We start from the raw sequence: 56,574 nt of genomic DNA on the forward strand, positions 1-56,574 counted from the left end.
CATGGCCATGGCCATGGCCGTGCCCGTGTAGGCGATGCGCGCGACGTCGGCAACCTGGCTGCGCACCTGGTTGAGCTGGTTCACGTTGACCGCGTCGGTGGGGAACACCCCCGGCGCCACATTGGAGATTCGCGTGCCCCCCGGCGCCTGGCCGTTGCCCAGCACGAGCTGGCTGTGGTCGATCGAGCCGTCGGGGTTGGTCGCATATTGCGCGCTGCTGGCCCGCGAGGCGGCTTCGGATGCCTTGAGCTGCGCCACGTTCGCCGCATCGCTGTCCGCCGTGCCGGCGGCCACGCCCGTGATCTGGCGGAACCGGCCACTGGCCGCATCGCCGACCGAAACGGCCGCCTGCGTGCTGGTGGTCGCCTTGACCGCGGCCTGATGCTGCGCAGATGCATTGCGAGGCACATAGCCGGCCAGGCCCGCGGCGGTGGCGGCCACCGAACCGGCGCCCAGCGCAACGCCTTCGCTGTGCTGCACCACCGCGCCGAAGCCGATGGCAGTGCCCTTGGCGATCCGCGGCGCCTGGCTCAGCGAGGTTCCACCGGCATCGGCGCCGTCGCCCAGCGCGGTGCCCCCGCCGCCCGCGCGCGAACCCGCGCCGATGGCCTGCGAGCCCGTGGCCAGCGCACCGGTGCCGATGGCGATCGCGTTCGCGCCCGTGGCGAGGGCGTAGGAGCCCACGGCCAGCGCGTTGTTGGCTGCTGCCTTGGCACCTGTGCCGGCCGCAAGGGATTTGGAACCGCTGGCCTCCGACTGCGGGCCGATCGCCACGGAGCTGTCGCCGCTGGCCGTCGAGTCGCCCGCCGTCGACTTGGTGTGGAAGTACTTGGTGCCCGTGTTGTAGATGGTGCTGACCGACGTGCTCAGGCTGCGCAGGTTGCCGTTGGTGGTGGACAGGCCGCTGGAGAGGCTTCCGATGCCGGCGGCCGTGGATGTCGACAGGCTGGCGAGGGCGCCGTTGGTCGTGTTCAGGCCGGTCGAGAGGCTGCCGATGCTGCCTGCGGTGGACGTGGACAGGTTGACGACTGCACGATTGGTCGTATCAAGGCTCGTGGACAGCGAAGCGGTGGTTGTCGAGAGCTGGCTGACGTTGACCGCGTCGGTCGGTGCGCCGCCAGCGGCGACGTTGGTGACTCTGCGCTCGCTGCCGCTGCTGCCCACCGACACTTCGCCGGACGGCGTCGCGGCTGCGACCGCGGCTCCCGCGGCCGGCGTGTAGGTGGGCGTTCCCTGCAGGCTTGCCAGCGAGTCGGCGGTGGTGCTGCCTGCACCAATGGCGGCGGAGTTGTCGTACTTCGCGGAAGCGCCGCTGCCCAGGGCCACGGCGCCCTGGCCGGCTGCGCTGGACGCCGCGCCGATCGCAGCCGAGTTCAGCCCTTGTGCCTGCGCGTCGTAGCCGAAGGCGGCACTCCCGGTTCCCGAGGCGCTGCTCGAGAGCCCGGCCGCGGTAGCCCATTTGCCGGCGGTGCTGGAGAACCCGAGGGTGGTAGCCCCGTCACCCGTGCCCTGCGAGTAGCTGCCATACACCGTCACCCCGTTCAGGTTGTTGCCGCTGGAGTCGCAGCCGGTGATGTTGGACCAGGGACCGGTTCCGTCGACCGGCATGCTGTTCGTGCCGGTGACGGTCACGCGCCCGATGGTTGCCGTGCCCGTGCTGTCGCAATTGCCAGGGGCGTAGGTCGACGCGTTGGCTGCGACCGGCGAGAGCTGCAGCCCACCGGCGAGGACTGCCGCAGTGACCGCCGACAGCCTGAAGCCAAGTCGGCCAGCGCGAATGCTTTTGTAGGAATTGCTCATGGATTTTTTCTTTGAAATAAATCTTCTGAAAAAGAAATGCGGACTCGATGCGCGTGACGAGGCGGCCTGATTCCCTGGCCGGGATCGGGCGTTGTTCGCTTCGCGGGGGTGAAAAATGGATTTCCCGGCTTCGGGAAATCGGCCTCGCCGATGGCTGCTTGCAGGTGCCGGTTCAGACGGGCAGGTGGTGATGCGTGAGCTAGCCGCAGGACTCGAGTGAAATCATTCCAACCTCTCTGTGTTTATTCGGCGATGAAAGTCGCGAAGAGGTGCGTTGCCGCACTCCGCCAAGACTTCGAGGTTGCGGAATGTATCGAGTGGAAAATGACTCAGCCAATGACCATTAATGTCAATTAATGGCATTCTTCCAGGATTGAATTATTTCCGGACTGTGGATTTTATTTTTTGAGCGAGAAGAAGTCCGCAATTTCGATTTTTCTCTTCAGAAGGATCTCGCGGCTCAAGCAGTCACGCAGCGCATTGATGACAAAAAATGCCAGCAAGGAGTCGGCGCCCAGGGGCCGAAATGTTCTTCCGTCCGCAACAAAAAATCACGCTTTTTCAGGTGCGAGGCGGGCGGCGTTGCATTGCGCCCCGCCTTTTTGAAAGCTCACCAGGGCCACGCGATACATGTGCCTGTTAGGGTCTCGATGGCGCGCGCGTGAAGAAGACGCGCGACGGTCAGGTCCTGCAGCGCGAGGCCCGTCATGTCGAAGACGGTGATGTCCTGCGGCGTGCGTTCGAAGGCAGTCTTGCCGCTGAGCAGGTCGCCCAGCTCCATGCATTCGGTGTCGGGCGCCCACTGCGCCTCGCCGATCTGCCGGGCCTGCGTGCGGTCGTCGACGAACAGGCGCGCGCGTGCCAGCAGGCCTTCCGGCAGCTCCCGCTTGCCGCGGGTGTCGGTACCCACGCAGTTCAGGTGCGTGCCGGGCTGCACGGCATCGAGATCGAACAGGGCTTCTCCGCCCGGCGTGGCGGTGATCACGATGTCGCTTGCAGCCACGGCTGCATTGCGGTCGTGCGCCGGCGCGATGCTGCAGCGGCTGGCGAAGCGGGCCTCGAAGGCGGCGTTGCGCTCGCCCTTCGCGCCAACATAGAGAACCTCGCGCAGCGAGGGGATCAGCCGCAGCGCGAAGTCGAGCTGGATGCGCGCCTGCACGCCGGTGCCGAAGATGCACAGCCGCGCACTGCCGGCGCGCGCGAGGCGCTGCAGGCCAAGGCCGCCGGCTGCACCCGTGCGAACGGTCGTCACTGTGTTGCCGTCGATGACGCACAGCGGCCGGCCGGTCGCCGGGTCGATCAGCGTGATCGTCGCCTGATGGGGCTCGCCGCCGCGCTGCCGGTTGGCCGGCCAGAAGCCCGCCGCCTTGAATCCGAGCAGCCCCTGGGCCTGCACGTCGCCGGACTTGATGCCGAACACGCCGCCGGTGCCCAGCGCCTCGCGCACCACCGGGAACACACGGCCTTCGCGGTCGCTGTGCAGCACGAAGGCCTCTCGCACGGCCCCGAGCACTTCGTCGGGGGAGAGGAGGGCATCGACCTGGTTCCTGTCGAGCAGCAGGAGCCGGGCGTCGGCGGGCGCGATGGAGGATGTCATCTGGAAATATTATCTATCTCCAGACAAAAAATCAAAAATCAGCCGGCAGGGCTGGCGCAGTCAGCGCCCCGTGTGTACCTTGATCCGGATCGTCGCCACGTCCCAGCCACGGTTCCTCAGCCTCGTGACGAGCATCGGCGACAGCTGGCGCAGCTTGGCCGCGGCGGCGCTGCCCTTGACCAGCAGGCACCATACGTCGCCCTCGGCCGGCCCCGCCTGGATGGCCGCGCGCATGGCTGGCGGAATCAGGCCTTCCACCGCCTTGAGCCGTTCGGTGGTGTCGCGCGCACGAGCCATCAGGCTGCCCAGCGTGGGGGCGCCTTCCGCAGCTTCCTGCAGTGAAATGGCGGGAGGGAGTCGGCGATACATCGGTAATCCAGGGGTTAGAAACAAGACAGCTAAAATGCCCGGTTTGCCGACGTTCGCGCCGGAAAAAGGGCCGCTTGCTTTCATCGAAAGCGCGCCCAACTGCTTTCACCATATCTTAGGGAATCCGGTCGAAGTGCCTGCCGTATCAGGCGCCCGCCCATCTCCACCCATGGCAACCAACTTCCTGACCCAGATTTTCGGCAGTCGCAACGACCGGCTGCTCAAGCAGTATCGCAAGACGGTGGAACGCATCAATGCGCTCGAGCCCGAGTTCGAGAAGCTCAGCGACGACGCTCTGCGCGCCAAGACCCAGGAGTTCAAGGACCGCATCGCCAAGGGCGAAACCCTCGATGCCCTGTTGCCGGAAGCCTTCGCAACGGTGCGGGAGGGCTCCAAGCGCGTCATGAAGATGCGCCATTTCGACGTGCAGCTGCTGGGCGGCATGGCGCTGCACAACGGCAAGATTTCCGAAATGCGCACCGGCGAAGGCAAGACGCTGACCGCCACGCTGCCGGTGTACCTGAACGCGCTGTCGGGCAAGGGTGTGCACGTGGTCACGGTGAACGACTACCTGGCCAATCGCGACGCGACCTGGATGGGCCGCCTCTACAACTTCCTCGGCCTCACCGTCGGCATCAACCTGCCGCAGATGCCGCGCGAGGAGAAGCAGCAGGCCTACGGCAGCGACATCACGTACGGCACCAACAACGAGTACGGCTTCGACTACCTGCGCGACAACATGGTCTACGAGCCCGGCGACCGGGTCCAGCGCGGGCTGAACTACGCGATCGTCGACGAAGTGGACTCGATCCTGATCGACGAGGCCCGTACGCCGCTGATCATCAGCGGCCAGGCCGAGGACCACACCGACCTGTATCTCGCCATCAACAAGGTGGTGCCGCTGCTCAAGAAGCAGGAAGGCGAAGCCGACCCGCGCACGGGCGAGGGCGTCACGGTGCCCGGCGACTTCACGGTCGACGAGAAGACCCACCAGGTGTTCCTGACCGAGGACGGCCACGAGAACGCCGAGCGCATCCTGGGCGAGTTCAAGCTGCTGCCCGAGGGCGCGTCGCTGTACGACCCGGCCAACATCACGCTGATGCACCACCTGAACGCGGCGCTGCGCGCCCGTCACCTGTATCACCGCGACCAGCATTACGTGGTGCAGCAGGGCGAAGTGGTCATCGTCGACGAATTCACCGGCCGCCTGATGACGGGCCGCCGCTGGAGCGACGGCCTGCACCAGGCCGTGGAAGCCAAGGAAGGCGTCGAGATCCAGGCCGAGAACCAGACGCTGGCCTCGATCACCTTCCAGAACTATTTCCGCCTGTACGGCAAGCTCGCCGGCATGACCGGCACGGCCGACACCGAAGCCTACGAGTTCCAGGAAATCTATGGTCTGGAGACCATGATCATTCCGCCGAACCGTGTCAGCAAGCGCGACGACCAGCTCGACCGCGTCTACAAGACCACGCGCGAGAAGTACGAGGCGGCCATCCAGGACATCCGCGAGTGCTACGAGCGCGGCCAGCCGGTGCTGGTGGGCACGTCGTCCATCGAGAACTCCGAAATCATCGACGGCCTGCTGACGCAGGCGGGCCTGCCGCACCAGGTGCTGAACGCCAAGCAGCACGCACGTGAAGCCGACATCGTGGCGCAGGCCGGCCGCACGAAGATGATCACCATCGCGACCAACATGGCCGGCCGCGGCACCGACATCGTGCTGGGCGGCAACATCGAGAAGATGATCGAGGCCATCGAGAACGACGAAGGCCGCGACGAAGCCACGAAGAAGGCCGACATCGAGCACGTGCGCGCCGAATGGGCCAAGGACCACGAGTTCGTGAAGTCGCTCGGCGGCCTGCGCATCATCGCGACCGAACGCCACGAGTCGCGCCGCATCGACAACCAGCTGCGCGGCCGCTCGGGCCGCCAGGGCGACCCGGGCTCCTCGCGCTTCTACCTGAGCCTGGACGATCCGCTGATGCGCATCTTCGCGGGCGACCGCGTGAAGGCGATCATGGACCGCCTCAAGATGCCCGACGGCGAAGCCATCGAGGCCGGCATCGTCACGCGCAGCATCGAGAGCGCGCAGCGCAAGGTCGAGGCGCGCAACTTCGACATCCGCAAGCAGCTGCTCGAGTATGACGACGTGTCGAACGACCAGCGCAAGGTGATCTACCAGCAGCGCAACGACATCCTCGACGCGGGCGACCTCACGGCGCAGATCGCCGGCCTGCGCGAAGGCTGCTTCACCGACCTCGTGCGCCAGTACGTGCCGAGCGAATCGGTCGAGGAGCAGTGGGACCTGGAAGGCCTCGAGAAGACGCTCTTCACCGAGTGGGGCATCGACATGCCGCTCAAGAAGGAAGTCGAGGCCTCGGAAGCCATCGCCGACGAGGACATCGTCGAGAAGGTGCTCAAGAACGCCAACGAGACCTTCGACGCCAAGGTCGCGCTGWTCGGCCAGGAGAACTTCACCCAGTTCGAGCGCATGGTGCTGCTGCAGAGCATCGACACCCACTGGCGCGAACACCTGGCTTCGCTCGACTACCTGCGCCAGGGCATCCACCTGCGCGGCTACGCGCAGAAGCAGCCCAAGCAGGAATACAAGCGCGAAGCCTTCGAGCTCTTCGGCCAGCTGCTGGATTCGGTCAAGAACGAAGTCACGCGCCAGCTCATGACGGTGCGCGTGCAGTCGAGCGAGCAGCTCGAGGAAGCCGCCGAAGCGATGGAGAGCCGCGGCGAGAATGTCTCGAACATCACCTACTCTGCGCCGACCGAGACGGGCGAGGTCGAGGTCCGCGTCGACGAGGAAAGCCAGCGCCGCATCGCCGCCGCCGGACTGGGTGGGCTCAGCGCGGAGGCCGCGGCCTTCGCCCGTGTCGGCCGCAACGATCCGTGCCCCTGCGGCAGCGGCAAGAAATACAAGCAGTGCCACGGCAAGCTGACCTGAGCTGAAGCCGTCATTCGCAACAACTCATCCGGAGAGAAATCCCCATGCCCGTGAACCTGTCAGCCCCTGATCCTGCCGCCTTGTTCGCGGTGCCCGGCGTCCGCATCGGCGTGGCCGAAGCGGGCGTGCGCAAGGCCAATCGCAAGGACCTGACGGTCGTGCTGATCGACGAGGGTTCGGCCGTCGGCGGCGTGTTCACGCAGAACCGCTTCTGCGCGGCGCCGGTGCAGGTCTGCCGCGACCACCTGGCCGCGAACCACGGCATCCGGGCGATGGTCATCAACACCGGCAACGCCAATGCGGGCACCGGCGAAGACGGCCTGATGCGCACGCGCTCCACCTGCATCGCGCTGGCGCGCAAGCTGGAGATCTCGCCCGAGCAGATCCTGCCGTTCTCCACCGGCGTGATCATGGAGCCGCTGCCCGTGGATCGCATCGAAGCCGGCCTGCCGGCCGCGCTGGCCGACGCAAAGGCGGACAACTGGGCGCGCGCGGCCGAGGGCATCATGACCACCGACACGATCCCCAAGGCGTTCAGCCAGCAGGTCCAGGTCGGCGGCGCCACCGTCACCATCACCGGCATCAGCAAGGGCGCCGGCATGATCCGCCCGAACATGGCGACCATGCTGGGCTTCCTGGCGACCGACGCGAAGATCGATCCCTCGCTGATCCAGCCGCTGGCCAAGCTGCTGGCCGACGCCTCGTTCAACCGCGTGACCATCGACGGCGACACCTCGACGAACGACTCGTTCGTGGTCATCGCCACGCAGAAGGCGGCGCACGCCACCATCACCTCGCTCGATTCGGCCGAAGGCAAGGCGCTCGTGGCAGCGATGCAGAACGTGGCGCGCCAGCTGGCGCAGGCCATCGTGCGCGACGGCGAAGGTGCGACCAAGTTCATCACCATTCAGGTCGAAGGCGGCCGCGACGCCGCGGAGTGCAGGCAGGTGGCCTACGCCGTGGCGCATTCGCCGCTGGTCAAGACGGCCTTCTACGCCAGCGACCCGAACCTGGGCCGCATCCTCGCGGCCGTGGGCTATGCCGGCATCGCCGATCTCGACCAGACGGGCATCGACCTGTTCCTCGATGACGTGCATGTGGCCGTCAAGGGCGGGCGCAATCCGTCGTACCGCGAGGAAGACGGCCAGCGCGTGATGAAGCGCAGCGAGATCACCGTGCGCATCGGCCTGGGCCGCGGCAACGCCAGCGAAACGGTTTGGACCTGCGACTTCAGCCACGAATACGTGACCATCAATGCCGACTACAGGTCATGAATGAACAGTTCCAACGGCTGATCGAACGCGCCGAACAGCTCATCACCCGCATCGAATCGATCCTTCCGCAACCACTGGCGGAGCCGGCCGACTGGAACGCGTCCATCGCCTGGCGCTACCGCCGCCGCAGCTCGGGCCACGGCGTGCTCGAGCCGGTGAAGCACGTGGCGGCGATGTCGCTCGATTCGCTGAAGGAAATCGACGTCCAGAAGGAAAAGATCGCGCGCAACACGCAGCAGTTCGTCGAAGGCAAGCCCGCGAACAACGTGCTGCTGACGGGAGCCCGCGGCACGGGCAAGTCGTCGCTGATCCGAGCCTGCCTGCAGACCTATGCGCCGCAGGGGCTGCGGCTGATCGAGGTGGACAAGGCCGAGCTCACCGACCTGCCCGACATCGTCGAGGTGGTGTCGCAGCGGCCCGAGAAATTCATCGTGTTCAGCGACGACCTGAGCTTCGACGAGGGTGAGCCGGGCTACAAGGCGCTGAAGTCGATCCTCGACGGCTCGATCGCGGCCTCGACGCCCAACGTGCTGATCTACGCGACCAGCAACCGGCGCCACCTGTTGCCCGAGTACATGAAGGACAACCTCTCGTACACCCACACCGAGGACGGCGAAGTCCACCCCGGCGAGGTGATCGAGGAAAAGATCTCGCTGTCGGAGCGCTTCGGCCTCTGGGTGAGCTTCTATCCCTTCAGCCAGAACGAATATCTGACGATCGTGGGCCAGTGGCTCTCGTCGTTCGGCGTGGACGAGGCCGCCATCGCGGCGGCGCGGCCCGAAGCGCTCGTGTGGGCGCTGGAGCGCGGCTCGCGCAGCGGCCGCGTGGCCTATCAGTTCGCGCGCGATTACGCGGGGCGGAGCAAGGCGTGAGCGAACCCCGCAAGCACACGGAAGTCGCGGTCGGCGTGCTGATCCGTCTGTCCGACGATGCCCTGCTGCTTTCCACGCGGCCCGAAGGCAAGGCCTACGCGGGCTTCTGGGAGTTTCCCGGCGGCAAGATCGAAGCGGGCGAGACGGTCGAGCAGGCGCTGCGGCGCGAGCTGCAGGAAGAGCTCGGCATCGCCATCGACGGCGCCGAGGTCTGGAAGGTGACCGAGCACGACTACCCGCACGCGCTGGTGCGCCTGCACTGGTGCAAGGTCACGGCCTGGAGCGGTGAGTTCGAGATGCGCGAAGGCCAGCGCATGGCCTGGCAGCAGCTGCCGCTGGAGGTGACGCCGGTGCTGCCGGGCGCGTTCCCGGTGCTGCAGTGGCTCTCGGAAGAGCGCGGCCTGCCGTTCGTGGCGCCGCCGGTGGTCGCGCCTGCCGACGCGCCGGCCAACTGACCGCTTGATGCATCCCAAGTACCGTCCGGACATTGACGGCCTGCGCGCCATCGCGGTGGGCTCGGTGCTGGTGTATCACGCGTTCCCCACGGCGCTGATGGGCGGCTTCATCGGGGTCGACATCTTCTTCGTGATCTCGGGCTTCCTGATCACGACCATCATTCTCCAGAGCCTCGCGGCGGGCGACTTCAGCTACCGCGACTTCTATGCGCGGCGCATCCGGCGGATCTTCCCGGCGCTGCTCGTGGTGCTGTTCGCCACGCTGTGCGCGGGCTGGTACCTGCTGCTGTCCGACGAATTCGCCGAGCTCGGCAAGCAGACCGTGGGCGGTGCCTCCTTCGTCGCCAATTTCGTGTTCTGGGGCGAGTCGGGTTACTTCGACACCGCCGCCGAAACCAAGCCGCTGCTGCACCTGTGGTCGCTGGGCATCGAGGAGCAGTTCTACATCTTCTGGCCGCTGCTGCTGGGGCTCGCCTGGCGCAAGGGCTGGCCGATCGTGCGCGTGGTGCTGGCGGTGGCGGCGGTCTCGTTCCTGGTGAACGTGACCACTGTGCATCCGCTGCCGGCGGCCTCGTTCTATTCGCCGGCTTCCCGTTTCTGGGAGCTGATGGTGGGCGGCATCCTGGCCTGCATGCGGCTGAAGCCGCCGGCGCCGAGCGCCTGGCGCAGCCACTTGCAGTCGGTGCTGGGCGTGGGGCTGATCGTGCTCGGGCTGGTGATGATCCGCAGCAACAAGTCGTTCCCGGGCTGGTGGGCCCTGCTGCCCACGCTGGGCGCGGTGAGCTGCATCGCAGCGGGGCCGAACGGCGTGCTCAACAAGTACCTGCTGTCGAACCGGGTGATGGTGTGGATCGGGCTCATCAGCTATCCGCTGTACCTGTGGCACTGGCCGCTGCTGGCCTTCGTGCGCATCGTCGAGGCCGACCCGCTGCATCCCTCGCCGGTCTACCGTGCCTGCGCGATGGTGGCCGCCGTGCTGCTGGCCTGGGCCACGTACCGCTTCGTCGAACGCTACACGAGAAGCCGTCCCGGCACGGGCATCCTCAAGGTATTGGGCGGCGGCATGGTGCTGATCGCCGCGCTGGGCACCGCGATCTTCTTCGGCGTGCCCGGGCCCCGCAACAACAGCGAGCGGCTGCAGATCGTCGCCAACGCCACGCTGGACGCCGACTACTACGCCGGCTTCAAGCTCGACCAGATCGGCGAGCAGCTGGTCTACAAGACCGGCAGCGGCCCGAAGCGCGTGCTCTTCGTGGGCGACAGCCACGTGCAGCAGTACGCCCCGCGCATCATGGAGCTGTCGCGCACGCTGTCGATGCCCGACAAGTCGGCCTGGTTCGTGACCCAGGGTGCATGCCCGGTGGTGCCCGGCGTGTACGCGGACAAGAACATCGGCTGCGCCGAGCGGCGCGACGCCATGCTGGCCTACGCGATGGGCCCGGAGGTCGATTCGGTCGTCATCGGCGGCTGCTGGAACTGCTACTTCGTCGGCCACGGCGCGCTGGATTACTATTTCCGCGGCCCCGACAACCAGGTCCATCCGTTCCAGGGCGGCGACGGCATCGAGCGCTCGCTGGCCTCGCTGGAGGCCACGCTGCGCGGGCTGGCACGGCACAAGAAGGTCTTCCTGCTGCTCGACAACCCCGGCGGCCCCGAGTTCACGCCCAAGCGCCTGATCGAAGGCAGCCGCCTCACGCACATGGAGGCCACGACTTCTTCGCCGACGGTGCCGCTGCCGGCAGACCAGAAGGCGCTCAACGACAGGCTGCGCGCCATCGCCGAGGCGAGCGGGGCGCAGCCCATCGACGCGATGGCGGTGCTGTGCAAGGACGGCAGCCACTGCCTTGTCACGCTGCCCGACGGCGCGCCTGCCTACAAGGACGCCGACCACCTGCGGCCGCGCTACACGCGCGAAGAGGCGAGCTACTTCGACCGCACCGTGCGCAGCGCCCCCGCGCAGCAGCCGTCGCGCTGAGCGTTCCCGCCAGCCGAGCGACCGACCGATCGACGACGCAACCATGCATCCCAAGTACCGCCCGGACATCGACGGCCTGCGCGCCATCGCGGTGGGCTCGGTGCTGGCGTACCACGCGTTTCCCAGCCTGCTGCCGGGCGGCTTCATCGGCGTCGACATCTTCTTCGTGATCTCGGGCTTCCTGATCACGACCATCCTCCTGCAGAGCCTGGCGGCGGGCGACTTCAGCTACCGCGACTTCTACACACGCCGCATACGGCGGATCTTTCCGGCGCTGGTGCTGGTGCTGCTGGCGACGCTGGCCTTCGGCTGGTACGTGCTGCTGCCGGGCGAGTTCTCGCAGTTGGGCAAGCAGACCACGGGCGGCGCCGCCTTTTTCGCCAACCTCGTCTTCCTGGGCGAGGCCGGCTACTTCGACGCCACGGCCGAGACCAAGCCGCTGCTGCACCTGTGGTCGCTGGGCATCGAGGAGCAGTTCTACATCTTCTGGCCGCTGATGCTGGGGCTGGCCTGGCGCAAGCGCTGGCCGATCCTGCGCGTGACGCTGGCGGTGGCGACGATCTCTTTCCTCGTCAATGTGCTGACGGTGCAGCCGCATCGTGCGGCGGCTTTCTATTCGCCGCTGTCGCGGGCCTGGGAGCTGATGGCGGGGGGGCTGCTGGCGGTCATGCAACTGCAGGCTGCTGCTCAAGGGGCGGTGAGCACCCGTGCGTGGAAGAAGCATCTGCAGTCGACCGTCGGCATCGCGCTGATCGTGCTCGGCCTCTTCATGACGCGCAGCACCAAGGCGTTTCCGGGCTGGTGGGCACTGCTGCCGGTGCTGGGCGCGGCGAGCTGCATCGCGGCTGGACCGGGTGGCGTGCTCAACAAGTACCTGCTGTCGAACCGGGTGATGGTGTGGGTCGGGCTGATCAGCTACCCGCTGTATCTCTGGCACTGGCCGCTGCTGTCTTACGCGCGCATCGTGACTGGCGGCGAGCCGCCTCTGCAGCTGCGCATCGTGCTGGTGGTGGCGTCGGTCGTGCTCGCCTGGGCCACGTATCGCTTCCTGGAGCGCTTCGTCAAGCTGCACCTCTCGCCGACGATCCTGCGCGGGCTGGCTGGTGCGGGCGCCGCGCTGGCGCTGGCCGGCGTGCTGGTCTTCCTGGGCAGGCCATTGCCGCGCCACGACAGCCCGGCCCTGCAGGCGGTGGCCGATGCGACGCGCGAGGACAACTACTATGACGGGTTCGAGGAGGCCGCGCTGGGCAACCAGTTCGTCTACCGCGCCGGCAACGGCAAGCACAACGTGCTGCTGATCGGTGACAGCCATGTCGAGCAGTACGCGCCGCGCGCGCTCGAACTGGTGCGCACGCAGCCCGACAAGGCGCGCACCGTGTACTTCGCGACCAAGGGCTCGTGCCCGCCGGTGCCGGGCCTGTTCAGCGGCCTCGATACCGGCTGCGACGAGCGGCGCACCGCGGTGCTCGACCTGGCGCTCAAGCCCGAGATCGATTCGGTGGTGCTGGGTGCGTGCTGGAGCTGCTACTTCACCGGCGCCGGCCCCACGGTGAACTACTTCGTCGACGATCGGAAGGCCGTGCACCCGTTCATCGGCGGCGACGGCATCGAGCAGTCGCTCAAGTCGCTGGGCGAGGTGCTGAAGCGGCTGTCGGCGCTCAAGCCGGTCTACCTGGTGCTCGGCAATCCGGTGGGCATGGATTTCGATCCGCTGCGGCAGATCGAGGGCAGCCGCCTGGGGCGCATGACGGCGGAATCCGGGCAGCTCAAGGCGCCGATGCCGCAGGACCAGGCGCAGTTCAACGAGCGGCTGAAGCAGGTGGCGCAGGCCAATGGGGCCAAGGTCATCGAGCCTTTCGCCAGCCTGTGCGCGGGGGGCGAATGCATCCGCAGCATGCCCGACGACGGTTCGCCGGCCTACAAGGACATCGGCCACCTCAGGCCGCGCTACGCGCGCAGCTTCGCAACCTATATCGATCCGGCGCTGCTGGATGAAGGGGCGGCTGGCAAGTAAGCAGCCGCTGCGCCTGCACGCCAGCGGCGCAGGCTTTTCCTACTGGATCTTGGGATCGCCGAAAGGCTCGTCGTCCGGCGGCGCCTCGGCCGGCATGCGGAATTCCTCGCTGGCCCAGGCGCCCAGGTCGACGCCCTTGCAGCGCGCGCTGCAGAAAGGCCGGTAGGCATTGCTCGGCGCGTAGACGCTGTCGCCGCCGCATGTGGGGCAGCGGACGATGCGCTCGCCCTTGCTGTTCACCTGCGTCGTCATGCGCAGAGAGTCAGCTCGAAGGGTGCGTCTTCCGAGCTCTGGTGCAGGCGGTCGTCCTTGTCGTGGCGCATGAGGCGCACCGACACCATGAGACGGTTGCCGCTTATTTCAGGGATGAGGCCCAGCTTTGGGTCGATGCGCAGGCGCAGCAACTGGAAACTGCGGCCCTGGGGCAGGTTCTGCTGGAACTGCCCGTTGACCGCGATCACCTTGTAGGGCACGTCGGCGTCGCGCAGCAGCTTGAGCAGCAGGTAGATCGACGAGGCCAGGGGCGACAGCGTGTTCGACCAGCGTTCGAGATCGGCGCGGCGGCTGGCGGCGGGGCGGTGCTGCCAGGCGTAGTAGGCGGGCAGGTCGAACCCGCAGGTGCCGCCCGGAATGCCGGCGCGGCTGCGGATGCTCATGAGCCACTCGTTCTCGGTCAGCGCCTGGCCCGCCTTGCCGGCCACGCTGTTGAGGGTGGCGAAGTTGCCTTCGAGCTGGCCGATGACCTGGTCGAGCACGGCCTCGGCGATGGCCGGATTGCCCCGGTAGCTGTTGAAGACGTTCTTGTGCTTGTCCAGGTCGCGCAGCACGTCGGCCTTGAGGTCGGCGCGCGCGGCGACGTCCATGATCTCGAAGATCGTGACCAGGGCGTAGTGGTGCGACAGGGGAGATTCGGCCGGCACCAGCTCGCCGAGGCGGCGAAACAGGTGCTCTAGCCGCAGGTACGTGCGGATGCGCTCGTTGAAGGGGTACTCGTAGAGGATCACGCGTATCGGTTTTTCACGTCGGGTTCGGGCTCATTGCGTCTTGGGGGCCGGGGGCGGGAACACCTCGCGCACAGCTTCCAGCATACGCTCCCCGAAAAGAATGTAACCCCGGGTCGACACATGTGTCTCGTTGGCGGGAAAAAGATCCTTCATCTTGAAGCGATTCTGTTCTGCCAGCGCAAACAGGTCCGGTCCGATATTTTGCGGGTTGAACGCGGCGCGGAACGCGTCGGCATGGTTTTGTTGCAAATACACGCTGGTCTTGTTGGGCACGACCATCCACACCACCTTGTAGGGCGCGGCGGTGCTCTCGAAGCGCTTCATGAAGTTCGCGGACTCGGCCGTCAGGGCCGGATTGACGCGGTCCTCGGCGGTCATCAGGAGCTTGTCGCAGGCGCGATGGCTGAACTGCTTGCAGCCGTCTGGCACCACGCGTGCGTCGATCAGCGGGCCCCAGCGCTCGGGCGTGTTGGTCCAGCTGTCGGAGGCCAGGATCTCCTTCGTGTTCCTGTACGTCAGCCAGCCGCTGAGCAGTTGCGCGTCCCAGTTGAGCTGGAAGCCGGGAGCGGGCCTGGACGGGTTCTCGAAGGGTGGCGGCGTCGGCTTGAAGGCGTGCTTCATGGTCTTGCACGACTCCGATTTCTCGATGCGGTCGTACAGCAGCCGCTCGATGCTCTCGACGATCACCACCTTGCCTTTGAAGCCCGATTTCTCGAGCCAGCCCGAAAAGTCGCCGCACAGGACTCCGCCCAGGTTGTCCCAGTGCGTGGTCGTGATCTTGTAGCCCGCGCCCACGAGCTTCGATTGCCACGCATAGCGCACGGAGAAGCTGTCGCCGATCACCAGGATGTCGGATTCGGTGATGGGCCAGGTCTTGACGTCGGCGTCGGGGATGGGCGGCGGCGGCTCATGCCAGCCGAATTCGCGCTCTGAGATGCGCCCGATGCGGGTCAGGTCGCCATACGGAATGGGCGTGAGCAGGCTGACGAGCAGCAGCCCGCAGCACACCAGGTAGCCCGCGGCGAAGATGCGAAGCCAGGTCCTGGCCGATTTCGTGTCTTCCATGTCGTCAGAATTGGAAATAGAGGAAGGGGCTGTAGCTGCCGAACTTCGACACGCACAGGCCGAACAGATAGACGCAGCCCAGGCCGGTGACCCACGTGGCCATGCGCTGCAGGCGCGGGCGACCGGCCAGGCCGGCGACCGCGGGAATCCACCGGTCGAGCGTGATGGTGGGCGGCAGCGCAAGGCAGATCACGATGGCCACGAGCAGGGTCTGGAAGAACTCTGGCTTGCGGAACGGCACGCGGAACTCGCTGAAGGCCGACACGGGCGCGCCGTGCAGGCCCAGCATGCCCTTGTAGATCTCGACGGCGGCCGACATGCTGTCGGCGCGGAACACCACCCAGGCGATCATCACGCACACGAAGGTGATGAACCATCCGGCCACGCGGCCGTACCAGGCGGTTTCGGTCTTGCCGCGCCGCACCTTGGCGTTCCAGAAGTGGTTGACCATCAGGTAGAAGCCGTGCAGCGCGCCCCAGATCACGAAGGTCCAGGCCGCGCCGTGCCACAGGCCGCCCAGCAGCATCGTCAGGAACAGGTTGATGTAGCGCCGCGCCGGGCCCTTGCGGTTGCCGCCCAGCGGCACGTAGAGGTAGTCGCGCAGGAAGGTCGACAGCGAGATGTGCCAGCGCCGCCAGAACTCGATCATGTTGGTCGACTTGTAGGGCGAGCGGAAGTTGAGTGGCAGCTGCACCCCGACGCACAGCGACAGGCCCACGGCCATGTCGGAGTAGCCCGAGAAGTCGAAGTAGATCTGCATCGTGTACGCCAGCACCCCGAACCACGCCGTGTACAGCGAGGGCATCACGCCTTCGTGCACGCCCTTGAACATCATGTCCGCGTACTGGCCCAGCGGGTCGGCGATCAGCATCTTCTTGGCCAGGCCGAAGACGAAGACGCCCAGCCCCAGCGCGATGTTGTTGGCATTGATCCTGTAGGTGGCCGGGCTGTTGAACTGCGGCATCATCTGCGCGTGATGCAGCACGGGGCCCGCGATCAGGTGCGGGAAGTAGGTCACGAACAGCACGTAGTGGATGAAGCTGCGTTCGTGCACCTTGCCCTGCCAGCAGTCGACCAGGAAGGCGATCTGGGTGAAGGTGTAGAACGAGATGCCGATCGGCAGCACGATGTGCACCAGGTCGATCTGCTCCAGGCCCGCCGCGGCCAGGCCGGCATCGATGTTCTCGAGGAAGAAGTTGGCGTATTTGAAGACCGCCAGCACCCCGAGGTTGACCACCAGCGCGACGATCAGCAGCGTCTTACGGTACTTGTCCTCCCGGCTGGGGGAGGGGGTGAGCCGCAGCCCGAACCAGTAGTTGACGCAGATCGACCCCAGCAGCAGCGGCAGCGCCTTGACGCTCCACCACCCGTAGAAGAAGAGGGAGGCCAGTGCCAGGAACCCCGCCGCCGACCGGGGGCTGCGCGCACCGATCAGGAAGAAGCCGATCAGGACCAGCGGGAAGAAAACGAAGATGAAGGGATACGAATTGAAAAGCATCGTGAGGGGCGCTTGGGCATGCGCCGTTTGACGTGATCGTCCTTTTGCCGTCGCGGCGTCAACTCCAAATTATCGCGTGCCCGACTTAGCCCACCGTTCCCAGAGACCCCGGACCTCTTGAGCGAGTTCCTCCAGGGTCAATGACTCGTTGTAGATGACTGCGTCCGCGGCGGCCCGGCGCGCCCGGCGCGGAGCCTGCTGGGCGATCACCGCCTTGACCGCCTCCGGCGCCCAGCCGGAGCGTGCGACGACGCGTTTCAACTGGGTTTCCTCGGTGGCGTCGACCACCAGCACCCGGTCGACGATGGCGCGCCAGCGCCCGGATTCGACCAGCAGGGGAACGTCGAACACGACGACGGCATCCTCGCCGGCCGCTGCCGCCCGGCGCCGGGTTTCGTCGCCGATCAGGGGGTGGAGGATGGATTCGAGGCGGACCTTGGCATCGGCGTCCGCGAAGACGATCCGCCGCATGGCCGCGCGATCCAGGCCGCCGGCCGGGTCGATGACGCTGGGGCCGAATGCCTCCTCCAGGGCGGGCATCGCAATCCCGCCCGGCAGCGCGATGGAGCGCGCGATGGCATCGGTGTCCACCAGAAACGCCCCTTGGGCCACCAGAAGGCCCGCGACAGTGCTCTTGCCGCTGCCTATGCCGCCCGTCAGTCCGATGCGCCGCGCCACCATGCGGATGTCAATGGATCAGCGCGCCCAGCGGGAAGGCGAACGGAATCCACTGCCTCACGACTTCGGGGCCCGCGACGAGGCAGACGAGGCCCGCACCGGCCAGGAAGGGGCCGAAGGCGATGGGGATGTCCTTGTGCGCCAGCTTGCCGGCGACGCGTAAAGAGATGCCGATCACCGCGCCCACCAGCGAAGAGACGAGGATGATCGCGATGAGGTAGTCGGCGCCGAGCCATGCACCCAGCGCGGCCAGCAGCTTGAAGTCTCCATAGCCCATGCCTTCCTTGCCCGTGACCAGGCGAAAGGCATGGTACACAAGCCAGAGGCTGAGGTAACCGAACACGGCGCCCCAGACGGCAGAACTCAGCGAAACACCGGTCCAGCCCATGGCCGCGCCGATCAGGCCCAGCCAGAGCAGCGGGTAATTGAGCGAGTCGGGCAGGAACTGGGTGTCGAAGTCGATCAGGAACTGGCAGATCAGCAGGGCGCCGAATGCGGCCCACAAGGCGCCAGTCGGCGTGATGCCGAAGCGCCAGGCGCACAGGGCGAACAGGCCGCCGGTGATCAGCTCGACCAGCGGGTAGCGCGGACTGATCGTGGTCTTGCACGAAGAGCAACGCCCGCGCAGCACGGCGTAGCTCAGCACTGGGATGTTCTCGTACCAGCGGATCCCGTGGCCGCAGGCACCGCAGCGCGACGCGGGACGCATCAGGTCGAAGGGAGGTTGTTTCTCTACGACCTCGGCTGCCTTGTCGGCTGCGGCTTCCAGCCCGACGGGCGCCGCGACCTTCGGTCCGAAAGCAAGCGACCAGAGCGAAGGCGCGTCCTTCGACGACATGAGGTTGGCGACGGCGTCGGCGAGCCATTCGCGGTACATCATCACCGGCACGCGGTAGATGACAACGTTCATGAAACTGCCGATCAACAAGCCCAGGACACCGGTGAAGACGGCGTCGAACTCCCGCGAAACCAGCATCAAACGACCTGGCCGAGCTTGAAGATGGGCAGGTACATCGACACCACGATGCCACCGATGATGGTGCCCAGGAACACGATGATGATGGGTTCCATCAGGCTGGAGAGACCGGCGACCATGTCGTCGACTTCGGATTCATAGAAGTCGGCGGCCTTGCCCAGCATGTGGTCGATGGAGCCGGATTCCTCGCCGATGGCGGTCATCTGGATCACCATGGACGGGAAGAGGTTGGCGTTGGTCATGGCGGCCGTGAGGCTCGTGCCGGTGGAAACCTCCTGCTGAATCTTCGCCGTGGCGTCACCGTAGACGGTATTGCCGGAGGCGCCGCCCACGGAGTCGAGCGCTTCGACCAGCGGGACGCCGGCCGCGAACATGGTGGCCAGTGTGCGGGTCCAGCGGGCGACGCAGGATTTTTCGATGAGCGCTCCGAAGATCGGCACTCTCAGCAGCAGGCGGTCCATGAATCGCTGGAAGCGCTCGTTGCGTTTCCAGGCCTGCATGAAGAAGTAGAGTCCGCCGCCGATGCCGCCGAAGATCAGCCACCAGTAGGAGACGAAGAACTCGCTGATGCTGATCACGATCAGCGTCGGAGCAGGCAGGTCGGCGCCAAACGACGTGAATACTTCCTTGAACGCGGGAATCACGAAAATCATGATGATGGCGATCACGACGAAGGCCACGACTATCACTGAGATCGGATACATCAGAGCCGACTTGATCTTCGACTTGATCGCCTCGGTCTTCTCCATGTAGGTGGCCAGCCGGTCCAGCAACTCTTCCAGGATACCTGCCGCCTCGCCCGCCTCTACCAGGTTGCAGTAGAGGTTGTCGAAGTACTTCGGAAACTTGCGGAAGGCAGCTGACAGCGAGGTACCGGTTTCCACGTCGCTGCGGATGTCGTTGAGCAGCTTCGCCACGCTTGCGTTGGCGTTGCCGCGTCCAACGATGTCGAAGGACTGCATCAAAGGCACGCCGGCTTTCATCATGGTCGCCAACTGGCGCGTGAAGATTGCGATGTCCTTGGGCTTGATCGCCTTGCCGGAACGCATGCGGCGCTTCTTGATCTTGGAGGCGAGCACACCCTGGCGGCGCAGCGCAGCCTGCACCTGGTTTTCGCCGGCAGCACGAAGTTCGCCTCTGACCAGCTTGCCGTTGCGGTCCTTGCCTTCCCATTCGAAGACAAATTCCTTGTGTGTAGGCTGGGTGCGGGAGGATGCCACTGTTGCCATTCGATCTCCGGTAATCGGTATGTTCGTTATTCGTTGGTGCAGGCAACCACTTCTTCCAGCGAAGTGAGGCCTTGCATGACCTTGCGCAGGCCCGACTGGCGCAGGGAGCGCACGCCCTCGGCCTCCGATTGCTGGGCGATGTCGAGCGCGCTGCCGTCGCGCAGGATGATTTCCTGGATGGCTTCCGAGATCGGCATCACCTGGTAGATGCCGACGCGGCCCTTGTAGCCGCCGCTGCAGGCGGAGCAGCCGACGGGGCGATAGGGCTTCCAGGAGCCATCCAGTTCTTCTTCCTTGAAGCCCGCCTCGAGCAGCGTTTCGCGCGGGACGTCGGCCGGCAGCTTGCAGACGGTGCACAGGCGCCGCGCGAGGCGCTGGGCCGTGATCAGGATCACGCTCGAGGCGATGTTGAACGGAGCGATGCCCATGTTGCGCATCCGCGTGAGCGTGGTCGGCGCGTCGTTGGTGTGCAGCGTGGAGAGCACCAAGTGGCCCGTTTGGGCCGCCTTGATCGAGATGTCGGCGGTTTCGAGGTCGCGGATTTCGCCGACCATGATGATGTCGGGATCCTGGCGCAGGAAGGCGCGCAGCGCAGCCGCGAAGGTCAGGCCCGCGCGTTCGTTGACGTTGACCTGGTTGACGCCGGGCAGGTTGATTTCCGACGGGTCTTCCGCAGTCGCGATGTTCACGCCGGGCTGGTTCAGCAGGTTCAGGCAGGTGTACAGCGACACCGTCTTGCCCGAGCCTGTGGGGCCGGTGACGAGCACCATCCCGTAAGGGCGCCCGATGGCATGCAGCAGCCGCGCCTTTTCATCCGCGTCGTAGCCGAGGGCGTCGATGCCCAGACGTGCGCTGCTCGGGTCGAGAATACGAACCACGATCTTCTCGCCGAACAGCGTGGGCAGCGTGCTCACGCGGAAGTCGATCACGCGGTCGGGCCCGATCTTGAGCTTCATGCGGCCGTCTTGCGGCACGCGTTTCTCGGAGATGTCGAGCCTGGAAATGACCTTGATGCGCGAGGCCAGCTTGTCCTTGATGACGGTGGGCGGGCTGGCGACTTCGCGCAGTTCACCGTCGACCCGGAAGCGCACGCGGTAGTTGTGCTCGTAGGGCTCGAAGTGGATGTCCGATGCCCGCATGCTGACGGCGTCGAGCAGCATCTTGTGCAGGAAGCGCACGACCGGCGCATCTTCGACTTCCGCGATGGCCTGGTCGTTGCTCTCGTTCGTGGTCTCGGCGGACACGTCGTCGAACTCGAACTCGCTGCCGACGATGCTGTTGATGGTTTCCGCCGCGCTCACGGCGGCGGCTTCGATCATCCGCGACAGCTTGTCGTATTCCGCGATGACCCAGTCGACACCCATCTGGGAAGCGAACTTGATCTTTTCGGCGGCTTGCTGATCGGAAGGATCTGCCGTTGCAACAATCAGACGGTTGTTGCGCTTGCTGAGGACGACGATGCGGTACGCATGGCAAAGCTTCTGGTCGAGCAGATCCTTCGGCAGGCGCTGCGGATCGATGGCGTCGAGATCGAGTAGCGGGGCGCCGAAAGCACTGGAAAGGGTGTGGGCGAGGTCGGCTGCAGAGACCGCGCCGGAGCCAGTCAGTTCGGCAATGAAACTGGTGCGACCGCTGAGGGACTTCTGATAGATGTCCTCGGCCACTTTGGCTGGCAGCTTGCCGGCCGAAACCAAGGCGCGCGCAAGCCCGGGCAGGGCAATTTGCGAAGGTTCTTTAACAGGAAGTTCGGCGGCAGCCATTCAGCGAGTGAAAAAGATGTGAAAATTTGCTTCACGATCATCGCTGAACAGTCCTGTGCTGTAAATCGCTACACAGCAACAGGCTGGCCATTTGTCTATTAATGCCAGCCGAAGGCTGGTCGGGGTGAGAGGATTCGAACCTCCGGCCTCTACGTCCCGAACGTAGCGCTCTACCAGGCTAAGCTACACCCCGATGGTTGCAAGAAAAAAGAAATCGTCCTAGATGCCAACTCAGGTGAGGTGTTCAGGCACGTCGCTCAAGCAACTGAGCCGCCAATTGTAGCAAACCTGAAGCGTGCAAATTGGACGGGAAATCTTTTAGTGCATGGATCGCACGCTGCGCTTCGGCCGCGGCAGCCGCGCGCGAGGCCTCCAGGGCGCCGGTTTCCTGAACGATCTCGATGACCTTGCCCAGTTGGGTGGTGTCGCCGGCCTCGATGGCGGCGCGTACCAGTTCGCTCTGTGCCGGGGTGCCTCGCTGCATTGCAAAAATGAGAGGCAGCGTGGTCTTGCCTTCGCGCAGGTCGTCGCCGACGTTCTTGCCTGTTTCGTTGGCGTCGCCTGTGTAGTCCAGCACGTCATCGATCACCTGGAAGGCGGTGCCCAACGCTTGGCCATAGGTGGCGCAGGCTTCTTCCATTTCGGGCGCGGCATTCGCCAGTACGGCTGCGAGGCGGGTGCTGGCCTCGAAGAGCTTCGCCGTCTTCGAGCGGATCACGCGCAGATAGGCCGCTTCGTCCAGCGACGCGTCGTGCATGTTCATCAGCTGAAGCACCTCGCCCTCGGCGATGATGTTGGTGGCTTCGGCCAGGATCTGCATCACGCGCATGTTGTTGGCATCCAACATCATCTGGAATGCGCGCGAGTAGAGGAAGTCGCCGACCAGCACGCTGGCCGGGTTGCCGAAAGACTCGTTGGCCGTCGCCCGTCCGCGACGCAGGGTCGATTCGTCGACCACGTCATCGTGCAGCAGGGTTGCCGTGTGAATGAACTCCACCACGGCCGCCAGATTGAATCGCTGCTCACCCGCATATCCCAGTGCTCCTGACATCAGCAGCAGAAGTGCTGGCCGCAGGCGCTTGCCGCCAGCGGAAATGATGTACCTGGAAACCTGGCTGACGAGCGGCACGCCCGTGTCGAGGCGGCGGGCGATCACTCGGTCGACTTCGACCATGTCGCCGGCAATCAGGTCCAGCACGGTGGCGGTGGGAGAGGTGTCGGCGGCTGGAACTGGCAAAGCGAAGGCGCGGAGCGCTGCTGAGTGTTGTGTGTGGGCGCCCAGGCGGGTGGCAGGGCCGGAAGGCGCAAATTATAGGGAGCCGAAGCGGCTTGGCGGTGGGGTTGCGCTCTGGAGGTGGCTAGGGGGCACAAACCGAGCTATAATCGCGGGCTCTGCGGAATTCGCCGTGGAGACTCATTTCTAAGAGGTTTACATGTACGCGGTCATAAAAACCGGTGGCAAGCAGTATCGCGTTGCTTCCGGCGAGAAAATCAAAGTAGAACAGATTGCTGCGGACGTAGGCCAGGAAATCGTGATCGACCAGGTTCTGGCCGTCGGCAACGGCGCTGAAATCAAGGTTGGCACGCCCCTGGTGTCCGGTGCAACAGTGACGGTCACTGTGCTGTCGCACGGCAAGCACGACAAGGTTCGCATCTTCAAGATGCGCCGTCGCAAGCACTATCAGAAACGTCAAGGCCATCGCCAGCAGTTCACCGAACTGCAAATCGGCGCGATCGCTGGCTAAGGAGCAGATTCCATGGCACAGAAAAAAGGCGGCGGCTCAACGCGAAACGGGCGCGATTCCAAGCCCAAGATGCTCGGCGTGAAGGCTTTCGGCGGCGAACTGATCAGCGCAGGCTCGATCATCGTGCGCCAGCGCGGCACCCAGTTCCACCCGGGCGTGAACGTCGGCGTGGGCAAGGACCACACGCTGTTCGCCCTGGTCGACGGCCACGTGTCGTTCGGTACCAAGGGTGCGCTCAACAAGCACACGGTCAACGTGACTCCCGCGGCTTAAGCCCCGAGTCGAATCGACCTTCCCGAGGCCCCGCATTGCCGGGGCTTCTTCATTTGTAAACTGGACATCCCATGAAGTTCGTCGACGAAGCCTTCATCGACATCGCCGCGGGCGATGGCGGGAACGGCTGCGTGTCGTTCCGTCATGAGAAGTACAAGGAATTCGGCGGCCCCAACGGCGGCGACGGCGGCCGTGGCGGCCATGTGTTCGCGGTGGCCGATTCCAACCTCAACACGCTGGTCGATTTCCGCTATTCGCGCCGCCACGAGGCCAAACGCGGCGAGCACGGCATGGGCTCCGACATGTTCGGTGCCGCCGGCGATGACATCACGCTCAAGATGCCGGTCGGAACGATCATCTCCGACGCCGAAACCGGCGAGGTGCTGTTCGAGCTGCTGAAAGACGGCGAGGTCATCACCATCGCCAAGGGCGGCGACGGCGGCTTCGGCAACATGCGCTTCAAGAGCGCCATCAACCGCGCCCCGCGCCAGAAGACCCCCGGCTGGCCCGGCGAGAAGCGCAGCCTCAAGCTCGAACTCAAGGTGCTGGCCGATGTCGGCCTGCTCGGCATGCCCAACGCCGGCAAATCGACGCTGATCAGCGCCATCTCGAACGCCCGCCCGCGCATCGCGGACTATCCCTTCACCACGTTGCACCCGAACCTGGGTGTGGTGCGCGTCGGCCCCGAGCAGAGCTTCGTGGTGGCCGATCTGCCCGGCCTGATCGAAGGTGCGTCCGAAGGCGCCGGCCTCGGCCATCTTTTCCTGCGGCACCTGCAGCGCACGCGCCTGTTGCTGCACGTGGTCGACATGGCTCCGTTCGACGACAGCGTCGACCCCGTGGCGCAGGCCAAGGCCATCGTGGGCGAGCTGAAGAAATACGATGCCGACCTGTACGAGAAGCCTCGCTGGCTCGTGCTGAACAAGCTCGACATGGTGCCTGCCGACGAGCGCGCCGCGCGCATCAAGGATTTCGTGAAGCGCCTGCGCTTCAAGGGCCCGGTGTTCGAAATCTCGGCGCTCACGCGCGAAGGCTGCGAGCATCTGGTGCAGGCCATCTACCAGCAGGTGAAGGCGCAACAGGTGGCCGAGCACCAGCCGGTCGAGGTCGACCCGCGCTTCGTGCCCCTGCCTCCCGAAGGCTCCTGAGCGGCACCTGTCGCAGCATCGACGGCCCGGCGTTACCGGGCCACAAGACAGAAACCCAAGCAGTATCCAAAGACCGTAGCACCCCAAAAATGACCTCGAACTCCGGATCCACTGCCTTGCGGGATGCCCGCCGAATCGTCGTCAAGGTGGGCTCCAGCCTCGTGACCAACGAGGGGCGCGGTCTCGACGAGGCCGCCATCGGCGAGTGGTGCCGGCAGCTGGCCGCGCTGGTGCGCGACGGTCGCGAGGTCGTGATGGTGTCGAGCGGCGCGATCGCCGAAGGCATGAAGCGTCTCGGCTGGCGCACGCGGCCGCATGAAATCAATGAGCTTCAGGCCGCCGCGGCCGTCGGTCAGATGGGTCTGGCCCAGATGTACGAGACCAAGCTGCGCGAGAACGAGATCGGCAGCGCACAGGTGCTGCTGACCCACGCCGACCTGGCCGACCGCGAGCGCTACCTCAATGCCCGTTCGACCCTGGTCACGCTGCTCAAGCTGGGCGTGGTGCCGGTCATCAACGAGAACGACACGGTCGTCAACGACGAGATCAAGTTCGGCGACAACGACACGCTCGGCGCCCTGGTGGCCAACCTGGTCGAAGCCGATGCGCTGGTCATCCTTACCGACCAGAAGGGCCTCTACACGGCCGACCCGCGCAAGGACCCCGAAGCGAAGTTCGTGCACGAAGCCGCCGCGGGCGACCCGGCGCTCGAGGCCATGGCCGGCGGCGCCGGTTCGAGCATCGGCAAGGGCGGCATGATCACCAAGATCCTCGCGGCCAAGCGCGCCGCAGGTTCGGGCGCCTCCACGGTCATCGCCTGGGGCCGCGAGGCCGACGCGCTGCTGCGGCTGGCGAAGGGCGAGTCCATCGGCACGCTGCTGGTGGCGCAGACCGCCAAGCATCAGGCCCGCAAGCGCTGGATGGCCGACCACCTCCAGTTGCGTGGTGCCGTCGTCGTCGATGCGGGCGCGGCCGCCAAGGTGCGGGCCGAGGGCAAGAGCCTGCTGCCTATCGGCATGACCGGCGTGTCGGGCGAGTTCTCGCGCGGCGACGTGATCGCGGTGCGCGATGCCGATGGTGTCGAGCTGGCCAGGGGCCTCGCCAACTATTCGAGCGTGGAGGCCCGCCTGCTGTGCCGCAAGCCGTCGTCCGAATTCGAGCGCCTGCTGGGCTACGTGGCGGAGCCGGAAATGGTCCACCGCGACAACATGGTGCTGATGCCGGGCTGAGAAGAAGGCAAAACAAGAACGGGGCCCATGGGCCCCGTTTTCCATCTGTCAGCGCAGGGCGCTTACTGCACTTCCCGCACAGGATTGCGGATGTTCTGGACCATGTCGCTCACCGACGCACGCGGCGCATTGCCGCGGCAAAGCGCCTGCGTCGCCAGCTTGCGGGTGTAGCTGGAATTCATGTCGCTCAGGCGCTTCCATTCCGGCTTCTGCACGTCCTGCCAGGCGCCGTTGTTGTAGCGCGCGTAGCTCTTCATCTCGGCCGTGGAKCAGCGAACGCCTTCGTAGAAGGCGTTGGTTGCACCGCCACTGCGGTTCTGGGCCACCACCACGTAGCGCACGATGCCGTCGCCCGTGATGGCAATAGTCTTTGGGTCGATGCCGAACTTCAGGCTCATGTAGGGAGGCATTTCGATCGGCAGCAGGCGGCTTTCGCTGAAGGCCGGCGGTGGCGGGGTGGCGGTTTCTTCCCACTCCTTGTCCGTCTCGTATCGCTTGGGCGGCGGTGGCATGCCGGCCTGCGCCCAGTCGGGGTTGTCGGTGTCGTGCGGGCCGGAGGCGCATCCCGCGAGGATGCCGAAGCAGGCCAGAAGGAGGACGCGCTCAGCGTTGCGTCGGAAGGGGCGGCGGTGCCTTGTTGTCGTGGACAGGAGGTTCATTGCTCGCAGAAGGAATGTCGGGATGCGGATCGAAACTGCCGCCGGGCGGCAGATCCAGTCCGGGAGGCGCTCCGGCGTCCGGCGAATGGCGCTCGAATTCTCGGGCGCGCACATTGCTGCGCAGGAAGCGGTTGCGGAAATCCTGCCTTGGCAGGTAGCGAGCGAGCTCGGTGAGCGCCATCTCGTAGACGCCGCGCTTGAACTCGACGACAACGTCGAGCGGCACCCAGTAGTCATGCCAGCGCCAGGCGTCGAATTCGGGATGGTCGGTTGCACGCAGGTTGAGATCCCAGTCGTGGCCGACGAGTTGCAGCAAGTACCAGATTTGTTTCTGGCCCTTGTAGTGGCCCCGTGCGTCACGGCGGATGAACCGATCCGGCACCTCGTAGCGCAACCAGTCGCGGGTACGGGCCACGATGCGCACGTGCTCCGGGTGGAGCCCCACTTCCTCGTGCAGTTCCCGGAACATGGCCTGCTCGGGACTTTCGCCGCGATCTATGCCGCCTTGCGGAAACTGCCAGGAGTGCGTACGTATGCGTTTGCCCCAGAAAACCTGGTTTCTCTGGTTGAGCAGGATGATGCCGACGTTGGGCCTGAAGCCGTCCCGGTCGAGCATAATCAAACCCCAATTTTTGAACTGAGTCGATTATGCATGCCGGGTTGCCCTCGGCAAGCTGCCGATGCCAGGCTCTCAGGGTCTCTCCGGGGGAGCAGTTCCCCACTTCCGAACCTCGAATCCAGCGAACCGTCACCGCAATTCCGATGAAAGCTTCCCGTTTTTTCGTCTCCACCCTCAAGGAAGCGCCCGCTGACGCCGAAGTGGCGAGCCACCGTCTCATGATGCGGGCCGGCATGATCAAGAAGCTCGGCACGGGCATCTACACCTACATGCCCATGGGGCTGCGCGTGATCCGCAAGGTGGAGGCCATCGTGCGCGAGGAGATGAACCGCGCCGGTGCCGTCGAGATGACCATGCCCGTGGTGCAGCCGGCCGAGTTCTGGCAGGAGACCGGCCGCTTCGAGAAGATGGGCCCCGAGCTGCTGCGCATCAAGGACCGTCACGACCGCGACTTCGTGATCCAGCCGACCAGCGAAGAAGTCGTGACCGACATCGCCCGCCAGGAGATCCGCAGCTACAAGCAGCTGCCGAAGAATTTCTACCAGATCCAGACCAAGTTCCGTGACGAGCGCCGCCCGCGCTTCGGCCTGATGCGCGGGCGCGAGTTCATCATGAAGGACGCCTACAGCTTCGACCGCGACCTCGACGCAGCCAAGGCCAGCTATCAGGTCATGGCGCAGGCCTACCGCAACATCTTCGACCGATTCGGCCTGCGCTATCGCGCCGTGGCGGCCGACAGCGGCGCCATCGGCGGCGACTTGAGCGAGGAGTTCCAGGTGATCGCCGCCACCGGCGAGGACGCCATCGTCTACTGCCCTGACAGCGACTACGCCGCCAACATGGAAAAGGCCGAGGCGCTGGCCCCGGCCGGCCCGCGTCCGGCGCCCGCCAAAGCGCTCGAGAAGACGCCGACCCCCGGCAAGAGCACCTGCGCCGACGTGGCCGAACTGCTGGGCGTGCCGCTTTCCACCACCATCAAGTCGCTGGTGCTGGCCACCGACGTTCTCGACGAGTCTGGCGACATCAAGGGCTCGCAGGTCTGGCTGCTGCTGCTGCGCGGCGATCACGACATGAACGAGATCAAGGTCGGCAAGCTGCCGGGCCTGAACCAGGGCTTCCGCTTCGCAACCCTGGCCGAAATCGAGGACCACTTCGGCTGCAAGCCCGGCTACCTGGGCCCGCTGAATCTCAAGAAGCCCGTCAAGCTCGTGGCCGACCGCGAAGCCGCCGTGATGGCCGACTGGATCACCGGCGCCAACGAAGTCGACTTCCACATGACCGGCGTCAACTGGGGCCGCGACCTGCCCGAGCCCGACCTGGTGGCCGACATCCGCAACGTGGTCGCGGGCGACGCCTCGCCCGACGGCAAGGGCGTGCTGGCCATCGAGCGCGGCATCGAAGTCGGCCACGTGTTCGTGCTGGGCACCAAGTACAGCAAGGACATGAACGCCACCTACCTCGACGAAGGCGGCAAGCCGCAGTTCCTCGAGATGGGCTGCTACGGCATCGGCATCACCCGCCTGCCGGCGGCCGCCATCGAACAGAACCACGACGAGCGCGGGATCATCTGGCCCGATGCGCTGGCCCCGTTCACGGTGGTGGTCTGCCCGATCGGCATGGACCGCAGCGCCGAGGTCAAGGTCGCGGCCGAAGCGCTCTACGAAGACCTGCTCGCCAAGGGCGTCGACGTGCTGCTCGACGACCGCGGCGAGCGCCCCGGCGCGATGTTCGCCGACTGGGAGCTGATCGGCGTGCCGCACCGCGTGGTCATTTCGGACCGTGGCCTCAAGGAAGGCCAGCTCGAGTATCAGCACCGCCGCGATACCGCCGCGACCAAGGTGCCTGTGGCAGGCATCGCCGAGTTCATCGGCGGCAAGCTCGCCCAATGAGCCTGGAGGGCGGCCTCTCGCGACGCCAGTGCCTGGGCGGCGCCGTGACGGCGGGCGCCCTCACCGTGCTGTCGCTGCCGCAGGCCGCCATGGCCGGCGCGCAGATCGAGGAGCCGCTCATCGACTCGGTGCGCACCGCGCTGAGCTCGGCCATCCACAACAAGGCGCCGCCGGTGCCGGAGTTCGCGAACACCGAGGCCCGGCTGGCCTACCTGCGCTGGCTCGGCGAGATGAGCCAGCGACTCAAGAAGAAGATCGCCGACGCGCCCTCGCGCATCGAGTTCCTGCAGACCGCCTGGTACGAAGCCAAGCGCTCGGGGCTCGAAGTGAGCCTGGTGCTGGGGCTGGTCCAGGTCGAGAGCAATTTCCGCAAGTTCGCGGTGTCGAGCGCCGGCGCGCGCGGCTACATGCAGGTCATGCCGTTCTGGACGCGCGTGATCGGCGACAGCGACCCGGCCAAGCTCTTCCACATGCAGACCAACCTGCGCTTCGGCTGCGTCATCCTTCGCCACTACCTTGACCGCGAGAACGGCGACCTGTTCATGACGCTGGGCCGCTACAACGGCAGCCGCGGCAAGTCGCCGTACCCGAACGCGGTGTTCTCCAACCAGCGGCTCTGGGTGTTCAACGACAGGGAACGCGAGAAAGAGCAGCAGCAACAGCAGCGCGACCGCTCGGCGGCCTGAAGCTCTCTTCTGTTCAGTTCGCCGGCGCCTTGGCGGTGCCCGAGCCCTTGGTGACCATCACCTGGTCGATGCGGTAGCTGTCGACGTCCATCACCTCGAAGGTGTAGCCGCCCCAGCTCACGTTGTCGGTGCGCTTGGGCACGCGGCGCAGCATCACCATCAGGAAGCCGGCCAGCGTCTCGTACTCCTCGGCGTGCGGCATCTCATCGATGTGAAGCGCGCGCTGCACGTCCTGGATGGGCGTGACGCCGTCGATCAGCCACGAGTTCTCGTCGCGCTGCACGATCTGCTCTTCGTCGGGTGTGGACGTGGACACCAGGTCGCCCATCACCGTGCTCATCACGTCGTTCAGCGTGATCACGCCCACCACCAGGCTGTACTCGTTGACGATGATCGCGAAGTCCTCGTGCGCCTGCTGGAACTGCTCGAGCACCTCGGTGAGCGAGAGCCGGTCGGGAATGACCAGTGCCTTGTGCAGCGGCAGCCCCTGGTCGAAAGCCAGCGGCTGGCCGCTGAGCACGCGCTGGAACATGTCCTTGGCGTCCACATAGCCCAGCACGTGGTCGATGTCGCCGTCGCACACCGGGTACGCCGAGAAGGGCTCGGCGATGATGCGCGCGCGCAGCACCGTCTCGGGGTCGTCGTGCAAGAACCAGGTGATGTTGTCGCGCACCGTCATCACGCTGCTGACCAGGCGCGTGTCGAGCTCGAACACGTTGGCGATCACCTGCTGCTCGCGCGCCGCGAGCACGCCGGCCTGCGCGCCCGCCTCTGTCATCGCGAGGATGTCGGCCGACGTGATCTTGTCGTCGCGTGCCATCGGCATGCCCAGCAGCTTGAACAGCAGGTCGGTGCAGCGCGTGAAGAACCACACCAGCGGCTTGAAGGTGGTGATCAGCAGCAGCATCGGCCCCACCATGCGCACCGCCAGCCGCTCGGGGTTGCTCATGCCCAGCCGCTTGGGGAACAGGTCGGCGAACACCAGGAACACCGCGATGATGATCACGAAGGAGCACAGAAAGGCCGCGCTGGCCGAGGCCTCGGGGCTCAGCCACTTCTCGAAGAAGACCGCGAAGTACGGGCTCAGCGAGCCTTCGCCCACCACGCCGCCGAGGATCGCCACCGCGTTGAGCCCGATCTGCACCACCGTGAAGTAGTGGCCCGGCTGCTCCTGCACGCGCAGCACCTTCTCGGCCCGAGGGTCGCCCTCGTCGGCCATCTGGCGCAGACGCAGGCGGCGCGAGGCGGCGAGGGTGATTTCAGCGAGGGAGAAGAACGCGCTCATCGCGATCAGCAGCGCGATGATGAGCAGGCTTTGGGTCAGGGTCATGTTGGCACGTCGAAGACGACGGCCACCATGGTGCCATGACTCGGCGCCGGAAATCGCTCAGACGCCGCCGTGCGGGTGGGTCGGGTCGACCCAGAGTACCGATTCGGGCTTCTCCACGGGCTCGATGTCGAGGTTCACCGCCACCGCTTCGCCGTCGCTGCGGCACAGCACGCATTCGAGCGTCTCGGTCGCGCTGGCGTTGATTTCCTGGTGCGGCACATAGGGTGGCACGTAGATGAAGTCGCCCGGTCCGGCCTCGGCCGTGAACTCGAGCTTCTCGCCCCATCGCATGCGGGCCCGGCCGCGCACGACGTAGATCACCGATTCGAGATGCCCGTGGTGATGGGCGCCGGTCTTGGCGTCGGCATGGATGGTCACGGTACCGGCCCAGAGCTTCTGGGCGCCCACGCGGGCGAAGTTGATGGCCGCTGCCCGGTTCATGCCGGGCGTCTGGGCGGTGTTCGTGTCGAGCTGGCCGGCCGGGATCACGCGCACGCCGTCGTGCTTCCAGGCCGGTGCTGCACCGTCATCGTGGGAGTGGCCGTGGTCCGCGTGATCGTGGCTCATGACCGCTCCCGGTTCTCAGGCGGAGGCGCCGCCGTTCACCACTTGCTGCAGCTCGCCCGATTCGTACATTTCCATCATGATGTCCGAGCCGCCGATGAACTCGCCCTTCACATAGAGCTGCGGGATCGTGGGCCAGTTGCTGTATTCCTTGATGCCCTGGCGGATGCCGTCGTCTTCGAGCACGTTGACGGTCTTGAGCGTTCGGGTGTCGACGCCGACTGCCTTCAGGATCTGGATCGCGCGGCCCGAGAAGCCGCACATCGGGAAGCTGGCGTTGCCCTTCATGAAGAGCACGAGGTCGTTGGTCTTGACGAGGTCGTCGATGCGTTGCTGAGCGTCGGACATGGGGACTCCTGAAAAATAGGCTGGGGGGATTATTTCACCGTGCGCCAGATTCCGCCGGAGCAGCGCTGGATGCCGGCGAGGTCGTCGCGGCTTTGCGCTTCGGCGAAACCGCGCGATGCGAGCAGCTCGCGCACGGCGGCGGCCTGGTCGTGGCCGTGCTCCAGCAGCAGCCAGCTGCCCTCGGCGAGGTGGGCTGGGGCGTCCTGCACGATGCGGCGGATGTCGTCGAGGCCGTCGGCGCCCGAGACCAGCGCGGAAGAGGGCTCGTGGCGCAGCGCGGGCAGGTGCGGATCGCTGGCGGCGATGTAGGGCGGATTGCTGGCGATGACCGTGTAGCCGGTGCCGGCGCCGTCCAGCCAGTCGGTCAGGGCGAAGCGCACGGGCAGGCCCAGCCGCGCGGCGTTGGCCTGGGCGACGGCGAGTGCGTCGGCGCTGGCATCGACGGCATCGACCTGCGCGTCGGGCCGCGCATGCTGCAGCGCGAGCGCGATCGCGCCGCTGCCAGTGCCGAGGTCGAGCACGCGCGGTGCGGCATGCCCTTCGAGGCATTGCAGGGCCCATTCGACCAGCGTTTCCGTGTCGGGACGCGGCACCAGCACGCGGGCGTCGACCTGCAGGCTGAGCCCGTGGAATTCCTTCTCGCCCAGCAGGTAGGCGACAGGCTCCCCGGCCCGGCGGCGCGAGAGCTGCGCGGCCAGCGCGGACCACGCGGCATCGGGCATCGCGTCGGTGTCGTGCGCCAGCAGCCATGCCCGGTTGTGCGGCGCGCGGCCCAGCGCATGCAGCAGCAGCAGTTGGGCGTCCAGCCGGTCCACACCCAGGGCGATGGACGCGGCCAGCGCCTGAGCCACCGTCGCGGGCTTCGGGTTTTCCACCGTGCTCATGCCGGCAGGCTCGATTCCAGCTCGGCCAGCTGCTCGGCCTCGCGCGCGGCGCGCAGCGCGCCCAGCACGTCGCCGAGGTCGCCTTCCATGATGGCGAGCAGCTTGTAGAGCGTCAGGTTGATGCGGTGGTCGGTGAGCCGGCCCTGCGGGAAGTTGTAGGTGCGGATGCGGTCGGAGCGGTCGCCGCTGCCGATCAGGCCCTTGCGCATCGCGGCGTCCTTGGCGGCGCGCTCGCTGCGCTCCTTCTCCTGGATGCGCGCCGACAGCACCTGCAGCGCCTTCGCCTTGTTGCGGTGCTGGCTGCGGTCGTCCTGGCACTCGGCCACGATGCCGGTCGGGATGTGCGTGATGCGCACCGCCGAGTCGGTCTTGTTGATGTGCTGCCCGCCCGCGCCGCTCGCGCGGTAGGTGTCGATGCGCAGGTCGGCCGGGTTGATCTGCACGGCCACGGTCTCGTCGGGCTCCGCCAGCACGGCCACCGTGCAGGCGCTGGTGTGGATGCGGCCCTGCGTCTCGGTGGCCGGCACGCGCTGCACGCGATGGCCGCCCGATTCGAAGCGCAGGTGGCCGAACACGTCGTCGCCCACGATGCGTACCACCACTTCCTTGTAGCCGCCGAGCTCGCTCTCGCTTTCGCTGACGATCTCGCAGCGCCAGCCGGCGCGGTCGCAGTAGCGCGTGTACATGCGCAGCAGGTCGCCCGCGAACAGGGCCGATTCGTCGCCGCCCGTGCCCGCACGGATTTCGAGGAACGCGTTTCGCGCGTCGTCCGGATCCTTGGGCAGCAGCAGGCGCTGCAGCTCGTCCTCGAGCTGCACCAGCTCGGCCTCGGCGCTGGCGATTTCTTCCTTGGCCATCTCGGCCATGTCGGGGTCGTCCAGCATCTCCTTCGCGCCGGCGATGTCGGCCTCGCGCTGCCGGTAGCGCTCGTAGCGGCCGGCGATCTGCGTGACCTCGGCGTGCTCGCGCGAGATGGTGCGGTACTGCGCCATGTCGCTCATGATGTCCTCGCGCGAGAGAAGGAAGTCGAGCTCGCCCAGGCGCTGGGCGTAGCGTTCGAGTTGGTGGCGCAGAAAGGATTTCACGGAGAAAGCAGATTCAGGAAATGGGAGGGTGCTGCCGTTGAAGGGCAGTGCGCATGAAGACCGCGGCGTCCGGCGCCGGGCCGCGAGCCGGCCAGCGTCGCTAACGCTCTTTGCGCAGGAAGAGGCGCGAGATCGTCTGCGCCGTCTGCTCGCGCGAGGCGGCATCGCCCGCGTGCAGCTCGGCCATGGCGCCGTGCATCATCTTCTGCGTGAGGCCGCGCGACATGGCTTCGAGCACGGCCTCGACCGACTCGCCCTTGGCCAGCAGCTTGCGCGCGCGCGCCATCTCGGCGGCGCGCCACTCGTCGGCCTGTGCGTTGAGCTGTTGGATCAGCGGCACCGTGCCGCGCTGGCCCAGCCAGTGCATGAAGCTCTGCACGCCGGCGTCGATGATCACCTCGGCCTGCGCCACGGCGGCCTGGCGGTTGGCCTGGCCCTGCTGCACCACCTGGGCGAGGTCGTCGACGGTGTAGAGATAGATGTCTTCCAGCGCCTTCACCTCGGGCTCGATGTCGCGCGGCACGGCCAGGTCGACCATGAACATCGGACGGTGCTTGCGCGCCTTGAGCGCGCGTTCGACGGCGCCCAGGCCGATGATCGGCAGCGTGCTCGCGGTGCAGCTCACCACGATGTCGAATTCGGCGAGCCGCGCGGGCAGGTCGGCCAGCCGCATCGCCTCGCCGCCGAAGCGCGAGGCCAGCTTCTCGCCGCGCTCCAGCGTGCGGTTGGCGATGGCGATCGACTTGGGTTCCTTGGCCGCGAAGTGCGTGGCCGCGAGGTCGATCATTTCGCCCGCGCCGACGAAGAGCACGCGCGTCTTGCGCAGGTCTTCGAAGAGCTGGCCGGCCAGTCGCACCGCGGCGGCGGCCATTCTGATGGAATGCGCGCCGATCTCGGTGGCGGTGCGCACTTCCTTGGCCACCGCGAAGGAGCGCTGGAACAGCTGGTTGAGCGTGCTGCCGAGGGCGCCGGCCGTCTCGGCGGCGCGCACGGCGTCCTTCATCTGGCCGAGGATCTGGGCTTCGCCCAGCACCATCGAATCGAGCCCGCTGGCCACGCGGAAGGCGTGGCGGGCGGCTTCGCCGTCGTGCAGGGTGTAGGCGTGCGAGCGCAGCAGGGCGGGGGCCACGCCGCCGCTCTGGGCGAGCCAGCCGAAGGTGTGGTCGAGCGCGGCGTGTTCCGAGGCGCAGTAGATCTCGGTGCGGTTGCAGGTGGAGATGATCGCGGCCTCGACCTGGGGGTGGCGGCCGGAGGCGAAGGAACTGCGCAGGCTCTGCAGCGTGGGGGCGATCTGGTCGAGCGCGAACGCGAAACGACCGCGCAGATCGAGCGGCGCGGTCGTGTGGTTCAAGCCGAGGGCCCAGACAGACATGCCCATGATTATAAAATCAGCAGCCCCGCGGGGCTTGACGGGGGACAAATGGCTTTCCCTATGACAGCCATAAGCCTCGCCGGATGTTCCGTTTACCCGCGCAACCCCTTCCGATGGACCTGACGGCCCTTCTCAACCACCTGCTCAACTTCGTCGCACCGGCGGCCTTCATGGCACTGGTGTTGGCTCTCGTCGGGCGATTCCTGGGCGGCCGGCGCGACGGTGCCCCGCGCTGGTGGATGCAGTGGACGCTGACCTTCGCGGCCGGCGTGGCGGTGCTGGCGGCCGGGCTGGCGGTGTTCGGGCGCGACGGGGCGATGGCGACCTATGCCGCGCTGGTCGTGGTCTGCGGCGCGGTCCAGTGGCTGGCGATGCGCGGCTGGCGCCGCTGAAATTTCCGCCCGCTCAGCCGGGCAGTCGCCGGATCATGTAGACCGGCTCGCCCGGGTAGGTCGCCAGCCGGGCCTGCTGCCCGGCGCCGTCGGGCTCGGTGGCCGCATAACCCTGGCGCTCCCAGAACCCCACCGAGGCCTGCACCGACACCAGCGTCGAATGCCGCAAGCCGGCCTGCAGCGCATGGGCCCAGGCATGCCGCACCAAGAGCGGCCCCAGCCTCAGGCCCGAGGCATCCGGATGCACCGCCAGGTCATGCAGGTAGAGCGAATCGGCCGGCGCCGCCACCTCGAACTCGCCGTGCAGCGGCGTCAGCTTACCGGCCACCGACGGATAGCCCGCCAGATAGGCCCGCACCGCGCCCTCATGCTCCGCCACCCAGCCGGTGTGCGGGGCGGCGGCGAGCCGTCTGGCGATGAGCGCGCCGTCTTCCACGAAGCCCGCGCCGTAGCAGGCGAGCTGGATCGCCAGCACCGCGTCGAGGTCGGCGGCGTGCATGCCGCGCACGGAAGGAGTCACGATCGATCAGGCCAGCAGCAGCTTGTCGTCGTCCAGCTTCTCGCCGCGGGTCTGCTCGAACATGCGCAGCAGATCGGGCACGTCGAGCCCGGCGCGCTGTGGTCCGGCCACGTCGAGGATCACCTGGCCCTCGTGCAGCATCACCGTGCGCGAACCGTAGTCCAGCGCCTGGCGCATGCTGTGCGTGACCATCATCGCGGTGAGCTGGCCGGCCTCGACGATCTTCGCGGTCAGCTCCAGCACGAAGGCGGCGGTCTTGGGGTCGAGCGCGGCCGTGTGTTCGTCGAGCAGCAGGATGCGCGAGGGCTTGAGCGATGCCATCAGCAGGCTCACCGCCTGCCGCTGGCCGCCCGACAGCAGGCCGATGCGGTCGGCCAGGCGGTTTTCCAGTCCCAGCTTCAGGATCGACAGCTTCTCGCGGAACAGCTCGCGCAGGTTGCGGTTGAGCGCGAAGCCGAAGGCCCGGCGCTCGCCGCGCTTCCAGGCCAGCGCCATGTTCTCCTCGATGGTCAGCGCCTCGCAGGTGCCGGCCATCGGGTCCTGGAACACGCGCGCCACCATGCCCGAGCGCTGCCAGGCGTTCATGCGCGTCACGTCCTTGCCGTCGATCTCGATGCGGCCCTTGTCGACGATCAGGTCGCCGCTCACCGCATTCAGGAAGGTCGACTTGCCCGCGCCGTTCGAGCCGATCACGGTCACGAACTGGCCGGTGGGAATCTCCAGGCTGAGCCCGCGCAGCACGCGGTTCTCGATCGGCGTGCCCGGGTTGAAGGTCATCTCGAGTTGTTGGGCGCGCAGCATCAGTTCTTCCCCTTGAGCAGACCACCCAGCTTGCGCTTGTAGGCGGGCACCAGCAGCGCGAAGGCCACCAGCACGGCGGTCACCAGGTTCAGGTCCTGCGCCTGCAGGCCCATGAAGTCCGTGTTCAGCGCCATCGCGATGAAGAAGCGGTACAGCAGCGCGCCGACGATGCAGGCCAGCGTGGTGATGACCATGCTGCGCGCGGGAATCAGCGTCTCGCCGATGATCACCGCCGCCAGGCCGATCACGATCGTGCCCACGCCCATCGAGATGTCGGCCGTGCCCTGGCTCTGCGCGAACAGCGCGCCGGCCAGCGCCACCAGCGCGTTCGACAGCGCCAGCCCTGCCATGGTGTGGAAGTCGGTCGAGATGCCCTGGGCCCGCGCCATGCGCGCGTTGCCGCCGGTGGCGCGCATGGCGAGGCCGGCTTCGGAGGCGAAGAACATGTCGACCACGATCTTCGCCACGATCACGATCAAAAGCAGCAACAGCGGCTTGGCCCACTGCTCGGGCATGCCGCCGAAGCTGGCCATGCTGAACACGGTGGGCTCGGTGATGAGCGCCACGTTGGGCTTGCCCATCACGCGCAGGTTGATGGAGTACAGCGCGATCATCACCAGGATGCTCGCGAGCAACTGCATGATCTTCAGCTTCACGTTGAGCCAGGCCGTGACCCAGCCCGAGGCGGCGCCGGCCACGCAGGCCACCGCGGTGGCGGCGACCGGGTTCCAGCCCGCGACGATCAGCGTCGCGGCCACGGCGGCGCCCAGCGGGAAGCTGCCGTCCACCGTGAGGTCGGGGAAGTTGATGATGCGAAACGACATGAAGACGCCCAGCGCGACCAGCCCGAATATCAGGCCGATCTCGATGGCGCCCAGCGAAGCGATGAGCGACATGGGAAAAGATGGAAAGCCGGCTGCTTCTTACTTCGTGCTCACGACCTTGGCGGTCTTCAGCAGCTCGTCGGACAGCGTCACGCCCTGCAGCTTGGCCGCGCCGGGGTTCACCACCAGCTCGAAGTTGGTGCTGGTCTGCGAGGCGATGGTGCCGGGCTTCTCGCCCTTGAGGATGCGCACCACGATCTTGCCGGTCTGGCGGCCGATGTCGCTGTAGTTCAGGCCCAGGGCCGCCACTGCGCCGCGCTCGACGGTGGCGGTGTCGGCGGCAACGACCGGCAGCTTGGCCTGCTGCGCCACCTTCACGATGCCCTCGAAGGCCGACACCACGTTGTTGTCGGTGGGCGTGTAGATCACGTCGGCCTTGCCGACCAGGCTCTGCGCGGCGGTCGGCACGTCCACCGTGCGGGCGGCGGCGGCTTCGACCACGGTCATGCCGGCGGCCGATGCGGCTTTCTTGAGCGATTCGACGATGGCCACCGAGTTGGCTTCGCCGGGGCTGTAGATCACGCCCACGCGCTTGGCATTGGGCACCACCTGCCTGATGAGCGCGATGTGCTTTTCCAGCGGCGACAGGTCGGACACGCCCGTCACGTTGGTGCCCGAGGGCTCCCAGTTCTTCACCAGCCTGGCGGCTACCGGGTCGGTGATGGCCGAGTACACCACCGGAATGTTCTTGGTGGCGGCCACCACGGCCTGCGCCGACGGCGTGGCGATGGCGACGATCGCGTCGGGCTGGTCGCCGACGTACTTGCGGGCGATCTGGGCGGCGGTGCCCACGTTGCCCTGCGCGCTCTGGTAGGTGAACTTGAGGTTCTTGCCTTCCTCGTAGCCGGCCGCCTTCAGCTCGGCCTTCACGCCGTCGCGCACCGCGTCCAGCGCCGGATGCTCGACGATGGCGGTCACGGCCACCGACTTGGTGTCGGCCGCGAACGAAGGCGCGGCGGCCAGCATGCCGAGGGCCAGAGCCACTGCGCTGAAGGGAGTGCGAAGCAAAGCGTTTTTCACGGGAATGGGTCTCCGGGTGGGGGAATGGATGCGTCTGAAGCCGCCAGCGGGTGCCGGCGGAGGGGATTCAGCGGCTGGACATCGCGTCGTGCGGTCCGGGCGCCAGGGAGTCTAGATCGTACTTTGCACAATTAAGGTGCATGAAAGCCTCGGGCTTACCCCGCTTTGCGCCATAAAATTGCATTGAATTGGTGCATTGGGAGACGAAATTGCATGACATCGCACTCGACCGGATCGACCGGAAAATTCTCGAGCACCTGCAGGCCCACGGCCGGGCTACCAACCTGGAGCTGGCGGAAGCGGCCAATCTCTCACCCGCCCAGTGCCTGCGGCGCCACCGGCGGCTGGAGGAACTGGGGCTGATCCACGGCTATGCGGCGCGGCTGAACGCGCGCCACATTGGCCTGGGCGTGACCGCCTTCATCCACGTGACCATGGCGCGCGGCCACGTCGACGAACTGCCCAAGTTCCAGGACCTGATCGCCGACATGAAGCAGATCCTGGAGTGCTACTCGGTGACGGGCGACTTCGACTACGTGCTCAAGGTCGTCGCGCACGACCTGGAGTCGCTCTCCCAGTTCCTGATGCACACGCTGATGCACATGCCCGGCGTGTCGGCGGTGCGTTCGAGCGTGTGCCTCAACGAGATCAAGTTCACCACGGCGCTGCCGCTGGAGTGAACGGGCCCCGGCCGCCTCAGACCGGCGGCATGCCCGGAATGGGCGAGGCGGGCGACGACGGCACGGCCGCTGGCGCGGCCGGGAGTTCCGGCGCCGCGGCCATCACCATCGTCGGCACCGCCAGCGGCAGAGAGGCCTTCTTCAAGTCGTCGAGGATCGTGAACAGCAGGTCGCTGCGCACACCGCCCGCAAGGCGCGGGCTTGCCACGTAGGCGATCGCCTGGAAGATCAAGAGGCCGTTCTCGATGCCCTCCAGAGTGAGCGAAGGCGCCGGCGTCTCCAGCACGCCCTCATGCGCCTTGCAGGCCGCGAGGATCAGCTCGCGCACGCGCTGCGCGTCGGTGGTCAGCGGCATCGGCAGGCGGATCAGCACCCGGCCCTCGGCGTTGGCCAGCGTCATGTTGCGCACGGTCTTGGTGATGAACTCCGAGTTCGGCACGATCAGCGTGGAGCGGTCGCCCAGCTGGATCTCGGTGGCGCGCACGTTGATGCGCCGCACGTCGCCCTCGGCCGTGCCCAGCACCACCCAGTCGCCCACCTTCACCGGCTGCTCCGCCAGCAGGATCAGCCCCGAGATGAAGTTCTGCACGATCGCCTGCAGGCCGAAGCCGATGCCCACCGACAGCGCGCTGGCCACCCACGCGATGCGCTCGATGCCGATGCCCAGCGCCGACAGCGAGAAGGCGATCACCAGGATGCCGCCCACGTAGCCCAGCAGCGTGGTGATGGAGCTCTGCATGCCCGGCTCGAACTTCGTGTTGGGCAGGTAGCTGAGCGCGAGCCAGCGCTTGAAGATGCGCAGCACCATGAAGCCCACCACGGCCACCGCGATCGCACTGAGGATCGCCCCCGGCACCAGCTGAAACTCGCCCACCTTCACGCCGGAGCCGAACTTGCCGCTGCGCTGGAACACCTCGCCCGGCCCCGTGCCCAACGGCGCGGCCAGCGCCACCAGCATGTAGAAGAACAGCGCCACGCGGCTGATCGCCGACAGCACCGTGGCGGCCTGGTCCAGCGTCTGTGGCGCGAGGTTGAAGCTCTTCTGCAACCGCTGCCCGAAGCCGGCGCGGGACGACACCGTGGCCATGAACACGTCGTCCGCGAACTTGAAGAGCACGTAGAAGGCGGCTGCGACGATGCCGCTCCAGGCCAGCTGCGAGGCCAGGAAGCTGGCGAGCGCCACGTAGCCGAGCGCCACCAGCACCCAGATCGCGATCATCAGCACGCCGATCAGCGCCACCAGCAGGCCGACCCACATCGGCCGCTCGGGCAGGCCGGCCTCGGCCGCGTCGGCGCGCAGCGGCTTCACCAGGTAGAGCACCGAGGCGACCAGCGCCGTCAGCACCAGCGCCGTGAGCACGTGCGTGGCCACCACGGCCGCGAAGCTGGCGTCGATCAGCGCGTTGACCTCGGCCGGCATCCACGCCAGTACCGCCACCAGCGCCACCATCCAGGGCAGGGGGGCGAGCCGGATGGCCATGGCGTCGGGAATGGGCGGCAGGCGCCACGAGGGCCGGCGCGTGGCCAGCAGCCCGCGGCCCAGGCCGATCACGAAGGCCATGAACACCAGGAGCTGCGCCGCCGACTGCAGCACCTTGCGCGCCTGCGGCTCCCAGGTGGCGAACTCCTTGAGCACCTCGACGAAGCCATGCGCCGCCACCGCCACCAGCAGCACGTGGCTGGCGACGATGCCGATCACCAGCACCGAGCGCCGCAGCCGCCCCGCCGGCAGGTAGCGCGCGGCCAGCCAGGTGAGCAGCACTTCGGCACCCCAGATGCCGAACAGCCCGAGCAGCAGTGCGCCGACCAGCGCGGCGATCACCGGCAGGCGGGTCTCGGGCTGCGTGGCGGCCAGCAGGCCGTCGTTCACCGAGGAGGCCATCGCCTTCAGGCGCTCCAGGTCGTCCGGCCATGCCTCGCGCAGGCTGCTCCAGAACTCGCCCGTCAGCGGCGAGGCCGCGCGCTCGGTGAGCTCCGCCTCGAACAGCGCCCGGCGCTGCGTGACCAGCTCGGTGCCGCGCTGCCGCACGTCGACCGACAGCAGGCGCGCGAGACGGATGTCGGCATCCAGCGCGTTGCGCTCCTTCGTCAGGCGCGCACGCTGGCGGGTGATGTCGGGGTCTTCGGTGGCGCCGGCGGCGGGCGGATTGCCGAGTTCGCCGAGCTTGGCGTTCAGGTCGGCCAGGTCGCCAGTGCGCGCGGCGACGAACTTGTCGGCCTGCACGCCGATGTCGTTGATCTGGGCGAGCAGTTTGCGTGCGTCGTCGTCCGTCTCGGCGGCGTTGCTGAGCTTTGTGAACTGCGCACGCAGCTCGGCGACCGTGGGGGCAGGGGCTGCGGCAGCCGCGGCGGCACTGCTGCCGTTGTTTCCGTTCCCGATGTCCGGCTGTGCCTGGGCGCCGGCGCAGATGAACAGGGCCGCGAGGCAGAAGCAGAAGCGCGCGAAGCGTGGGGTCCAACTCATGGCCGCATCATAGAAGCCGCCATTTCGTAAGGACTGGTAATAGTCGCCGCGTCAGGCCGCTGGCGGAAAGAGATCGACCCTGTCGGTGATGATGCCGTCGGTGCCGAGTTCGATCAGCCGCTGCGCGGCCCATTCGTCGTTCACCGTGTAGCTCAGCGCACGCATGCCGGCCTCGTGCACCATTGCCACCACCGTGGCGTCCCACAGTGCGTGGTTGCAGACGATGGCGGCGCAGCCCAACTGTCTGGCCGCCTCGAGCCAGCCGTCCCAGAGCTTGTCGAGCAGCAGGCCACGCGGCAGCTCGGGCTGCACTGCCTGTGCGCCCTTGAGCGATTCGACCTGGAAGGAGGTGAGCAGCGGCGGCACCGCCGCGCCGTGCCAAAGCCGGGCCGCTTCGCGCGCCACCGCTTCGCCGGTTTCACGCTCGGTGCCCGGCGTGGGCTTGATCTCGATGTTGAGCAGATGCCCGTTGGCCAGGCAGAAGCGCGCCACGTTCTCCAGCGTGGGCAGCGGTTCGCCCGCGTAGGCGCGCGAATGCCAGCCGCCCGCGTCGAGCTGCGCCAGCGCGCTCCAGGGCTGCGCGCCGCCGCTGCCGTGGCCGCTGGTGGTGCGCTCGAGCGTGGCGTCGTGCATCAGGAAGACCACGCCGTCGGCGCTGAGCTTGGCGTCGCACTCGAACATGCGGTAGCCGTGCGAGGCGCCCAGCCTGAACGCGGCCAGCGTGTTCTCGGGGGCCAGCTTGCCGGCGCCGCGATGGGCGACCCAGCGGGGGTAGGGCCAGGAATTCATGGTCATTCTTTGAGTGAAGCCCCGGCTTCTTCGCGGGGCACCGCGGAACCGGCCTTGCCGGGCCGCCGGTGCCGCCCCCGGTAGGGGGTCGGCGAAGCGACACGAAGTGCGCGCAGCCTGGGGGCGAGCATCAGTCTGCGCGCTTGCCCGAGCCGGCGTCGAACCAGTGCAGTTTTTCTTCGCGCGCGGCGATCTTCACCGTGTCGCCCGCGACCGGCGGATGGTCGGCCTCGTCGGTGCGCATGATGATCTGCTCGTCGCCGATGCGGCCGTACACCAGCCGTTCGGCGCCCAGCAGCTCGACCTGCTCGACCTGTACCGACCAGCCGCTCTCGTCGAGCTTCAGGTGCTCGGGTCGGATGCCCAGGATCTTGCCCGGTCGCACGCCCGGAGCGTGCTTCAGCAGGTTCATCGGCGGCGAGCCGATGAAGCTCGCGACGAAGGTGGTGGCGGGGCGCGAGTACACCTCCTCGGGCGTGGCGAACTGGTCCATCACGCCGCCGTTCATCACGATGATGCGCTGGGCCAGCGTCATGGCCTCGACCTGGTCGTGCGTGACGAACAGCGAGGTGATGCCGAGCTCGCGGTGCAGCTTCTGGATTTCGAGGCGGGTCTGCGCGCGCAGCTTGGCGTCGAGGTTCGACAGCGGCTCGTCGAACAGGAACACCTGCGGCTGGCGCACGATGGCGCGGCCCATGGCCACGCGCTGGCGCTGGCCGCCGGAAAGCTCGCGCGGCTTGCGCTCCAGCAGATGGCCCAGCTCGAGGATCTTCGCGGCCTTGTCGACGCGCACCTTGATCTCGGCCGGCGGCACCTTCGCGATCTTCAGGCCGTAGGCCATGTTCGCGAACACGCTCATGTGCGGGTACAGCGCGTAGTTCTGGAACACCATGGCGATGTCGCGCTCGGCGGGTTCGAGTTGGTTCACGACCTTGTTGCCGATGGCGATCTCGCCGGCGGAGACTTCCTCCAGGCCGGCCACCATGCGCAGCAGCGTGGACTTGCCGCAGCCCGAGGGCCCGACGATGACGATGAACTCGTGGTCGGCGATCTCGGCGCTCACGCCGTGGATGACCTGGTTGGCTTTCGGCCCGTGGCCGTAGCGCTTGATGACGTTGCGTAGGGAAATTGCAGCCATTTTCTCGTTCAGCTTTTCATTTGTCGGTATCGACCAGGCCCTTGACGAACCACTTCTGCATGAGCACCACGATCACCGCGGGCGGCAGCATCGCCAGCACGGCGGTGGCCATCACGACGTTCCAGTCCACCGGCGACTCGCCGTTGCCGATCATGGCCTTGATGCCCACGACGATGGGGTACATGTCCTCGCTGGTGGCGGCGATCAGCGGCCACAGATACTGGTTCCAGCCGTAGATGAACTGGATCACGAAGAGCGCCGCGATGCTGGTCTTCGACAGCGGCAGCAGGATGTCCTTGAAGAAGCGCATCGGCCCCGCTCCGTCGACGCGCGCGGCCTCGACCAGTTCGTCGGGCACCGTCAGGAAGAACTGGCGGAACAGGAAGGTGGCGGTCGCCGACGCGATCAGCGGTATCGACAGGCCGGCGAAGCTGTTGATCATGCCAAGGTCGGCCACGACCTGGTACGTCGGGCCGATGCGCACCTCGACCGGCAGCATCAGCGTGATGAAGATCAGCCAGAAGCACAGGCCGCGCAGCGGGAAGCGGAAGTACACAACCGCGAAGGCTGACAGTAGCGAGATGCTGATCTTGCCGAAGGTGATGATGAGCGTGATGACCGTGCTCACCCAGATCATCCGCGCCACCGACACGTTGGCGCTGGTGTGGCCGCCGCCGGTCAGCGCCGCCTTGTAGGTTTCCCAGAAGTTGCTGCCTGGCAGGATCGGCATGGGCGCCTGCATGATCTCCTGCGGCGTGTGCGTGGAGGCGATGAAGGCCAGGTAGATCGGGAACATCACCAGCAGCACGCCGATGATCATGATCGCGTGCGCGAGGATGCCCAGAGAGGGACGGCGCTCAACCATGGCGGGCCTCCGCGCGGGAGAAGAGGGCAGGGAAAGGTTGCATCGGGGCGGTCATCAGTACTGCACCTTCTTCTCTACGTAGCGGAACTGCACGATCGTCAGCGCGATGACGATCACCATCAGCACCACCGACTGGGCCGCGGCGCCGCCGAAGTCCATGCCGCGGAAGCCGTCGAAGTACACGCGGTAGACCAGCGTGGAGGTGTCCTTGCCGGGGCCGCCCTGGGTGGTGGCGTCAATGATCGCGAAGGTGTCGAAGAAGGCGTACACCATGTTGATCACCAGCAGGAAGAAGGTGGTGGGCGTCAGCAGCGGGAACTGGATGGTCCAGAAGCGGCGCATCGGACGCGCGCCGTCCATGGCGGCGGCCTCGATCAGCGACTTGGGGATCGACTGCAGGCCGGCCAGGAAGAACAGGAAGTTGTAGGAAATCTGCTTCCAGACCGCGGCCATCACGACCAGGGCCATGGCATGGTCGCCGTTGAGCAGGTGGTTCCAGTTGAAGCCGACCTTGCGCAGCGCATAGGAGACGATGCCGATGGAGGACGAGAACATGAACGACCACAGCAGGCCGGTGACCACCGGTGCCACCGCGTACGGCAGGATCAGCACGCTGCGATAGAAGCGCGTGCCGGTCACCACGCGGTCGGCAAACACCGCCAGCAGCAGGGCGATGCTCAGGCCCAGCACCGTCACCAGCACCGAGAAGACGATGGTGGTCTGGAACGAGGCCAGGTAGGTGCTGTCGTTCCACAGCGTAGCGAAGTTGTCGAAACCGACCCACGTCACCGAGTTGCCGAAGGCGTCCTGCTGCTGCAGCGACTGCACCAGCGCCTGGCCGGCTGGCCAGAAGAAGAAGACGCCGACGATGATCAGCTGCGGCGCCAGCAATACCCAGGGCAGCCAGTTCGAACGAAAGATGACGCGTTTTTCCATAGGAGAGGAAGGTTCAGGTCACGGACACACTAAATAAGCAAACAGCCAGGACTGCACGAGGCAGCCTGGCTTGTGGCGGGTCAAACGAACCGAAACGAACATTCGTTCGCGCCGGTCCGGGTGTGGAGCTTACTTGTTTGCGGCCTGGAACTTCACCAAAAGTTCGTTTCCGCGCTTTACGGCGCTGTCCAGGGCTTCCTTCGGGGTCTTCTTGCCGGTCCAGATCTGCTCGGTTTCCTCGTCCTCAATGGCGCGGATCTGGGGCAGGTTGCCCAGGCGCACGCCACGCGACTTGTCTGTAGTCTTCTTGATCATCTGGTTCACCGCCACGTCGGTGCCCGGGTTTTCCTTGTAGAAGCCGGTCTTCTCGGTCAGCTCGTAGGCGGCCGTGGTGATCGGCAGGTAGCCGGTGCGCATGTGGCTTTCCGACTGAACCTTGGGGCTCGACAGGAAATTGAAGAACGCGGCCACGCCCTTGTAGTTGGCGGCCGGCTTGCCCGACATCACCCAGAGACTCGCGCCGCCGACGATGGTGTTCTGCGGAGCGCCCTGCACATCCGGGTAGTAGGGCAGCGCCGATTCGGCGAACTTGAACTTGGCGTCGCGCTTCACGCTGGCGTAGCTGCCCGACGAGCCGATGAACATCGCGCACTCACCCGAGGTGAACGAGGTGATCGGCTTGCTGGCGCGGCCCTTGTAGACGAACAGGCCTTGCTTGGACATGTTGGCCAGGTTCTCGAAGTGGCGAACGTGCAGCGGCGAGTTGAACTCCAGACGGGCGTCGAGGCCGCCGAAGCCGTTGTTCTTGGTCGCGTACGAGGTGTTGTGCCAGGCCGAAAAGCTCTCGAGCTGCGCCCAGCTCATCCACGAGGTGGTGAAGGGGCACTGGCTGCCGCTGGCCTTGAGCTTGGCTGCCGCGGAGACCACTTCGGGCCAGGTGGCGGGAGCCTTCTCGGGGTCGAGGCCGGCGTTCTTGAAGGCGTCCTTGTTGTAATAGAACACCGTCGTCGAGCTGTTGAACGGGAACGACAGCATCTGGCCGTTGGGAGCGGTGTAGTAACCGGCCACCGCGGGGATGTAGGCCTTGGGGTCGAACTTCTGGCCGCCTTCCTTCATGACGTCGGCCACAGGCTTGATGGCGCCCTTGGAATACATCATGGTGGCAGTGCCCACTTCGAACACCTGCAGGATGTCGGGCGCGTTGCCCGAGCGGAAGGCCGCGATACCGGCGGCCATCGACTGGTCGTATTCGCCCTTGTAGGTGGGCACGACTTTGTAATCTTTCTGGCTCTCGTTGAACTGCTTGGCAAGGTCGTTGACCCAGTCGTTGAGGGCACCGTCCATCGAGTGCCACCACTGGATCTCGGTCTGGGCCTGGGCAAGGGCTGGCACAGCCAGGGCGGTGGCCAGCGCAGAGGCGATGGCGAGCGTCTTGAAGCGCATAGGACTCCTGTAGGGAAAAGTAAACCGGCGATATTAGGTTACATACGTGACGGTTCTGCGGCTTTGTCGCACGGAGTGCACACGGCGAGAAACCCGGGTAAACCCCCTTGGCCGGTGAAGAACAGGCCCTTCGGGCACCTGCTTGCTGCGCCGCACCATGCTAGCATCGCCCTCCCTTTTTCGGCCTAGCCTGTCGCCGTGGCCGGGGCTTCCAAGAGACCTCCATGAGCAGCAAAACCTCCCTCGACAAAAGCAGGATCAAGTTCCTCTTGCTCGAAGGCATCCACCCCTCGGCCGTGGAGGTGCTGCGCGCCGCCGGCTACACCAACATCGAGTCGCTGCCGGGCGCTCTGCCCGATGCCGAACTGAAGGAAAAGATCGCCGACGTGCATTTCCTGGGCATCCGCTCGCGCACCCAGCTCACGGCCGACGTGTTCGCCGCGGCACACAAGCTGGTGGCGGCGGGCTGCTTCTGCATCGGCACCAACCAGGTCGACCTGGAAGCCGCCCGCGAGCATGGCGTGGCGGTGTTCAACGCACCGTACTCCAACACCCGCTCGGTGGCCGAGCTGGTGCTGGCCGAAGCCATCCTGCTGCTGCGCGGCGTGCCCGAGAAGAGCGCGGTGGCGCATCGCGGCGGCTGGCTCAAGTCGGCCGAGAACGCGTTCGAAATCCGCGGCAAGACGCTGGGCATCGTGGGCTACGGCTCGATCGGCGCGCAGCTGTCGGTGCTGGCCGAGGCGCTGGGCATGCACGTGGCTTTCTACGACGTGGTCACCAAGCTGCCGCTGGGCAATGCGCGCCAGGTGCGCGAGCTGCACCAACTGCTGGCACAGAGCGACATCGTGACGCTGCACGTGCCCGAGACGCAGGCCACCCAGTGGATGATCGGCGCGGCCGAGATCGCGGCGATGAAGCCCGGCGCCATTCTCATCAACGCCTCGCGCGGCACGGTGGTCGAGATCGATCCGCTGGCCGAGGCCCTGAAGGCCCGCAAGCTGCTGGGCGCCGCCATCGACGTGTTTCCGGTGGAGCCGCGCAGCAACAAGGACGAGTTCCTGTCGCCGCTGCGGGGCCTCGACAACGTGATCCTGACGCCCCACATCGGCGGCTCGACCATGGAGGCGCAGGCCAACATCGGGCTGGAAGTGGCGGAAAAGCTGGTCAAGTACAGCGACAACGGCACCTCGACCTCGTCGGTCAACTTCCCCGAAGTGGCGCTGCCGGCGCACCCGGGCAAGCACCGGCTGCTGCATGTGCACCGCAACGTGCCGGGCGTGCTGTCGGAGATCAACAAGATCTTCTCGGACAACCACATCAACATCTCCTCGCAGTTCCTGCAGACCAACGAGAAGATCGGCTACGTGGTGATGGACATCGACGCGGCCTCTTCCGACCTGGCGCTGGAGAAGCTGGCGAAGGTGGGCGGGACGATCCGCAGCCGCGTGCTGTTCTGACCCTTCCGCCGGCGATGCCGGGGGAAGGGCTCCCCCGGGAAGCCGCGCCTGCCGCAAGGCCGCAACAGACACCGCGCGGCAAGACTCCAGGCGCTGCAATAAAATCCCCAGCCCGGCTATGGGCGCGCAGCGCCCGGCCGAGGCGCCCCACCCGATGAATGCTCCGACCGCGTTGAACACGCTGTTGTCGCAGGCCGCAGAGCCTGCACGACTGCGCGAGATCCCGTACAACTACACCAGCTTTTCCGATCGCGAGATCGTGATTCGCCTCCTTGGCGAACGCGGCTGGGAACTGCTGCAGACCCTGCGCGCCGAGCGCCGCACTGGCCGGTCGGCGCGCATGCTCTACGAGGTGCTCGGCGACATCTGGGTGGTCCAGCGCAACCCGTACCTCGTCGACGACCTGCTCGACAACCCGCGCCGCCGCGGCCAGCTGGTCGATGCCCTCAGGCACCGCCTGGCCGAGGTGCAGAAGCGCCGCACCCCCGACAGCGACCTGCCGCGCGACCAGCTCGTGGGCGAACTCACCGGCCTCGTGGGCGATGCGGTGGCTGCCTTCGACACCAAGTTCCGCGACGTCGCCGCCCTGCGCCGCAAGGCCACGCGCGTGCTGGGCCGGCTCACCGCCAAGGACAACATCAAGTTCGACGGCCTCTCGCGCGTTGCCCACGTCACCGACGCCACCGACTGGCGCGTGGAGTACCCCTTCGTCGTGCTGTGCCCCGACACCGAGGCCGAGATGGCGCTGCTGGTGAAGGGCTGCATCGAGCTGGGCCTGACCATCATTCCGCGCGGAGGCGGCACCGGCTACACCGGCGGAGCCATTCCGCTGACCTGGAACAGCGTCGTCATCAACACCGAGAAGCTCGAGGCGATGACCGAGGTCGAGCACGTCGCGCTGCCCGGCCTGGCCGACCCGGTGCCGACCATCTGGACCGAAGCCGGCGTGGTCACGCAGCGCGTGGCCGACGCGGCCGAGCGCGCGGGCTTCGTCTTCGCGGTCGACCCGACCTCCGCCGAGGCCTCGTGCGTGGGCGGCAATGTCGCCATGAACGCGGGCGGCAAGAAGGCCGTGCTGTGGGGCACGGCGCTCGACAACCTGGCTTCGTGGCGCATGGTCACGCCCCAGGCCGAGTGGCTCGAAGTCACGCGCATCGGCCACAACCTCGGCAAGATCCACGACGCCGAGAGCGCTGTGTTCGAGCTGCAGTACTACGCGGCTGATGGCAAGACCAAGCTGCGCAGCGAGCGCCTCGAAATCCCGGGGCGCACCTTCCGCAAGGAAGGCCTCGGCAAGGACGTGACCGACAAGTTCCTCTCGGGCCTGCCTGGCATCCAGAAGGAAGGCTGCGACGGCCTCATCACCAGCTGCCGCTGGGTGGTGCACCGCATGCCGGCGCACACCCGCACCGTCTGCCTCGAATTCTTCGGCAACGCGAAGGACGCGGTGCCCAGCATCGTCGAGATCAAGGACTTCATGTTCGCCGAGCAGAAGCGCTCGGGCGTGCTGCTGGCCGGCCTGGAGCACCTGGACGACCGCTACCTGAAGGCCGTGGGCTACGCCACCAAGTCGAAGAAGCACGGCGGCCTGCCGAAGATGGTGCTGTTCGGCGACATCGCGGGCGACGACGCCGACGCGGTGGCGCGCGTCACCTCCGAGGTGGTGCGCATCGCCAACTCGCGCAGCGGCGAAGGCTTCATCGCCATCAGCCCCGAGGCGCGCAAGAAGTTCTGGCTGGATCGCAAGCGCACGGCCGCCATCAGCCGCCATACCAACGCCTTCAAGATCAACGAAGACGTGGTGATCCCGCTGCCACGCATGGCCGAGTACAGCGACGGCATCGAGCGCATCAACATCGAGCTGTCGCTGCAGAACAAGCTCGCGCTCACCGACGAGCTCGAAGCCTTCCTCACACGCGGCAACCTGCCGCTGGGCAAGACCGACGACGCGCACGAGATTCCCGCCGCCGAGCTGCTGGAAGACCGCGTTGCGCAGGCCGTGGCGCTGGTGCAGGAAACGCGCGCGCTGTGGGCCGGCTGGCTGCAGAACGTCGACACGCTGTTCCCGCAGCTGCAGGACCACTCCCTGCGCGCGAGCTGGAAGACCCAGCTGCGCCAGCCGCTGCAGGCCATCTTCACGGGCGCCGAGTTCGCACCGATCCTGGCGGAGTGCACGGCCATCCACAAGCGCGTGCTCAAGGGCCGCGTGTGGGTCGCGCTGCACATGCACGCGGGCGACGGCAACGTGCACACCAACATTCCCGTCAACAGCGACAACTACGACATGCTGCAGACCGCGCATGCCGCGGTGGTGCGCATCATGGCGCTGGCGCGCAGCCTCGACGGCGTGATCTCCGGCGAGCACGGTATCGGCATCACCAAGCTCGAATTCCTGAGCGACGAGGAACTGCGCCCCTTCACCGAATACAAGGCCAAGGTCGACCCCGAGGGCCGCTTCAACAAGGGCAAGCTGCTGCGAGCGCCCGCCGGCAAGCCCGAGACGCTGCATGCCGACCTGACCAACGCCTACACGCCGAGCTTCGGCCTCATGGGGCACGAGTCGCTGATCATGCAGCAGAGCGACATCGGCGACATCGCCAACAGCGTGAAGGACTGCCTGCGCTGCGGCAAGTGCAAGCCGGTGTGCGCCACGCACGTGCCGCGCGCCAACCTGCTGTACAGCCCGCGCAACAAGATTCTCGCGACCTCGCTGCTGGTGGAGGCCTTCCTCTACGAGGAGCAGACCCGGCGCGGCGTGAGCATCAAGCACTGGGAGGAGTTCGAGGACGTGGCCGACCACTGCACCGTGTGCCACAAGTGCCTCACGCCCTGCCCGGTGAAGATCGACTTCGGCGACGTGTCGATGAACATGCGCAACCTGCTGCGCAAGATGGGCCAGAAGAGCTTCCGTCCCGGCAACGCGGCCGCGATGTTCTTCCTGAACGCGACCAATCCGCAGACCATCAAGGCGGTGCGCGCGGGCATGGTGGGCATCGGCTTCAAGGCGCAGCGCATGGCCAACGACCTGCTGCGCGGCCTTGCGAAGAAGCAGACTTCCGCGCCGCCGGCCTCGCTGGGGCCGGCTCCGGTGAAGGAGCAGGTGATCCACTTCATCAACAAGAAGATGCCGGGCAACCTGCCGAAGAAGACGGCGCGCGCGCTGCTCGACATCGAGGACGCGGACTACGTGCCGATCATCCGCAACCCGAAGGCGACCACCTCCGAGACCGAGGCGGTCTTCTACTTCCCGGGCTGCGGCTCGGAGCGGCTGTTCTCGCAGGTAGGCTTGGCGACGCAGGCGATGCTCTGGCATGCGGGCGTGCAGACCGTTCTGCCGCCGGGCTACCTGTGCTGCGGCTACCCGCAGCGCGGCAGCGGCCAGTTCGACAAGGCCGAGAAGATGATCACGGACAACCGCGTGCTCTTCCACCGTGTGGCCAACACGCTCAACTACCTCGACATCAAGACGGTGGTGGTGAGCTGCGGCACCTGCTACGACCAGCTGCAGGGCTACCAGTTCGACAAGATCTTCCCGGGCTGCCGGATCATCGACATCCACGAGTACCTGCTCGAAAAGGGCATCACGCTCGCCGGTGCGGCAGGCGGCGGCTACCTGTACCACGACCCCTGCCATTCGCCGATGAAGCAGCAGGACCCGATGAAGACCGTGAAGGCGCTGGTCGGCGACAACGTGCTCAAGAACGACCGCTGCTGCGGCGAGTCGGGCACGCTGGGCGTGTCGCGGCCCGACATCTCGACGCAGATCCGCTTCCGCAAGGAAGAGGAACTGAAGAAGGGCGAGGCCGCGCTGCGCGATGCCGGCAAGGTCGGCGAGAAGGACAACGTGAAGATCCTCACCAGCTGCCCGAGCTGCCTGCAGGGCCTTTCGCGCTACGGCAACGACCTGAACAACGGGCTGCTCGAAGCCGATTACATCGTGGTCGAAATGGCCAACAAGATCCTCGGCGAAGACTGGATGCCGAACTACGTGGAAGCTGCCAACCGGGGCGGCATCGAGCGGGTGCTGGTGTGACGGCGAAGGTGCAGGGCTGCGTGCTGTGCGAGGGCCTGGGCGGGCGCCTCGTGTTCGAGGGTGCGAAGTTGCGCGTGATCCATGCAGAGGAGGCGGGCTTCCCGGCCTTCTATCGCGTGGTGTGGCGCGAGCACGCGCCCGAGTTCTCCGACCTCGACCCGGTCGATCGCGCGCTGTGCATGGAGGCCGTGACGGTGGTCGAGCAGTGCCTGCGCGAGCACCTGAAGCCGGCGAAGATCAACCTCGCCGCGCTCGGCAACATGGTGGCGCACCTGCACTGGCATGTGATCGCGCGCTTCTCGAACGACAGCCATTTCCCGGGTTCGGTGTGGGCGCCGGTGCAGCGCGAGCGCAATGCGGCGCTCGAAGCGGACATCTCCGCGCACCTGCCGGCTGTCGAGGCTGCGATGATCGAACGCTTGGGCAACAGGAGCTTCTGATGGCAGGCTTGAAACCGGGCGCACCGACGCCGCAATCGATCACCGTGCACGGCCAGTCGCGCGTGCTCGAAGTGGGTTTCTCGGACGGCGCGACCTTCCGCATTCCCTTCGAGCTGATGCGCATCTATTCGCCATCGGCCGAGGTGCAGGGCCACGGACCGGGGCAGGAAGTGCTGCAGACGGGCAAGCGCGAGGTCGAGCTCGTCGAGCTCGAACCCGTGGGCAACTATGCGGTGCAGCCGACCTTCAGCGATGGGCACAACACGGGCATCTACTCGTGGGACCTGCTCTACGAACTGGGCGAGAAGCAGGCCGATCTGTGGGCAGCGTATGAAAGCCGCCTGGCCGAGGCCGGTGTCGATCGCGACGCGCCGATGATCGAGAAGGGCGGCCACGCCTGCGGCAGTCACTGAGCCTTGCGCGGAATCGCCCGAAAATCCGCGCGGTGCTATTGAAAAGATAGCCCTATGCCCAGAAAGGGCGGGACTGAAAAAGCAACAAATGTCCGCCGTGCGCGCGGGGTCGTCGACTTGATGTGAAGGCTTCCGGCCTAACATCGGTCGCATGAGTACCACACACTTCGGCTTCGAGACAGTCGACGAAAGCGAGAAGGCCCGCCGCGTTCGCGGTGTCTTCGATTCGGTCGCATCGCGCTACGACATCATGAACGACCTGATGTCGGCCGGCCTGCACCGCGCCTGGAAGGCGTACACCGTCATGGTCGCGAACGTGGGCGAAGGCTCGCGCGTTCTCGACATCGCAGGCGGCACCGGCGACCTCGCACTGGCCTTCGCCAAGAAGGTCGGCGCCAGCGGCCAGGTGGTCCACACCGACATCAACGAGGCCATGCTGCGCACCGGCCGCGACCGCCTGATCGACGCCGGCGTGTCGCTGCCCACCATGGTCTGCGACGCGGAGAAACTGCCTTTCCCCGACAACCACTTCGACGTGGTCACGGTGGCCTTCGGCCTGCGCAACATGACGCACAAGGACGCCGCGCTCAAGGAGATGAACCGCGTGCTCAAGCCGCGCGGCAAGCTGCTGGTGCTCGAGTTCTCGAAGGTCGCGAAGCCGCTCGCGAAGGCCTACGACTGGTACTCCTTCAACGTGCTGCCAAGGCTGGGCAAGCTCGTGGCGGGAGACGACGCGAGCTATCGCTATCTCGCCGAATCGATCCGGATGCACCCCTCGCAGGAGGAGCTCAAGACCCTCATGAAAGAGGGCGGTTTCGGACATGTGGACTATCACAACATGACCGGGGGAATCGCTGCCCTCCATGTTGGAATCAAGTGTTGATGAAGCGATCTTTCGCTCGAGAGGAGACGACGATATGAAGAGTTTGAGTTCTTTGTTCCTGGCAGCCGCACTGGTCCTGGTCAGCGTCCAGGCCGAGGCTGCACGCATGGGCGGCGGCAAGTCGATGGGGCGCCAGTCGTCCAACGTGACGCAGCGCGAGGCCGCGTCGCCGTCGGCACCCGCGCAGCAGAACGCGACCAATGCGGCGAGACCCGCAACCCCCTCGCCAGCCGCAGCAGCCGCGCCGAAGCGACCGTGGGGCGCAATGCTCGGTGGCCTCGCCGCCGGCCTGGGCCTCGCATGGCTCGCAAGTTCGCTGGGCCTCGGTGCCGGCTTCGCGAACATCCTGTTGATCGGCCTGCTGGTACTGGCTGGCGTGGTGGTATGGCGCATGATCAAGTCGCGCTCGCAGCCTGCCGGGAACCGCCAGGGAGGCTTCGCCTTCCAGGGCGCGGGTGCAAGCCCGAGCAACGCGAGTTCTCCCGCGCAGTACAGCCCGGCCAACGTTGGCAACGACGCATCTGCGCGCCCGTGGGAGCGCAACAACGCGGCCTTCGACGCTACGCCGCATGGCAGCAGCCTCTCGGCGGCCGGCGCAGCAGCCGGCGGCAGCATGATCGGCTCGGCGCTCGGCGGTTCGCAGTCGTGGGGCATTCCCGCCGGCTTCGACGTCGACGGCTTCCTCGGTGCGGCCAAGCGCAACTTCGTGACGCTGCAGGACGCGTGGGACCGTGCCGACGTGTCGACGCTGCGTTCGATGATGACCGACGGCATGGTCGATGAAATCCGCGCACAGCTGGCCGACCGCGCCAGCCACACCGGCGGTGCCTCGAACAAGACGGAAGTCGTGATGCTCGATGCCAAGCTGCTCGGTATCGAGGAGTTGCCCGATGCCTACATGGCCAGCGTGGAGTTCTCCGGCATGATCCGTGAAGACGCCTCGGCCGGCCCGGGCCCGTTCCGCGAAGTGTGGAACATGACCAAGCCTGTCAGCGGCAACGGCGGCTGGCTCGTAGCCGGCGTTCAGGCACTGCAATAAGGCAATCGGGCAGGCAGGCCAGGAAAAACCTGAAACGCGGCCCGGCGCTCTCTGGGCTGCGACACAGGCGGGATAATGGGGACATGGCCACACCATCGTCCCCATTTTCTTTTCTAGGCGACCTCTTCAACACCATTGGCGAGCGCCTGCAGCCCCCGGACTGGGCGGTCCACGAGATCCAGAACCGCGCGGTTCTGTTCCTCAACCACGTGCTCCAGCAGGAGCCAGAGGCCCAGCAGCGGCTGCTGCGCCAGCAGGGGCGGGTGGTGCGCTTCCAGTGGCGCTTCGTGACCATGGAGCTGGTGGCCACGCCGGCCGGCCTGCTCGACCTGGCCCCGGCCGGCTCGGTGCCCGAGCTGACGCTCACCGTCACCGACGACTCCCCCTTCGACATCGCCCGCGCAGCGCTGCGCGGCGACAAGCCCGCCGTGCAGATCATCGGCGACGTGCAGCTGGCGGCCGAAGTCAACTGGCTGGTCGACCATGTGCGCTGGGACATCGAGGACGATCTCGCCCGCGTGATCGGCGACGTGCCCGCGCACACGCTGGGCAATGCCGTGCGGCGCGTGGTCGACGCGCTGCGCGAGTTCGTCGGCAACCGTGCCGGCGGCGGCAAGGCCGGCGGCTCGGCTGCCGGTCCGGCGGGCAACGCCGAATGAGGCGCTTCTACCGCGGCCTTTTCATCGTCTGGGTCGCGCTGCGCTACGGCCTCGACGAACTGGTGCTCTCTAACTTCCAGAAGCCCTGGGTGCGCGGTGTCACGCGCGTTCTCTCCTTCGGGCGTAATCTCGATGCGCCGCGCGGCCAGCGGCTGCGCGAGGCGCTCGAGCGCCTCGGCCCAATCTTCGTGAAGTTCGGCCAGGTGCTGTCGACCCGGCGCGACCTGCTGCCGCCCGACATCGCCGACGAGCTGGCCTTCCTGCAGGACCGGGTGCCTCCCTTTCCCTCGTCCGTGGCCATCGCCACCATCGAGCGCGCGTTTCGCCGGCCGGTGAGCGACGTGTTCGTGCAGTTCGACGAGACG

At 66.5% G+C, this 56,574-nt stretch carries 52 protein-coding genes and 1 tRNA gene (2 of these 53 only partly in view); 22 read left to right on the plus strand and 31 right to left on the minus strand.

Translation table 11 applies throughout. The annotated features are described in order from the left end of the window. The 3 genes from QMO14_RS08250 to QMO14_RS08260 form a co-directional block, all read right to left on the minus strand. Positions 1 to 1,800 carry the 5' portion of a YadA-like family protein gene (locus QMO14_RS08250; RefSeq protein ID WP_301505890.1) on the minus strand. It extends 198 nt beyond the left edge of the window, so 1,800 of the gene's 1,998 nt are visible here — the first part of the coding sequence; its start codon is at positions 1,798 to 1,800; its stop codon lies off the left edge, out of view. Between the two features lie 610 nt (positions 1,801 to 2,410). After that, the gene (locus QMO14_RS08255; RefSeq protein ID WP_301505892.1) at positions 2,411 to 3,397 is read right to left on the minus strand and encodes an ornithine cyclodeaminase family protein; all 987 of its coding nucleotides are present in this window, start codon (positions 3,395 to 3,397) and stop codon (positions 2,411 to 2,413) included. Between the two features lie 60 nt (positions 3,398 to 3,457). Continuing rightward, complete coding sequence (locus tag QMO14_RS08260) at positions 3,458 to 3,766, minus strand: hypothetical protein (RefSeq protein ID WP_301505894.1); 309 nt, start codon at positions 3,764 to 3,766, stop codon at positions 3,458 to 3,460. 169 nt (positions 3,767 to 3,935) lie between these two features. Here QMO14_RS08260 and secA point away from each other — a divergent pair, with 169 nt between their 5' ends. Genes secA through QMO14_RS08290 form a run of 6 tightly spaced genes read left to right on the plus strand, consistent with a single transcriptional unit; the run spans position 3,936 to position 13,312 of the window. Then, positions 3,936 to 6,722 (plus strand): preprotein translocase subunit SecA, encoded by a 2,787-nt coding sequence (gene secA, locus QMO14_RS08265; RefSeq protein WP_301505896.1) that lies wholly within the window; start codon positions 3,936 to 3,938, stop codon positions 6,720 to 6,722. Positions 6,723 to 6,766: 44 nt separating this feature from the next. Beyond that, positions 6,767 to 7,996 carry a bifunctional glutamate N-acetyltransferase/amino-acid acetyltransferase ArgJ gene (gene argJ / locus QMO14_RS08270; RefSeq protein WP_301505897.1) on the plus strand — a complete coding sequence of 410 codons (1,230 nt, stop codon included), beginning with the start codon at positions 6,767 to 6,769 and terminating at the stop codon, positions 7,994 to 7,996. Further along, on the plus strand, positions 7,993 to 8,868 hold the full coding sequence (locus QMO14_RS08275) for an ATP-binding protein (protein ID WP_301505899.1): 876 nt from the start codon (positions 7,993 to 7,995) through the stop codon (positions 8,866 to 8,868). Before argJ ends, QMO14_RS08275 begins: the two co-directional genes overlap by 4 nt. Further along, entirely contained in the window at positions 8,865 to 9,323 is a 459-nt protein-coding gene (locus QMO14_RS08280) for an NUDIX domain-containing protein (RefSeq protein WP_301505901.1), read from the plus strand. Before QMO14_RS08275 ends, QMO14_RS08280 begins: the two co-directional genes overlap by 4 nt. Positions 9,324 to 9,330: 7 nt before the next feature. Next, a complete protein-coding gene (locus QMO14_RS08285; protein WP_301505903.1) occupies positions 9,331 to 11,298 on the plus strand; it encodes an acyltransferase family protein in 1,968 nt (655 codons plus the stop codon). A gap of 43 nt (positions 11,299 to 11,341) precedes the next feature. After that, positions 11,342 to 13,312, plus strand: a complete 1,971-nt coding sequence (locus QMO14_RS08290) for an acyltransferase family protein (RefSeq protein WP_301505904.1) — start codon at positions 11,342 to 11,344, stop codon at positions 13,310 to 13,312. Between the two features lie 39 nt (positions 13,313 to 13,351). Here the strand turns inward: QMO14_RS08290 and QMO14_RS08295 are convergent, their stop codons facing one another. The 10 genes from QMO14_RS08295 to QMO14_RS08340 form a co-directional block, all read right to left on the minus strand. Continuing rightward, positions 13,352 to 13,564: a DNA gyrase inhibitor YacG gene (locus tag QMO14_RS08295; RefSeq protein WP_301505906.1), complete on the minus strand. Its 213-nt coding sequence runs from the start codon at positions 13,562 to 13,564 to the stop codon at positions 13,352 to 13,354. Continuing rightward, positions 13,561 to 14,316, minus strand: coding sequence for a cell division protein ZapD (zapD, locus tag QMO14_RS08300; RefSeq protein ID WP_301505908.1), 756 nt, complete (start codon positions 14,314 to 14,316; stop codon positions 13,561 to 13,563). Before zapD ends, QMO14_RS08295 begins: the two co-directional genes overlap by 4 nt. Positions 14,317 to 14,346: 30 nt before the next feature. After that, positions 14,347 to 15,381, minus strand: a complete 1,035-nt coding sequence (locus QMO14_RS08305) for a hypothetical protein (RefSeq protein WP_301505910.1) — start codon at positions 15,379 to 15,381, stop codon at positions 14,347 to 14,349. Positions 15,382 to 15,385: 4 nt separating this feature from the next. Further along, the gene (locus QMO14_RS08310) at positions 15,386 to 16,879 is read right to left on the minus strand and encodes an MBOAT family protein (RefSeq protein WP_301505912.1); all 1,494 of its coding nucleotides are present in this window, start codon (positions 16,877 to 16,879) and stop codon (positions 15,386 to 15,388) included. Positions 16,880 to 16,948: 69 nt separating this feature from the next. After that, a complete protein-coding gene (gene coaE, locus QMO14_RS08315; RefSeq protein ID WP_301505914.1) occupies positions 16,949 to 17,560 on the minus strand; it encodes a dephospho-CoA kinase in 612 nt (203 codons plus the stop codon). 7 nt (positions 17,561 to 17,567) lie between these two features. Next, positions 17,568 to 18,533, minus strand: coding sequence for an A24 family peptidase (locus QMO14_RS08320; RefSeq protein WP_301505916.1), 966 nt, complete (start codon positions 18,531 to 18,533; stop codon positions 17,568 to 17,570). Continuing rightward, entirely contained in the window at positions 18,533 to 19,762 is a 1,230-nt protein-coding gene (locus tag QMO14_RS08325; protein ID WP_301505918.1) for a type II secretion system F family protein, read from the minus strand. Before QMO14_RS08325 ends, QMO14_RS08320 begins: the two co-directional genes overlap by 1 nt. 26 nt (positions 19,763 to 19,788) lie before the next feature. After that, complete coding sequence (gene pilB / locus QMO14_RS08330) at positions 19,789 to 21,522, minus strand: type IV-A pilus assembly ATPase PilB (protein ID WP_301505920.1); 1,734 nt, start codon at positions 21,520 to 21,522, stop codon at positions 19,789 to 19,791. Positions 21,523 to 21,638: 116 nt separating this feature from the next. Continuing rightward, positions 21,639 to 21,715, minus strand: a tRNA-Pro gene (locus tag QMO14_RS08335). A gap of 51 nt (positions 21,716 to 21,766) precedes the next feature. Further along, positions 21,767 to 22,759 carry a polyprenyl synthetase family protein gene (locus QMO14_RS08340; protein ID WP_301505922.1) on the minus strand — a complete coding sequence of 331 codons (993 nt, stop codon included), beginning with the start codon at positions 22,757 to 22,759 and terminating at the stop codon, positions 21,767 to 21,769. Between the two features lie 196 nt (positions 22,760 to 22,955). Here QMO14_RS08340 and rplU point away from each other — a divergent pair, with 196 nt between their 5' ends. From rplU to proB, 4 genes are all read left to right on the plus strand, one after another. Further along, positions 22,956 to 23,267: a 50S ribosomal protein L21 gene (gene rplU, locus QMO14_RS08345; RefSeq protein ID WP_057592097.1), complete on the plus strand. Its 312-nt coding sequence runs from the start codon at positions 22,956 to 22,958 to the stop codon at positions 23,265 to 23,267. 12 nt (positions 23,268 to 23,279) lie between these two features. After that, the gene (rpmA, locus tag QMO14_RS08350) at positions 23,280 to 23,540 is read left to right on the plus strand and encodes a 50S ribosomal protein L27 (RefSeq protein WP_093057448.1); all 261 of its coding nucleotides are present in this window, start codon (positions 23,280 to 23,282) and stop codon (positions 23,538 to 23,540) included. Between the two features lie 71 nt (positions 23,541 to 23,611). Beyond that, positions 23,612 to 24,688, plus strand: a complete 1,077-nt coding sequence (gene cgtA / locus QMO14_RS08355; RefSeq protein ID WP_301505933.1) for an Obg family GTPase CgtA — start codon at positions 23,612 to 23,614, stop codon at positions 24,686 to 24,688. Positions 24,689 to 24,777: 89 nt separating this feature from the next. Next, positions 24,778 to 25,917 carry a glutamate 5-kinase gene (proB, locus tag QMO14_RS08360; RefSeq protein WP_301505935.1) on the plus strand — a complete coding sequence of 380 codons (1,140 nt, stop codon included), beginning with the start codon at positions 24,778 to 24,780 and terminating at the stop codon, positions 25,915 to 25,917. 62 nt (positions 25,918 to 25,979) lie between these two features. Here the strand turns inward: proB and QMO14_RS08365 are convergent, their stop codons facing one another. Then, a complete protein-coding gene (locus QMO14_RS08365; protein ID WP_301505937.1) occupies positions 25,980 to 26,576 on the minus strand; it encodes a CNP1-like family protein in 597 nt (198 codons plus the stop codon). Then, on the minus strand, positions 26,521 to 27,192 hold the full coding sequence (locus QMO14_RS08370) for an RNA pyrophosphohydrolase (protein WP_301506029.1): 672 nt from the start codon (positions 27,190 to 27,192) through the stop codon (positions 26,521 to 26,523). Before QMO14_RS08370 ends, QMO14_RS08365 begins: the two co-directional genes overlap by 56 nt. A 146-nt stretch (positions 27,193 to 27,338) precedes the next feature. Between QMO14_RS08370 and QMO14_RS08375 the strand changes: the two genes are divergently transcribed. Together QMO14_RS08375 and QMO14_RS08380 are read left to right on the plus strand one after the other, a co-directional pair. Continuing rightward, entirely contained in the window at positions 27,339 to 29,084 is a 1,746-nt protein-coding gene (locus tag QMO14_RS08375; protein WP_301505939.1) for a proline--tRNA ligase, read from the plus strand. Continuing rightward, positions 29,081 to 29,770, plus strand: a complete 690-nt coding sequence (locus QMO14_RS08380; protein ID WP_301505941.1) for a lytic transglycosylase domain-containing protein — start codon at positions 29,081 to 29,083, stop codon at positions 29,768 to 29,770. The genes QMO14_RS08375 and QMO14_RS08380 overlap by 4 nt, the downstream gene beginning before the upstream one ends. Before the next feature lie 13 nt (positions 29,771 to 29,783). Here QMO14_RS08380 and QMO14_RS08385 read toward each other — a convergent pair whose 3' ends face one another. The 6 genes from QMO14_RS08385 to hemA all read right to left on the minus strand — a co-directional run bounded on the left by QMO14_RS08385 (position 29,784) and on the right by hemA (position 35,353). After that, positions 29,784 to 31,100: a hemolysin family protein gene (locus QMO14_RS08385; RefSeq protein WP_301505943.1), complete on the minus strand. Its 1,317-nt coding sequence runs from the start codon at positions 31,098 to 31,100 to the stop codon at positions 29,784 to 29,786. 57 nt (positions 31,101 to 31,157) lie between these two features. Continuing rightward, the gene (locus QMO14_RS08390) at positions 31,158 to 31,667 is read right to left on the minus strand and encodes a cupin domain-containing protein (RefSeq protein ID WP_301505945.1); all 510 of its coding nucleotides are present in this window, start codon (positions 31,665 to 31,667) and stop codon (positions 31,158 to 31,160) included. A gap of 15 nt (positions 31,668 to 31,682) precedes the next feature. Next, positions 31,683 to 32,012: a Grx4 family monothiol glutaredoxin gene (grxD, locus tag QMO14_RS08395; protein ID WP_301505947.1), complete on the minus strand. Its 330-nt coding sequence runs from the start codon at positions 32,010 to 32,012 to the stop codon at positions 31,683 to 31,685. A 29-nt stretch (positions 32,013 to 32,041) separates the two neighbouring features. Further along, complete coding sequence (prmC, locus tag QMO14_RS08400; protein ID WP_301505949.1) at positions 32,042 to 32,896, minus strand: peptide chain release factor N(5)-glutamine methyltransferase; 855 nt, start codon at positions 32,894 to 32,896, stop codon at positions 32,042 to 32,044. Further along, complete coding sequence (gene prfA / locus QMO14_RS08405; RefSeq protein ID WP_301505951.1) at positions 32,893 to 33,981, minus strand: peptide chain release factor 1; 1,089 nt, start codon at positions 33,979 to 33,981, stop codon at positions 32,893 to 32,895. Before prfA ends, prmC begins: the two co-directional genes overlap by 4 nt. 100 nt (positions 33,982 to 34,081) lie before the next feature. Continuing rightward, entirely contained in the window at positions 34,082 to 35,353 is a 1,272-nt protein-coding gene (gene hemA / locus QMO14_RS08410) for a glutamyl-tRNA reductase (protein ID WP_301505953.1), read from the minus strand. Positions 35,354 to 35,466: 113 nt separating this feature from the next. Between hemA and QMO14_RS08415 the strand changes: the two genes are divergently transcribed. After that, on the plus strand, positions 35,467 to 35,745 hold the full coding sequence (locus QMO14_RS08415; protein WP_301505955.1) for a hypothetical protein: 279 nt from the start codon (positions 35,467 to 35,469) through the stop codon (positions 35,743 to 35,745). A gap of 13 nt (positions 35,746 to 35,758) precedes the next feature. Here the strand turns inward: QMO14_RS08415 and QMO14_RS08420 are convergent, their stop codons facing one another. The 4 genes from QMO14_RS08420 to QMO14_RS08435 are packed head-to-tail and all read right to left on the minus strand — an operon-like array spanning position 35,759 to position 38,916. Then, complete coding sequence (locus QMO14_RS08420; RefSeq protein ID WP_301505958.1) at positions 35,759 to 36,265, minus strand: GNAT family N-acetyltransferase; 507 nt, start codon at positions 36,263 to 36,265, stop codon at positions 35,759 to 35,761. Positions 36,266 to 36,271: 6 nt separating this feature from the next. Beyond that, entirely contained in the window at positions 36,272 to 37,066 is a 795-nt protein-coding gene (locus tag QMO14_RS08425) for an ABC transporter ATP-binding protein (RefSeq protein ID WP_301505960.1), read from the minus strand. Next, positions 37,066 to 37,962 carry an ABC transporter permease gene (locus tag QMO14_RS08430; protein ID WP_301505962.1) on the minus strand — a complete coding sequence of 299 codons (897 nt, stop codon included), beginning with the start codon at positions 37,960 to 37,962 and terminating at the stop codon, positions 37,066 to 37,068. The genes QMO14_RS08425 and QMO14_RS08430 overlap by 1 nt, the downstream gene beginning before the upstream one ends. A 27-nt stretch (positions 37,963 to 37,989) precedes the next feature. Further along, entirely contained in the window at positions 37,990 to 38,916 is a 927-nt protein-coding gene (locus QMO14_RS08435; protein WP_301506031.1) for an ABC transporter substrate-binding protein, read from the minus strand. A gap of 263 nt (positions 38,917 to 39,179) precedes the next feature. On the opposite strand from QMO14_RS08435, the gene QMO14_RS08440 reads away from it, so the two are divergent. After that, a complete protein-coding gene (locus QMO14_RS08440) occupies positions 39,180 to 39,650 on the plus strand; it encodes an Lrp/AsnC family transcriptional regulator (protein WP_126024693.1) in 471 nt (156 codons plus the stop codon). A gap of 16 nt (positions 39,651 to 39,666) precedes the next feature. On the opposite strand, the gene QMO14_RS08445 is transcribed toward QMO14_RS08440, so the two are convergent. From QMO14_RS08445 to ugpB, 6 genes are all read right to left on the minus strand, one after another. Then, positions 39,667 to 42,114, minus strand: coding sequence for a DUF3772 domain-containing protein (locus QMO14_RS08445; RefSeq protein WP_301505965.1), 2,448 nt, complete (start codon positions 42,112 to 42,114; stop codon positions 39,667 to 39,669). 51 nt (positions 42,115 to 42,165) lie between these two features. Next, the gene (gene ugpQ / locus QMO14_RS08450) at positions 42,166 to 42,909 is read right to left on the minus strand and encodes a glycerophosphodiester phosphodiesterase (protein WP_301505968.1); all 744 of its coding nucleotides are present in this window, start codon (positions 42,907 to 42,909) and stop codon (positions 42,166 to 42,168) included. A 124-nt stretch (positions 42,910 to 43,033) separates the two neighbouring features. Further along, a complete protein-coding gene (gene ugpC, locus QMO14_RS08455; protein ID WP_301505970.1) occupies positions 43,034 to 44,041 on the minus strand; it encodes a sn-glycerol-3-phosphate ABC transporter ATP-binding protein UgpC in 1,008 nt (335 codons plus the stop codon). A 16-nt stretch (positions 44,042 to 44,057) separates the two neighbouring features. Further along, a complete protein-coding gene (ugpE, locus tag QMO14_RS08460; protein WP_301505972.1) occupies positions 44,058 to 44,906 on the minus strand; it encodes a sn-glycerol-3-phosphate ABC transporter permease UgpE in 849 nt (282 codons plus the stop codon). Positions 44,907 to 44,960: 54 nt separating this feature from the next. After that, the gene (gene ugpA / locus QMO14_RS08465; protein WP_301505973.1) at positions 44,961 to 45,842 is read right to left on the minus strand and encodes a sn-glycerol-3-phosphate ABC transporter permease UgpA; all 882 of its coding nucleotides are present in this window, start codon (positions 45,840 to 45,842) and stop codon (positions 44,961 to 44,963) included. A 129-nt stretch (positions 45,843 to 45,971) separates the two neighbouring features. Then, on the minus strand, positions 45,972 to 47,285 hold the full coding sequence (gene ugpB / locus QMO14_RS08470) for a sn-glycerol-3-phosphate ABC transporter substrate-binding protein UgpB (RefSeq protein WP_301505975.1): 1,314 nt from the start codon (positions 47,283 to 47,285) through the stop codon (positions 45,972 to 45,974). Between the two features lie 224 nt (positions 47,286 to 47,509). Here ugpB and serA point away from each other — a divergent pair, with 224 nt between their 5' ends. The 8 genes from serA to ubiB form a co-directional block, all read left to right on the plus strand. After that, a complete protein-coding gene (serA, locus tag QMO14_RS08475; RefSeq protein WP_301505978.1) occupies positions 47,510 to 48,742 on the plus strand; it encodes a phosphoglycerate dehydrogenase in 1,233 nt (410 codons plus the stop codon). Between the two features lie 154 nt (positions 48,743 to 48,896). Then, positions 48,897 to 52,775: an FAD/FMN-binding oxidoreductase gene (locus QMO14_RS08480; RefSeq protein ID WP_301505980.1), complete on the plus strand. Its 3,879-nt coding sequence runs from the start codon at positions 48,897 to 48,899 to the stop codon at positions 52,773 to 52,775. Then, a complete protein-coding gene (locus QMO14_RS08485; protein WP_301505982.1) occupies positions 52,772 to 53,215 on the plus strand; it encodes an HIT family protein in 444 nt (147 codons plus the stop codon). The genes QMO14_RS08480 and QMO14_RS08485 overlap by 4 nt, the downstream gene beginning before the upstream one ends. Beyond that, complete coding sequence (locus tag QMO14_RS08490) at positions 53,215 to 53,628, plus strand: DUF971 domain-containing protein (protein WP_301505984.1); 414 nt, start codon at positions 53,215 to 53,217, stop codon at positions 53,626 to 53,628. Before QMO14_RS08485 ends, QMO14_RS08490 begins: the two co-directional genes overlap by 1 nt. 151 nt (positions 53,629 to 53,779) lie before the next feature. Next, positions 53,780 to 54,511 (plus strand): bifunctional demethylmenaquinone methyltransferase/2-methoxy-6-polyprenyl-1,4-benzoquinol methylase UbiE, encoded by a 732-nt coding sequence (gene ubiE / locus QMO14_RS08495; RefSeq protein ID WP_301505985.1) that lies wholly within the window; start codon positions 53,780 to 53,782, stop codon positions 54,509 to 54,511. A gap of 34 nt (positions 54,512 to 54,545) precedes the next feature. Continuing rightward, entirely contained in the window at positions 54,546 to 55,550 is a 1,005-nt protein-coding gene (locus QMO14_RS08500; RefSeq protein ID WP_301505987.1) for a Tim44 domain-containing protein, read from the plus strand. 83 nt (positions 55,551 to 55,633) lie between these two features. After that, on the plus strand, positions 55,634 to 56,209 hold the full coding sequence (locus QMO14_RS08505) for an SCP2 domain-containing protein (protein ID WP_301505988.1): 576 nt from the start codon (positions 55,634 to 55,636) through the stop codon (positions 56,207 to 56,209). Further along, a protein-coding gene (ubiB, locus tag QMO14_RS08510; protein WP_301505990.1) for a ubiquinone biosynthesis regulatory protein kinase UbiB crosses the window boundary here: on the plus strand, positions 56,206 to 56,574 show its 5' end (the start). 1,197 nt of this gene lie beyond the right edge of the window; 369 of the gene's 1,566 nt are visible here — the first part of the coding sequence; its start codon is at positions 56,206 to 56,208; its stop codon lies beyond the right edge, outside the window. The genes QMO14_RS08505 and ubiB overlap by 4 nt, the downstream gene beginning before the upstream one ends.

The sequence above is a fragment of the Variovorax sp. CAN15 genome (genome assembly GCF_030462475.1).
Taxonomy (GTDB): domain Bacteria; phylum Pseudomonadota; class Gammaproteobacteria; order Burkholderiales; family Burkholderiaceae_C; genus Variovorax.

Coding starts and splice junctions, on each gene's coding strand:
- QMO14_RS08255 (WP_301505892.1), bottom strand. CDS start 3,397: ATGACATCCTCCATCGCGCCCGCCGACGCCCGGCTCCTGCTGCTCGAC.
- QMO14_RS08260 (WP_301505894.1), bottom strand. CDS start 3,766: ATGTATCGCCGACTCCCTCCCGCCATTTCACTGCAGGAAGCTGCGGAA.
- argJ (WP_301505897.1), top strand. CDS start 6,767: ATGCCCGTGAACCTGTCAGCCCCTGATCCTGCCGCCTTGTTCGCGGTG.
- QMO14_RS08275 (WP_301505899.1), top strand. CDS start 7,993: ATGAATGAACAGTTCCAACGGCTGATCGAACGCGCCGAACAGCTCATC.
- QMO14_RS08285 (WP_301505903.1), top strand. CDS start 9,331: ATGCATCCCAAGTACCGTCCGGACATTGACGGCCTGCGCGCCATCGCG.
- QMO14_RS08290 (WP_301505904.1), top strand. CDS start 11,342: ATGCATCCCAAGTACCGCCCGGACATCGACGGCCTGCGCGCCATCGCG.
- QMO14_RS08295 (WP_301505906.1), bottom strand. CDS start 13,564: ATGACGACGCAGGTGAACAGCAAGGGCGAGCGCATCGTCCGCTGCCCC.
- QMO14_RS08305 (WP_301505910.1), bottom strand. CDS start 15,381: ATGGAAGACACGAAATCGGCCAGGACCTGGCTTCGCATCTTCGCCGCG.
- QMO14_RS08310 (WP_301505912.1), bottom strand. CDS start 16,879: ATGCTTTTCAATTCGTATCCCTTCATCTTCGTTTTCTTCCCGCTGGTC.
- coaE (WP_301505914.1), bottom strand. CDS start 17,560: ATGGTGGCGCGGCGCATCGGACTGACGGGCGGCATAGGCAGCGGCAAG.
- QMO14_RS08320 (WP_301505916.1), bottom strand. CDS start 18,533: ATGCTGGTTTCGCGGGAGTTCGACGCCGTCTTCACCGGTGTCCTGGGC.
- QMO14_RS08325 (WP_301505918.1), bottom strand. CDS start 19,762: ATGGCAACAGTGGCATCCTCCCGCACCCAGCCTACACACAAGGAATTT.
- pilB (WP_301505920.1), bottom strand. CDS start 21,522: ATGGCTGCCGCCGAACTTCCTGTTAAAGAACCTTCGCAAATTGCCCTG.
- rplU (WP_057592097.1), top strand. CDS start 22,956: ATGTACGCGGTCATAAAAACCGGTGGCAAGCAGTATCGCGTTGCTTCC.
- rpmA (WP_093057448.1), top strand. CDS start 23,280: ATGGCACAGAAAAAAGGCGGCGGCTCAACGCGAAACGGGCGCGATTCC.
- cgtA (WP_301505933.1), top strand. CDS start 23,612: ATGAAGTTCGTCGACGAAGCCTTCATCGACATCGCCGCGGGCGATGGC.
- proB (WP_301505935.1), top strand. CDS start 24,778: ATGACCTCGAACTCCGGATCCACTGCCTTGCGGGATGCCCGCCGAATC.
- QMO14_RS08370 (WP_301506029.1), bottom strand. CDS start 27,192: ATGCTCGACCGGGACGGCTTCAGGCCCAACGTCGGCATCATCCTGCTC.
- QMO14_RS08375 (WP_301505939.1), top strand. CDS start 27,339: ATGAAAGCTTCCCGTTTTTTCGTCTCCACCCTCAAGGAAGCGCCCGCT.
- QMO14_RS08380 (WP_301505941.1), top strand. CDS start 29,081: ATGAGCCTGGAGGGCGGCCTCTCGCGACGCCAGTGCCTGGGCGGCGCC.
- QMO14_RS08385 (WP_301505943.1), bottom strand. CDS start 31,100: ATGACCCTGACCCAAAGCCTGCTCATCATCGCGCTGCTGATCGCGATG.
- QMO14_RS08390 (WP_301505945.1), bottom strand. CDS start 31,667: ATGAGCCACGATCACGCGGACCACGGCCACTCCCACGATGACGGTGCA.
- grxD (WP_301505947.1), bottom strand. CDS start 32,012: ATGTCCGACGCTCAGCAACGCATCGACGACCTCGTCAAGACCAACGAC.
- prmC (WP_301505949.1), bottom strand. CDS start 32,896: ATGAGCACGGTGGAAAACCCGAAGCCCGCGACGGTGGCTCAGGCGCTG.
- hemA (WP_301505953.1), bottom strand. CDS start 35,353: ATGTCTGTCTGGGCCCTCGGCTTGAACCACACGACCGCGCCGCTCGAT.
- QMO14_RS08415 (WP_301505955.1), top strand. CDS start 35,467: ATGGACCTGACGGCCCTTCTCAACCACCTGCTCAACTTCGTCGCACCG.
- QMO14_RS08425 (WP_301505960.1), bottom strand. CDS start 37,066: ATGCTGCGCGCCCAACAACTCGAGATGACCTTCAACCCGGGCACGCCG.
- QMO14_RS08430 (WP_301505962.1), bottom strand. CDS start 37,962: ATGTCGCTCATCGCTTCGCTGGGCGCCATCGAGATCGGCCTGATATTC.
- QMO14_RS08435 (WP_301506031.1), bottom strand. CDS start 38,916: ATGCTGGCCGCCGCGCCTTCGTTCGCGGCCGACACCAAGTCGGTGGCC.
- QMO14_RS08445 (WP_301505965.1), bottom strand. CDS start 42,114: ATGAGTTGGACCCCACGCTTCGCGCGCTTCTGCTTCTGCCTCGCGGCC.
- ugpQ (WP_301505968.1), bottom strand. CDS start 42,909: ATGACCATGAATTCCTGGCCCTACCCCCGCTGGGTCGCCCATCGCGGC.
- ugpC (WP_301505970.1), bottom strand. CDS start 44,041: ATGGCTGCAATTTCCCTACGCAACGTCATCAAGCGCTACGGCCACGGG.
- ugpE (WP_301505972.1), bottom strand. CDS start 44,906: ATGGTTGAGCGCCGTCCCTCTCTGGGCATCCTCGCGCACGCGATCATG.
- ugpA (WP_301505973.1), bottom strand. CDS start 45,842: ATGGAAAAACGCGTCATCTTTCGTTCGAACTGGCTGCCCTGGGTATTG.
- ugpB (WP_301505975.1), bottom strand. CDS start 47,285: ATGCGCTTCAAGACGCTCGCCATCGCCTCTGCGCTGGCCACCGCCCTG.
- serA (WP_301505978.1), top strand. CDS start 47,510: ATGAGCAGCAAAACCTCCCTCGACAAAAGCAGGATCAAGTTCCTCTTG.
- QMO14_RS08480 (WP_301505980.1), top strand. CDS start 48,897: ATGAATGCTCCGACCGCGTTGAACACGCTGTTGTCGCAGGCCGCAGAG.
- QMO14_RS08490 (WP_301505984.1), top strand. CDS start 53,215: ATGGCAGGCTTGAAACCGGGCGCACCGACGCCGCAATCGATCACCGTG.
- ubiE (WP_301505985.1), top strand. CDS start 53,780: ATGAGTACCACACACTTCGGCTTCGAGACAGTCGACGAAAGCGAGAAG.
- QMO14_RS08500 (WP_301505987.1), top strand. CDS start 54,546: ATGAAGAGTTTGAGTTCTTTGTTCCTGGCAGCCGCACTGGTCCTGGTC.
- QMO14_RS08505 (WP_301505988.1), top strand. CDS start 55,634: ATGGCCACACCATCGTCCCCATTTTCTTTTCTAGGCGACCTCTTCAAC.